42 protein-coding genes and 1 CRISPR repeat array are annotated in these 53,412 nt (G+C 37.4%); of the genes, 7 read left to right on the top strand and 35 right to left on the bottom strand.

Annotated features, from left to right (window positions below; genetic code table 11):
- Positions 1 to 474 precede the first annotated feature (474 nt).
- Positions 475 to 1,782: a serine--tRNA ligase gene (gene serS, locus J3U71_RS03305; RefSeq protein WP_267392448.1), complete on the bottom strand. Its 1,308-nt coding sequence runs from the start codon at positions 1,780 to 1,782 to the stop codon at positions 475 to 477.
- Between the two features lie 364 nt (positions 1,783 to 2,146).
- On the opposite strand from serS, the gene J3U71_RS03300 reads away from it, so the two are divergent.
- Complete coding sequence (locus J3U71_RS03300) at positions 2,147 to 3,373, top strand: CPBP family intramembrane glutamic endopeptidase (RefSeq protein ID WP_267392449.1); 1,227 nt, start codon at positions 2,147 to 2,149, stop codon at positions 3,371 to 3,373.
- 74 nt (positions 3,374 to 3,447) lie between these two features.
- Here J3U71_RS03300 and J3U71_RS03295 read toward each other — a convergent pair whose 3' ends face one another.
- The 4 genes from J3U71_RS03295 to J3U71_RS03280 all read right to left on the bottom strand — a co-directional run bounded on the left by J3U71_RS03295 (position 3,448) and on the right by J3U71_RS03280 (position 7,401).
- Positions 3,448 to 4,413: an AEC family transporter gene (locus J3U71_RS03295; RefSeq protein ID WP_267392450.1), complete on the bottom strand. Its 966-nt coding sequence runs from the start codon at positions 4,411 to 4,413 to the stop codon at positions 3,448 to 3,450.
- Positions 4,414 to 4,425: 12 nt separating this feature from the next.
- Positions 4,426 to 6,063, bottom strand: coding sequence for a malolactic enzyme (locus J3U71_RS03290; protein WP_267392451.1), 1,638 nt, complete (start codon positions 6,061 to 6,063; stop codon positions 4,426 to 4,428).
- Positions 6,064 to 6,268: 205 nt separating this feature from the next.
- A complete protein-coding gene (locus tag J3U71_RS03285) occupies positions 6,269 to 6,796 on the bottom strand; it encodes a GNAT family N-acetyltransferase (RefSeq protein ID WP_267392452.1) in 528 nt (175 codons plus the stop codon).
- Positions 6,796 to 7,401 (bottom strand): TVP38/TMEM64 family protein, encoded by a 606-nt coding sequence (locus J3U71_RS03280; RefSeq protein ID WP_103753131.1) that lies wholly within the window; start codon positions 7,399 to 7,401, stop codon positions 6,796 to 6,798. The genes J3U71_RS03285 and J3U71_RS03280 overlap by 1 nt, the downstream gene beginning before the upstream one ends.
- A 255-nt stretch (positions 7,402 to 7,656) precedes the next feature.
- On the opposite strand from J3U71_RS03280, the gene J3U71_RS03275 reads away from it, so the two are divergent.
- Positions 7,657 to 8,442, top strand: coding sequence for an alpha/beta hydrolase (locus J3U71_RS03275; RefSeq protein ID WP_267392453.1), 786 nt, complete (start codon positions 7,657 to 7,659; stop codon positions 8,440 to 8,442).
- Positions 8,443 to 8,561: 119 nt separating this feature from the next.
- Positions 8,562 to 9,938 (top strand): NAD-dependent succinate-semialdehyde dehydrogenase, encoded by a 1,377-nt coding sequence (locus J3U71_RS03270; protein ID WP_267392454.1) that lies wholly within the window; start codon positions 8,562 to 8,564, stop codon positions 9,936 to 9,938.
- Between the two features lie 45 nt (positions 9,939 to 9,983).
- Here the strand turns inward: J3U71_RS03270 and J3U71_RS03265 are convergent, their stop codons facing one another.
- The 12 genes from J3U71_RS03265 to J3U71_RS03210 form a co-directional block, all read right to left on the bottom strand.
- A complete protein-coding gene (locus tag J3U71_RS03265) occupies positions 9,984 to 11,009 on the bottom strand; it encodes a zinc ribbon domain-containing protein (RefSeq protein WP_220269158.1) in 1,026 nt (341 codons plus the stop codon).
- Positions 11,010 to 11,123: 114 nt separating this feature from the next.
- Positions 11,124 to 12,692: an ATP-binding cassette domain-containing protein gene (locus J3U71_RS03260; protein ID WP_267392456.1), complete on the bottom strand. Its 1,569-nt coding sequence runs from the start codon at positions 12,690 to 12,692 to the stop codon at positions 11,124 to 11,126.
- Positions 12,693 to 13,035: 343 nt separating this feature from the next.
- Positions 13,036 to 16,029, bottom strand: coding sequence for an MMPL family transporter (locus J3U71_RS03255; RefSeq protein ID WP_267392457.1), 2,994 nt, complete (start codon positions 16,027 to 16,029; stop codon positions 13,036 to 13,038).
- A gap of 24 nt (positions 16,030 to 16,053) precedes the next feature.
- Complete coding sequence (locus tag J3U71_RS03250; RefSeq protein WP_103753137.1) at positions 16,054 to 16,608, bottom strand: TetR/AcrR family transcriptional regulator; 555 nt, start codon at positions 16,606 to 16,608, stop codon at positions 16,054 to 16,056.
- 172 nt (positions 16,609 to 16,780) lie between these two features.
- Complete coding sequence (locus tag J3U71_RS03245) at positions 16,781 to 17,698, bottom strand: serine hydrolase (protein WP_267392458.1); 918 nt, start codon at positions 17,696 to 17,698, stop codon at positions 16,781 to 16,783.
- A gap of 14 nt (positions 17,699 to 17,712) precedes the next feature.
- Complete coding sequence (locus tag J3U71_RS03240; protein ID WP_103753139.1) at positions 17,713 to 18,630, bottom strand: magnesium transporter CorA family protein; 918 nt, start codon at positions 18,628 to 18,630, stop codon at positions 17,713 to 17,715.
- A gap of 136 nt (positions 18,631 to 18,766) precedes the next feature.
- Entirely contained in the window at positions 18,767 to 20,071 is a 1,305-nt protein-coding gene (locus J3U71_RS03235; protein WP_267392459.1) for an extracellular solute-binding protein, read from the bottom strand.
- 278 nt (positions 20,072 to 20,349) lie between these two features.
- On the bottom strand, positions 20,350 to 21,660 hold the full coding sequence (locus J3U71_RS03230; protein WP_267392460.1) for an extracellular solute-binding protein: 1,311 nt from the start codon (positions 21,658 to 21,660) through the stop codon (positions 20,350 to 20,352).
- A gap of 48 nt (positions 21,661 to 21,708) precedes the next feature.
- A complete protein-coding gene (locus tag J3U71_RS03225) occupies positions 21,709 to 23,004 on the bottom strand; it encodes an MBL fold metallo-hydrolase (protein ID WP_220269152.1) in 1,296 nt (431 codons plus the stop codon).
- Positions 22,988 to 23,812: a carbohydrate ABC transporter permease gene (locus tag J3U71_RS03220; RefSeq protein ID WP_220269151.1), complete on the bottom strand. Its 825-nt coding sequence runs from the start codon at positions 23,810 to 23,812 to the stop codon at positions 22,988 to 22,990. Before J3U71_RS03220 ends, J3U71_RS03225 begins: the two co-directional genes overlap by 17 nt.
- Positions 23,813 to 24,679, bottom strand: a complete 867-nt coding sequence (locus J3U71_RS03215; protein ID WP_103753147.1) for a carbohydrate ABC transporter permease — start codon at positions 24,677 to 24,679, stop codon at positions 23,813 to 23,815.
- Positions 24,679 to 25,764 (bottom strand): ABC transporter ATP-binding protein, encoded by a 1,086-nt coding sequence (locus J3U71_RS03210; protein ID WP_220232746.1) that lies wholly within the window; start codon positions 25,762 to 25,764, stop codon positions 24,679 to 24,681. Before J3U71_RS03210 ends, J3U71_RS03215 begins: the two co-directional genes overlap by 1 nt.
- Before the next feature lie 788 nt (positions 25,765 to 26,552).
- Between J3U71_RS03210 and J3U71_RS03205 the strand changes: the two genes are divergently transcribed.
- The gene (locus J3U71_RS03205) at positions 26,553 to 27,383 is read left to right on the top strand and encodes a helix-turn-helix domain-containing protein (RefSeq protein ID WP_267392462.1); all 831 of its coding nucleotides are present in this window, start codon (positions 26,553 to 26,555) and stop codon (positions 27,381 to 27,383) included.
- 232 nt (positions 27,384 to 27,615) lie between these two features.
- Here the strand turns inward: J3U71_RS03205 and J3U71_RS03200 are convergent, their stop codons facing one another.
- The 6 genes from J3U71_RS03200 to J3U71_RS03175 form a co-directional block, all read right to left on the bottom strand.
- Positions 27,616 to 28,488, bottom strand: a complete 873-nt coding sequence (locus tag J3U71_RS03200) for a DNA/RNA non-specific endonuclease (protein WP_267392463.1) — start codon at positions 28,486 to 28,488, stop codon at positions 27,616 to 27,618.
- Between the two features lie 102 nt (positions 28,489 to 28,590).
- Positions 28,591 to 29,544 (bottom strand): exonuclease domain-containing protein, encoded by a 954-nt coding sequence (locus tag J3U71_RS03195; protein WP_267392465.1) that lies wholly within the window; start codon positions 29,542 to 29,544, stop codon positions 28,591 to 28,593.
- Between the two features lie 14 nt (positions 29,545 to 29,558).
- Positions 29,559 to 30,377, bottom strand: a complete 819-nt coding sequence (locus J3U71_RS03190) for a Sir2 family NAD-dependent protein deacetylase (RefSeq protein ID WP_267392466.1) — start codon at positions 30,375 to 30,377, stop codon at positions 29,559 to 29,561.
- 23 nt (positions 30,378 to 30,400) lie between these two features.
- Positions 30,401 to 31,036, bottom strand: coding sequence for a DUF421 domain-containing protein (locus J3U71_RS03185; protein ID WP_174683356.1), 636 nt, complete (start codon positions 31,034 to 31,036; stop codon positions 30,401 to 30,403).
- A 16-nt stretch (positions 31,037 to 31,052) separates the two neighbouring features.
- The gene (locus J3U71_RS03180) at positions 31,053 to 31,502 is read right to left on the bottom strand and encodes a DUF3290 domain-containing protein (protein WP_220220705.1); all 450 of its coding nucleotides are present in this window, start codon (positions 31,500 to 31,502) and stop codon (positions 31,053 to 31,055) included.
- A 157-nt stretch (positions 31,503 to 31,659) separates the two neighbouring features.
- Complete coding sequence (locus tag J3U71_RS03175) at positions 31,660 to 32,415, bottom strand: PAS domain-containing protein (RefSeq protein WP_267392467.1); 756 nt, start codon at positions 32,413 to 32,415, stop codon at positions 31,660 to 31,662.
- A 202-nt stretch (positions 32,416 to 32,617) separates the two neighbouring features.
- On the opposite strand from J3U71_RS03175, the gene J3U71_RS03170 reads away from it, so the two are divergent.
- Positions 32,618 to 33,532, top strand: a complete 915-nt coding sequence (locus J3U71_RS03170) for a proline-specific peptidase family protein (RefSeq protein WP_220220703.1) — start codon at positions 32,618 to 32,620, stop codon at positions 33,530 to 33,532.
- Between the two features lie 399 nt (positions 33,533 to 33,931).
- Positions 33,932 to 35,179 (top strand): glycosyltransferase family 2 protein, encoded by a 1,248-nt coding sequence (locus J3U71_RS03165; protein ID WP_267392468.1) that lies wholly within the window; start codon positions 33,932 to 33,934, stop codon positions 35,177 to 35,179.
- Positions 35,180 to 35,429: 250 nt separating this feature from the next.
- A CRISPR array of direct repeats spans positions 35,430 to 37,380; the repeat unit is 36 nt; unit sequence GTTCTAATCATCACTGATTTAACAACCATCTAAAAC.
- 32 nt (positions 37,381 to 37,412) lie between these two features.
- Here J3U71_RS03165 and csn2 read toward each other — a convergent pair.
- From csn2 to J3U71_RS03140, 5 genes are all read right to left on the bottom strand, one after another.
- Positions 37,413 to 38,081, bottom strand: coding sequence for a type II-A CRISPR-associated protein Csn2 (gene csn2, locus J3U71_RS03160; RefSeq protein WP_220235116.1), 669 nt, complete (start codon positions 38,079 to 38,081; stop codon positions 37,413 to 37,415).
- Positions 38,078 to 38,383, bottom strand: coding sequence for a CRISPR-associated endonuclease Cas2 (gene cas2 / locus J3U71_RS03155; protein WP_103752921.1), 306 nt, complete (start codon positions 38,381 to 38,383; stop codon positions 38,078 to 38,080). Before cas2 ends, csn2 begins: the two co-directional genes overlap by 4 nt.
- Positions 38,361 to 39,272: a type II CRISPR-associated endonuclease Cas1 gene (gene cas1 / locus J3U71_RS03150; RefSeq protein ID WP_267392469.1), complete on the bottom strand. Its 912-nt coding sequence runs from the start codon at positions 39,270 to 39,272 to the stop codon at positions 38,361 to 38,363. The genes cas2 and cas1 overlap by 23 nt, the downstream gene beginning before the upstream one ends.
- Before the next feature lie 228 nt (positions 39,273 to 39,500).
- Entirely contained in the window at positions 39,501 to 43,673 is a 4,173-nt protein-coding gene (cas9, locus tag J3U71_RS03145; RefSeq protein ID WP_267392470.1) for a type II CRISPR RNA-guided endonuclease Cas9, read from the bottom strand.
- 123 nt (positions 43,674 to 43,796) lie between these two features.
- Positions 43,797 to 44,705, bottom strand: coding sequence for a lactate/malate family dehydrogenase (locus tag J3U71_RS03140; RefSeq protein WP_267392471.1), 909 nt, complete (start codon positions 44,703 to 44,705; stop codon positions 43,797 to 43,799).
- Positions 44,706 to 44,908: 203 nt separating this feature from the next.
- Between J3U71_RS03140 and J3U71_RS03135 the strand changes: the two genes are divergently transcribed.
- Positions 44,909 to 45,850 (top strand): aldo/keto reductase, encoded by a 942-nt coding sequence (locus tag J3U71_RS03135; RefSeq protein WP_267392472.1) that lies wholly within the window; start codon positions 44,909 to 44,911, stop codon positions 45,848 to 45,850.
- 59 nt (positions 45,851 to 45,909) lie between these two features.
- On the opposite strand, the gene rpoN is transcribed toward J3U71_RS03135, so the two are convergent.
- The 7 genes from rpoN to J3U71_RS03100 all read right to left on the bottom strand — a co-directional run bounded on the left by rpoN (position 45,910) and on the right by J3U71_RS03100 (position 53,192).
- A complete protein-coding gene (gene rpoN / locus J3U71_RS03130; protein WP_267392473.1) occupies positions 45,910 to 47,172 on the bottom strand; it encodes an RNA polymerase factor sigma-54 in 1,263 nt (420 codons plus the stop codon).
- 22 nt (positions 47,173 to 47,194) lie between these two features.
- On the bottom strand, positions 47,195 to 47,899 hold the full coding sequence (locus J3U71_RS03125; RefSeq protein WP_220269139.1) for an MgtC/SapB family protein: 705 nt from the start codon (positions 47,897 to 47,899) through the stop codon (positions 47,195 to 47,197).
- Between the two features lies 1 nt (position 47,900).
- Complete coding sequence (locus tag J3U71_RS03120) at positions 47,901 to 48,728, bottom strand: PTS system mannose/fructose/sorbose family transporter subunit IID (RefSeq protein ID WP_103752903.1); 828 nt, start codon at positions 48,726 to 48,728, stop codon at positions 47,901 to 47,903.
- Positions 48,725 to 49,567, bottom strand: a complete 843-nt coding sequence (locus tag J3U71_RS03115; RefSeq protein WP_220269138.1) for a PTS mannose/fructose/sorbose/N-acetylgalactosamine transporter subunit IIC — start codon at positions 49,565 to 49,567, stop codon at positions 48,725 to 48,727. The genes J3U71_RS03120 and J3U71_RS03115 overlap by 4 nt, the downstream gene beginning before the upstream one ends.
- A gap of 23 nt (positions 49,568 to 49,590) precedes the next feature.
- Positions 49,591 to 50,082, bottom strand: a complete 492-nt coding sequence (locus tag J3U71_RS03110; RefSeq protein ID WP_103752901.1) for a PTS system mannose/fructose/N-acetylgalactosamine-transporter subunit IIB — start codon at positions 50,080 to 50,082, stop codon at positions 49,591 to 49,593.
- Positions 50,083 to 50,094: 12 nt separating this feature from the next.
- Complete coding sequence (locus J3U71_RS03105; protein WP_220269136.1) at positions 50,095 to 50,508, bottom strand: PTS sugar transporter subunit IIA; 414 nt, start codon at positions 50,506 to 50,508, stop codon at positions 50,095 to 50,097.
- Positions 50,509 to 50,633: 125 nt separating this feature from the next.
- Positions 50,634 to 53,192 carry a sigma 54-interacting transcriptional regulator gene (locus J3U71_RS03100; protein WP_267392474.1) on the bottom strand — a complete coding sequence of 853 codons (2,559 nt, stop codon included), beginning with the start codon at positions 53,190 to 53,192 and terminating at the stop codon, positions 50,634 to 50,636.
- Positions 53,193 to 53,412: the final 220 nt, after the last annotated feature.

Raw genomic sequence — 53,412 nt, 5'->3', positions numbered from 1 at the left:
CACATTTTTGCGAAAACATTGTTCAGTTTTCAAGGTACTACCTGCGACGCTCGTAAACGCCGCTGTTTTATTTTGCCAGATCTTTATCCTCTTGTCAAGAACTTTTTTCTGACCCCGCTGTTGTCTTTTTTACAACAGCGTTTATTATCTTACTAAACTAGCTCTTAGTTGTCAACTAATTTTTTCGGATTTTTTTACTTGAGCAGTTAACTCACGCTAGCTCTCTCAAGCACAGATAATACTTTACTCTTTTTGCTATAACACGTCAAATCTTAGATTTTGTTCGTTATTTACTAATTAGAAAAGTAAAATTAGTTTTGTCTAATGGCCATTATTACCTATTTTTTCTGATTTTTGACTACTTATTGGGCTAATTATTCGTAATTTGCGTTTTTTGAGCGGAACAGTTTGCGTAAAAAGATGGAAATTTTTTTGAAGAAAACAAAAAAATCCCGTAAAAAGGGATTTTACTTCTTAGATTAAGCTTTCTTCTTTGGTAATCTTGGTCATTCCATTCATGTAAGGAACAAGTGCTTCAGGAACAGTAACAGTTCCATCTTCATTTTGGTAATTTTCCAAAATAGCGGCAACTGTCCGTCCTACAGCCAAACCAGAACCATTTAGCGTGTGTGCCAAGTGTAATTTACCGTCTTCATCACGGTAACGGATTTGTGCACGACGAGCTTGGAAGTCAGTACAATTTGAACAACTAGAAATTTCACGGTACTTATCTTGAGCTGGCATCCATACTTCCAAATCATAAGTCTTTGCACTTGTAAAACTGGCATCCCCAGTTGATAAAGCAACTACATGGTATGGCAAGTCGAGTTTTTGTAATAAGTGTTCTGCATTCTTAGTCAGTTTTTCTAATTCGTCCCATGAGTCTTCTGGTTTGCAGACCTTAACCATTTCCACTTTTCTAAACTCATGCATTCTAATTAGACCCCGGGTATCACGGCCTGCTGATCCAGCCTCACTTCTAAATGCTGGTGACAGTGCAGTTACATTAATTGGCAGTCTATCTTCGTGAATAATTTCGTCACGGAAGTAGTTAACAAGTGGTACTTCGGCTGTTGGAATCAAAGTTAAATCTAGTGGCTTATCTGGATTATCATTATCGACAATTGTATAAACATCCTCACGGAACTTAGGGAATTGACCTGTTCCTTGCATTGATTCGTCATTAACTAGGTATGGTGGTATTACTTCGGTATAACCTTCCTTAGTATTTTCGTCTAAGAAGAAGTTAAAAACCGCTCTTTCAAGCAAAGCTCCCGCACCTTTATAGTAAACAAAACGTGCACCAGAAACTTTAGCACCACGATCCCAATCTAAAATATCTAAATCAGTACCGATATCCCAGTGAGCCTTTGGCTTAAAGTCTAACTTGGTTGGCTCATGCCATTTACGGATTTCTTCATTATAGCTTTCATCTGGTCCAATTGGATCTGAATCATCTGGGAAGTTAGGCAATCTGAGTAAAATGTAATTTTGTTTTTCAGTTAGCTTCTCGACTTTTTCGTCTAATTCTTTAATTTCCTGTCCAACTTGCCGCATTTCAGCAATTGCATTTGAAGCGTCTTCCTTATTTCTTTTAGCTTCAGCAATATCTTTTGAAACCTTGTTCCGCTTAGCCTTCAATTGTTCACTACGACTTAAGCCGTCTCTGCGCTCGGCATCAATTTTGACTAATTCATCAAGTTCTTCGGGCTTAATGCCACGTCTACCTAATTTATCCTTAGCCCAATCAAGATTCTCACGAATCACTTTAATATCTAGCATCTTTTTACCTCCATCAAAAAAGCCAATTCATCCCTCAAATTGGGACGAATTGGCTCTACATGGCTTCGCGGTACCACCCAGTTTCAGTCATTAGCATGACTGCACTTCATTAAGTTGGCGATAACGGTGCCGCAAACCGTGTAACTATTAATTACCCACATTAATGGAATCTGGAAACGACCTCTGTCCACTTTCACCACTACGTGGACTCTCTAAAACAGTCTTAGGATTCCGTGTTTGGATATTATTTTAAGTCATTCTCTTGTTTTTAGCAAATACTATTTCTACTTATATGAAGTATTTTGAAAAAGCAAATCATCTATTACCTTTTTTAGCTTATAATACTGATTATCAGGAGGCCAAAATGAAAATTACTAATCTACCTAAAAAGACTTGGCAAAAAATATATGATTTCCAGATTCTTTTTTGTTTACTTGCAGAAGTTATGCTGATGGTGCGCGGCTTGCACAATGCAACAAAGACGAAAAATCAGGTAACTGCAATTATTTTACTTATGCTTTTTTTAGCACTCACAGTTTATGTTCAAAAAATGAAGGTTAAAGATAAATTTACTTACGAGTTTACGCGGTGGTTAAACCTACTTTTTGGCCCCGGAATCCTTTGCACTTTTTGGCTTAAAATCGGCAACTTACTTTTAGTGCATTTGCCCCAAATTGAAATTATTTGGGTACTGCTATTATGGGCAGTGTTGCTTGGTTTGCTACTACCAATTGCCATGGTTTATGCCGCCCAAATTAAGAACTGGTTCTTAAGGCTGCTGATTGTTTTCTTATTAAATATCCAGTATGGACTGGTCAACACGTTAAAAGTCTCCAGAAGTCTCAAAATTATGCATTCACTTACGGGACAAGGAGTAATCGCGGCCATTAGCCTATTTATCTTGGCATGTTTTCTAGGAAAAGCTTGGGGTTTCAGGTTTAATCCCAACTTGAAATTTAACAAAAGCCAAAACTTCCAGCAAGTGACTTTTGTTTTACTCATTCTTTTTACATTATTAGACTTGTTTTACAACTGCTTTAACGCTTATTCCAAAGATATTTGGACCGTCTTTTTTAGATATGATTTTAATAATCTGAAATTTTCCTTACCTAATTTAACATGTGCAATCGAACCGGGTATCCTAGAGGAAACTGTACGTTATCTAAACATCATCATCCTGCTAGCAGGTTTTAACCACTTACCAAAATGGCGGGTTCCAATTGCCATTTATGGTTCCACACTCCTTTTTGGACTTGCCCATCTTGGAAATGTTGGCTGGCACGGTGCAGCCCTTTCGGCCACTATTATGCAAGCAATTGGTGTGACCGGTTGTGGCTTTTTATGGGCTGTTCTTTATCTTTATACGGGAAAGCTTTGGCCAGCAATTGTTGCTCACTTCATATCAGACTTTGTCGCTAATATGCTTACTGGTTGGAATTCTTCAGGATGGCACTGGCATGGTTATGCGACAGATTGCATTTACACTATCTTGATCGTTGGCGTTCCACTTCTGTTTTCAATTTGGATGATGTTCGGCAACGCTAGACAAGTAATGGAAGAAAATGCCGATCGAATAATGAATATGAACTAGTTTGATTTTAATAAAAAAAGTCTGGGAAAAATTCTCAGGCTTTTTTATTTCAAGATAAATCGTCAAATTACCAATTACAAAATAAATTCGGTTAACTCTAAAACGAGTGGAACAACAATTACAAATAAGACCGTTGAAGTAGTAACAACATTAGTTGCATATTGAACGTCTCCGTGAGATTCACCGACTAAAATCGGTAAAACGGCTAATGCTGGCGTAGCAGATTGAACTACTAAAGTTTCCTTTGCAAGGCTCGGTAATGCTGGGCCCCAATTAGCACCAAAGACAATCAAAATAATCATCAGCGCTGGTACTAAAATGAACCTTCCAAGTAGCGCCCAAATTGTATCACGGTCTAAGTGAATTGATTTCAAACCAGCATCGGCTAAAATAATTCCGATATAAATTAGTGACATTGGTGTAACAATTCCGCCCACCATGCTTAGCACGGTTGTAATCCATCCCGGAATTGGTACTTCAACTAATAAACATATTAAAGCAATTAGGAAACCTACTAATGGAGCAGGCAACAATTTCTTCCAATTAAATTTCTGCTGTTTCTGTTTTTGCACAGTTGGATCATCACTTGAGATGAAGAAGACCCCAATTGCCCAAGTAGAAACTGTATTTAACACATAATAAATCAGGAAGTAAGGCATACTTTTTTGCCCAAATAAAGCAATGTTTAATGGTAAGCCAATAAAAATCGTATTGGCATTAGTAATAGCATTGATGAAAGTCCCGCGTCTTCCTTTGCGGATACGAAGAACTTTACATAAGAGCCAAGCAAACAAATAGCTAAGGGCGAAACAAATGATGGCATAAACGAGGCCGCCAGTTAAACCAAACAATTTATCGCGGGTCAAATATTTCAACACGGAAACAAAAATTGAAGCTGGTAAAGCAATATTCATGATTAAATATGAAATATTGCCTTTAAACTGATCTCCTAGTTTTCCACTGCTGCGTAGCCAGTAGCCTAACGCAATGACCAATAACAGTTCAACAACACTAGTTAAAGAAGTAATAAAGGCTTGCATTGATCCTCACTCCTATTCATTTTTATATTCCGGCGCCCAGCGCAAAGCTTCAACAGCTTGCTTACCGTCGTCATATTCGTTTTGGTTGAGGTGATCCTTAATTGCTTGGTTAGCCACGGCATGTGCAACTGTTTGCGAAAAGATATTGAGCTTTTCAACTGGTGGTAGAACAGCAGCTCCCGGCTTAGTTGAATCAACGATTCCACCTAATGAGTGAGCAGCCACACTAATCATTTCATCGCTCAAGACTTTAGCATTAACTGCTAAAGCACCAAGTCCAAGTCCAGGATAAACTAGAGCATTGTTTGCTTGACCAATTTCATACTTAACACCTTGATAATCAACCGGATCAGCTGGAATTCCCGTAGCAACTAACGCCTTGCCCTTGGTCCATTCGATTAAATCTTGCGCTTTTGCTTCCGCCAATTGCGTTGGGTTGGATAATGGAAAAATAATTGGCCGTTCAGTGTGCTCCGTCATTTCGGTCACAATATCTTGAGTGAAGGCGCCAGAGCGAGTAGATGTTCCAACTAAGATGTCGGGATGAACCGCTTGAACTACACTCTTCAGATCCTTTAACTGATCCGCATTGGCAAATTCTGACCGCTTTCTGACAAAAGGCTTTTGCGCTGGCGTCAAATCAGGTGTATCGTCAAACAATAATCCCTGCTTATCAACTAAGTAGAAATGCTGCCGGGCCTCTTCAGGCTTTAAGCCCGCTTGCAACATTTCAGAATATACTTGTTCAACAATGCCAGTACCGGCGGTACCGGCTCCGAAGCAGACATACTTTTGCTCAGTCAATTTTTGCCCACTAATCTTTAATGCTCCTAAAATTCCGGCTAACACAATAATTCCAGTACCTTGAATATCGTCATTAAACGTCAAAATATGATCACGGTACTTTTTCAGGATATTGTCTGCGTTATCACGGCCGAAATCTTCAAAGTGCAAATACAATCCTGGGAAAAGCTTTTCAACACACTGAACAAATTGATCTACAAACTGGTAATATTTATCGCCATTAACTCGACTGTGTTTATTACCCAAGTAAAGATCATCTTTGAGTAATTTTTCGTTATTAGTACCGACATCGAGTACAACTGGCAAAACGCAGGCCGGATCCACACCAGCTGCGGCCGTATAAACCATCAATTTACCAACAGAGATATCAACTCCCTGAGTTCCCCAGTCGCCAATTCCGAGAATCTCTTCGCCGTCAGTAACTACAATCAACTTAATATCGCGACCATCTGCGGCATTTTTTAAACTGGCTTCCATTTGATCAGGTTTATCGATTGAAAGGAAAGCGGCATTTTGCGGATTAACAAACAGGTGACTGTAATTTTCAATTGTTTCCGCAATTGTCGGATCATAAACAATTGGCATGAATTCGGTCACATGTTCACTAAAGATTTTAAAAAATAGCACCCGGTTGGTATTAAAAATAGTCATTAAAAAAATGCGTTTTTCTAAATTAGTTGACTTTTCTTGGTACTGCAAATAGACTTCACGTACCTGGCTTTCAAGCGATTGCTCTTGCGGCGGCAACATCCCTTCTAAATGATATTGCTTACGTTGCTCTTCAGTAAAAGCTGTGCCATGATTCAAAAAAGGATCATTTAACCGATCTTGTCCTGTCTTTTCCATAATTCCACTCTCCAATCTAGACGAAATTTTTCTTTGGTTATTAACACTTTTAGCTTATTCCCATTATAGTGATAGTTCAAATAATTGATCTTGCCAATAAAATCACTTGACTTATTCATATTTTTGCTTAACTGATTTTGATAAAAAAGAAAAAAATATTTTTAAGTACAAAAAAAGACTAAGAAATCAATTTTCCTAGTCTCTTCTAGTTTAAGTTAGTCCAATCCGCCCGTTTAAGCAGATAATATTTTTCTTCATATGAAAATAAGTTGCTGATTTTACTCAAATCAACGGCATAAATAAATTTGAAACCTAAATTTCGCAATAATCTTTGCGAGCGCTCATTATTGGTAAAAGTACCGGCCCAGATCTGCTCTTGCTTTAACTTGCCAAAAGCAAAATTAAACAACAAAGTTAAGGCCTCCGTCATGTAGCCATGACCTGAAAACTCTTTATCTAATAAGAAGCCGACTTCCTTAGAAGTAAGTAGTTCGGCTTCATTAGTTCCGCGGTCATATAGTTCAACTAGGCCAATTAGTTTATGCGTTTTTTCCAAGCAGACCCCATAACTATACTTTCTAGCCGCATATTGGCCAGCTGCAATTTCAGCCTGAGTCAGATTTTGGTAATGATCAAAACCCGCTAACTGGTGATAGTACTTATCTTGGCCCCATTTTAAAAGTGTCGTTGCATCTTCAACCTTAAATGGTCGCAAATAGATTCGTGCAGCCATTATTTGCCAACTACCTTAAGAAGCCAGTCCATTCCAAACATTAGGGCAAAGCTGTAGGCGGCAATTGTCCATGGCTTACCCAAAATGATAATCCAAAAGTAAGTCCAGAATTTCATATCGGTTAACCCGGCTAGCAGGCAAAGAACGTCATCAGGTGCCATTGGCGCAACAATACAGATTGCAAAAAACCAGTTAAATTTATTTTGGTTTTTGGTCCACTTCATATACTTATCGAGCGTTTTTTCCGAAACAATGTGCAGGATAAATGGTCGTCCATAAAAACGCGCAAGGAAAAAGTTGATGATTGAGCCAATGCAAACTCCGACATAGTTGTAGATAAACCCCGCTAGTGGACCGAAGAAAATTACTCCGCCCAACAAAGAGACACCACCCGGAATAATTGGGATGACTACTTGGATAATTTGAATTAAGACAAAAATCACCGGCCCGATGATGCGCTTATCAGCCAAATATGCCTTCATCTTCGCTTGACTAGTAAAAATCCCTAAGCGGTACCAATAAATACACAATAGAATAATAATAATCCCGCTGACAACGGTCAAGATATTGATTAATCTTCGACTAGCTTTAGCTGAAAGATGCATAACTTACCTCCAATATTAGGCTAATTTTACCAAAAAATTCACTCAGATGATTACTTTTTTAGCTCTTCAGCACAATAATTATAATAACTTAAATATTTTAAAATTAATTATAGAAAAGGTAATTAAAAGATAGCAATTTATCATTCCAAGTTAAGTAACTAAAAATAAGGTACCAAGAAGGTAACCGTTTTTCAAAACATAAACACTTTTGCCTTTTAAAGTATAATAAATTCAAGAACGAATTGGAGGTTAGCAATGACGACTATTATTAATGATGTTTTTTATGATGAAAAAAAGCAGTTGGCAACCGATATTTATTTACCCGAGAAAACAAATGTGGAAACTAAAATCCTGTTATTCTGGCACGGTGGTGGTTGGTTTCGCGGCGATAAAAGTAACCTGAAGGATTACTGCACCCAAATTACGGAGCAGAATTTTATTGTGTTTGCGCCCAATTATTCGCTAGCGCCCAAACATATTTTTCCAGCCGCTCATAATGACAGTATTACTTTTGTAAATTGGCTGCTTAACAGTTCGTATGGGCAAAATAGAACTAATACAATTACCCAATTAGGTGCAAGCAGTGGCGGCGTAATGGCTCTATTTTTAGCGGGTAAATACGGTTTCCCAACTGTAACTTGGTCTGCACCTGTTTCTTTTTCTTCTTGGATGAAAAACCACCAAGATGTTCGTCCATCTCAGCAAGCAAATTTTGAATTTGGCATAACTGATTTAAAGCAAATTAATGATGCCTTTTACAAGTATTTTACTCTTACCTACACGGGCACGGATAAGCAGGAGACTTTGAAAAAATTAGACGCACAATCCTATGATTACGACAATCTAGGGCGTTTATTAATGCTTAACTCCACTAACGAATTATCGCCAACCGACTACTTACTTGATTTTATTAGTCAACTAGCTAAAGCCGACCATAGCGTTGACCTCAAACTAATTGCCGGCGAGCGTCATGCCATGTCCTATGCTAGCGACTATCTGGCCGAGTCCATCTCTTACCTTGCTAAAAAACCTGTTAAGTAAGTTACTTATAAATAATTAGTAAAGGTAACCAGAAAAACCCCACTTTTTGATGAAAACGGTTTATAATAGTTGTTATAAATTTTACTGCAATTAGTTGCAGTACCTAAGGAGATAACAAGATGGCTAAATATCAATCAATTAATCCGTACACTAACGAAACCTTTGCCAGTTACGACAATCCGACCGCTAGCCAAATTGAAGACTCAATCAACTTAGCACATGCACTTTACCAAAAATGGCGTCATGAAGAGCCAGAAAGCCGGTGCAAGACATTACATCAAATTGCGACAGCCTTTCGTGAACATGAACAAGAAATGGCAGAAATCATGACCCGTGAAATGGGTAAAATGATTGGTGAATCAAAGGGTGAAGTTGAACTTTGTGCTTCAATCTGTGATTACTACGCCGATCATGGTCCTGAAATGCTTAAGCCACAACCGATCGAGTCTAAGCTGGGCAAGGCTTATTACCTTAAGCAAGCTACTGGCGTAATCATGGCATGTGAACCATGGAATTTCCCACTTTATCAAGTAATTCGCGTGTTTGCCCCTAACTTTATCGTTGGAAATCCGATTTTATTAAAGCACGCCCACAACGTTCCTGGATCAGCAGCCATGACCGCCAAGATTATTAAGCAAGCTGGTGCACCAGAGGGCAGCTTAATCAACCTCTACCCAAGTTATGACCAACTTGATGACATTATCGCTGATCCACGAGTTCAAGGAGTTGCCTTAACTGGCTCCGAACGGGGCGGTTCATCCGTTGCCGAAAATGCTGGTAAGAATCTAAAGAAATCAACGATGGAATTAGGCGGAAACGATGCGTTTATTGTTTTGGATGATGCTGACCCACAAGTCTTAAAGAAGGCCTTGAGTACCGCGCGAACATACAACGACGGACAAGTCTGCACGTCTTCTAAGAGAATCATTGCAGTTAAAACCCGTTACGACGAAGTCTTACATGAATTAAAGAATTCTTTTGCTGCACTGAGGCCAGGTGACCCGCTTGATCCAGCTACTACTTTGCCACCAATGAATTCTGCTAACGCTAAAGACAAGTTAACTAAGCAAGTTGATGAAGCAGTTAAAGCCGGTGCCAAGGTCTTTTACCAATATCCAGAAATTGATTCTGCTGGTGCCTTTTTCCGGCCAATTATTTTAACTAATGTTGACAAGCAAAACCCAGCTTATGATCAAGAATTTTTCGGCCCAGTTGCAATTGTGTATGAAGTCGAAGATGAAGATGAAGCCATAGCTTTGGCAAACGACTCAAGCTATGGTTTAGGCTCATCAGTTATCAGCGCCGACGTAAAGCATGCACAAGAAGTAGCTGCTCAGATTGAAACAGGCATGACCGTTATTAACGGCACGTGGATCAGTTCAGGCGAATTGCCATTCGGCGGAATTAAAAAATCCGGCTATGGTCGTGAGCTAAGTGATCTTGGCATGATGGCTTTTGTCAATGAGCACTTAGTAATCAGTATGCCAACCAAATAATTTAACTAGTAATAAAAAAGGCTAGACGAGATGCGTCTGGCCTTTTTATTGTCCCTGATTTTTATTTTTAAATAAGTTGTAGCCAAGTAAAATCGTCATCATCACACTAGATAAAATCAAGAAGTAAGTCGATGCTCCGATTGAAACTGCGTATAAGAGCAGTTGGCTAGTAATATTCTTTAAAATGCCCGTATTTGATAATGCACTGTTTGACATGCGGTAGATTAAATAGACGAGAAATACCGTCTCAATTAACGATAAAACAAAGGAAATCTGGCGTCCTTTAACTGTATCTTTCAACGTATTATAGGTAATAATCAATGGAAAGAGCAGAATTAGTAGCCAAATCACACAGACAATTACCCCAGAAAGCATGGTTTCGCTAGATGAGAATAACCGGCCGGCTAAGCCAAATGCCACCCTAGTAATCGACATTTTGCCACTATACGAAATATCAGTTACTGATGCACCTGAACCCGTGAATAAGACAACCAGGTTAATAACTGCCATCAAAATTACAAGCAGCTGCACATAATTAAAATGCTTTTTAACCGTTGCTACCTCTTCTTCCACACGTTGCTCGCCTTTGGTTGACCTCTTCCTGGACTTGACCTTTTGTTTTGAATCTTCAACATTATTAAACAAGTTAGAGCCGATTTGATTAACTTTTTCTGTCAGTCGCTCATCTACCGTGTAACGCTCAATGTCAGCAGTTCGGACGCAAACAGCATACAGGCAAACTAGCAAGGCAAAAAAGCAGATCCAACCAATACTTCGCGAAAAACTCATTATTAGCAACAATGCAATTCCCAGCAAAAAGACAATCATACTATTAAGATGCATCCATTGCAGCATTTTCTTAATCGTTAAGTTTTGCTTTTTAGGATAAAACTCTTGCCTGTATGCCTCACGACTGGCAATTTTCTTCGCAGTATTTTTATTTTCATAATTGGCGGTCTGGTGCTGATCCGTAAAGAACGTATCACGATATTTTTGTAAATTAAACTGACAGTTAGGACAAACTTTGTCATTATCAGTAATTGACCGGCCACAATTTGGACAAGTAGTCATAAGAAACTCCCTTTGCTCAGATATTTATTTAATATGTTAATCATAAAACAAAAAGCACAATAAAGAAAACTTCTTTATCGTACTTTTTTATCTTTACTATTAAACGGCGCTCGTCTAATGGTTTTGCAATTGTTCAATTTCAGCTGTTAATTGCTTGATTTTCGTAACTGAAGCTTCTGGAGCAAGCATTAACTGGTCGCGCTGAAACTTTAATAATTCAAGATTATTGTCATTACTAGCTGATGATTGCTTGCTAGCCGCTACTTTAGTAGATAGCCGCTGATGATTAATCGTCCATTTTGGTAACCCTAACTGCTCAATAAATGATTGATCATGCGAAACGATAATCAGTGCGTAAGGATAAGCGGTAATAAAGTCCGCGAGAGCAGCAAGGGCTTCTAGGTCAAGAAAATTAGTAGGCTCATCCAGTAGCAACAAGTTATATTTGCCCGTCAATATTCGCGCCAAATTAAAACAAACTAACTGACCACCAGATAAGTTTTTAACTTTTTGATGCCGTATCTGCCATAAGTGAAGATCACCCAGAACTTGCATAGTAGCACTGGTTGCAAAAATGCTGTTTTTCATAATCGCTTCGAGCACCGTTTGGTCTGATTGCAGCTTAATGATATTTTGCGTAAAATAGCCTATCTGCAGCTGGGGATGGTAAAAGCCGGTTAGCTTACGCTCAAACAGCTCTTTTAGAAAAATTGATTTACCCACACCGTTGGCACCTGTTAGGATAAGCTTATTTTGGTAGGTCAAATTGACTTCCTGTTCAATTGTAAAAAGTAATTTGTGGTATGCCACTATTTTTTGCGGATTGAGTCTTAAAGCCTTGCTTTTAGGTGCAATTGTTTCATTCTTCATCTGGGCAGCACCGTTTTTTAAGGTGATTTGTTTACGAACAACTGGCCTAGTTAGCGTTTTCGCTTCTTTTTCAATTCGCCTTGATAAATTTTTGGTTGCACGAGCCACATTATTAGCGGCTTTTACTTTTCCTAGCGACTTTGAACGCCAGTCAGAACTGCTAATGTGCTTTTTCGGATGGCTAAAGGAATCAGCTTGTTTAGCATGCCGTTTAAAACTAGCTTTTAATTGGTTAAGATGCTTTTCCTGCTCGTTATATTCTAATTGCATACGTGCAGCCTGCTTTTCCTGCGCTCGTTTAAATTCTGAGTAAGTTCCCTTAAAAGTGATTACACGCTGGTCCTTAACACACCAAATTGTGTCACAAACTTGATTTAGAAAATGCTGATCGTGACTAATAATTAAACACGAACTTTTTAGACCACGAATTAAGTTAATCAGCCATTTTTGCTGCTCAAAATCTAAGTTTGAAGTCGGCTCGTCCAATAAGAGCAATGCTTTTGGTGCGTTTCTTAATTGTGCAATTGCCCTACTAATGGCTAACTTTTCACGCTGACCACCACTTTTATCTTGCGCATTTAAGAGCTGCGGAACATAAGCCCAATTACAGAGTCTTGTTATTGATCCCGTAGCTTTAATTAGCTCAGATGGGTTATTTATATCAGCAATTAGCTTCATCAAAGTGGTTTTACCAACCCCATTATTCCCGATCAAGCCTATCTTTTGCTTTGAATTAATTCCAAGACTAGCAATTTCAAATAATTTTTTTGCTGCCACATTTACTGTTAAGTGATTGATTTTTATTAATTCCAATTTTTACCTCGGTAATAGATTAACTGATCTGATTGATGCCAGTTTCAGTTTTCATTGGACTACCCTCCTAGATATTAAGTTAACGATCGTTAAACTAGTAGGTGCCACTATTAGCGTTTGATAAAAAAAGTCATCAATGCTAATTTGCGTTACCTAATAACAACTATTCTTGACATGACTCTTTCCTCCATTAGATTAATTTTTTCATTTATTACTTAATTGTATTTCATTATTTATCTAATTGCAAAACTGCCATATTATCAAGTACAGCCTGGGTTTTAAAGGTAAACAAAAAAAGACTGACCCCTCAATTTGAAAAATCAATCTTTCTGTTTCAGGTTATTTAGCCTTTTACTCGTCTACTCTTCTTTTTCCAATGAACACCTTCATAAGTCAGCTTAACTGCTGCAGATAAGGTAATTGGCATGATGAAGACGAGAATAATCAAACCAATAATTACTGCTAATGCAACCTCAATCAAAGTTGGAATTCCTGATGGAATTAAGGCTGCAAAAGTACCGCCTAGAATAATTGCGGCTGAAACAACAACTGTTCCGATAATACCACAAGCTTTAAGCATTCTTTCACTTGGCTTATTACCTTCAATTGCACGGTAACGTGTCATGAGGAAGATACTGTAGTCAACTCCGAGGGCAATTAACATAATGAAACCAAAGAATGGCGTATTCCAAGTTAATAAGTCCTTGCCCATTGTAGCTTTTACAACCCATTCAGTAATTGATAATGAGCAGAAGTAAGCAATGAGAAGCGTGCCCAGAATATAAACTGGTTGCAGCAATGAACGAGTGACAAAGATTAACGCAATGCCAATTCCGATCAACATAATTGCAGCTGTTCTAATAAAGTCTTTATTAGCAATATCCTTAATATCGGCAATGTTGGAACTTTCACCACCCATGGCAATCGTTGCTTTACCTAATCGACTTCCTTGCAATGACTTCTTAGCCATTGAACTAAGCTCCTGCGCTTTTTCCGTTGCTTCAGTTCCGCTCGGGTTTGAATTAAAGACAATCATAATCATTGCTGATTTTTTATCTGGACTAAGGTAGTTATCAACTGAAGTCTGGAAAGTATCATTTTTGATAAATTCCTTCGGAATGTAAAAACTATCTGCTGCAGATGAGCTAGCAAGACCCGTTAAGTAAGCTGCTCCTTGGCCTAAGCCGCTGTTAACTTCATCAACACCTGAAGTTAATTTAGGCGTTCCTGTTGCAAGTTGACCTGCACCGGTATTTAACTGACCAACACTTGAATTTAGTTGACCAATACTGGAGCTAAACTGGCCTACACTTGAATTTAATTTACCAAGATTTGAATTTAGTTGACCGACACCACCGTTTAATGTGGTAGCACCTGAATTCAATTGACCAGATGCAGAGGCTAATCTGCCTACACCTGATTGCAATTGACCCATTTGGCCCGAGACGTTTGGCATAGAAGCCGAAACTTGCGACCATGATTTTTCAAGAGCTGCGCCAGCTGCTTGCATGGCGGCCATCTTTTGTTGTGGCGTTAATCCGGGAACTCTATTAATGCTTTGTGCCAGATTAGCCTTATAGCTCTTTTCAAGTGCAGCTTTAGTATTTGATTGTGCGGCTGCAATTCCTTGAGAACCTGCAGATAGCTGCGAATTTAATTGGTTTAAGCCGCTAGTCATCTGAGCAGTGCCGCTTTGTAAACGGCCGGAGCCGCTTTGCAATTGACCAGCACCACTTTGTAATTGGCTAGTGCCACTTTGTAACTGGTTAGCTCCGCTCTGAAGCTTACCTGTTCCATCCTGTAATTGACTAGTACCGTCGGCTAATTGGCTTGCACCATTAGCTAACTTCTTACTTGCTTTACTTAGTTTACCTAGACCAGCACGCGCCTGGTCAACCCCTTGATTAACAGTGTTCAATTGATTTTTAACATAAAGCTGATCAATTTCTTCACCATAAGGTTGGGTGACAGAAGTTACTAGTGAGACATCCCCTGAGGACTTTAATTGTCTCGTTAGTTGATCGATTAAGCGCAAGTCCGCTTCGTTATCAAGACGATGATTACTCTTGATATACAAAGTAGAAGGCTCAGCCATACCAGCTGAGAAGTGCTTTTGAACTACACGCATCCCTGCTTTTGCTGGCTCTTCGTTATCAATTTCGTCGGTATCATCATAATTTAAATGACCTGAGTACATCAAAGCAAATGGAGTTACCACAACAGCAAGAACAATTAAGTAAATAATTGGGTGTGCTAGTGTTCCCTTAGAAATACCATGCCATAGTTTATCTTCTTGTTCACCAGTAAATTTCTTAACTGGCCAGAACATTTTTTCACCTAAAACAGCCATAAAGAATGGGTTCAAGGTTAATAAAACAATTAATAAGATTGCTACACCAACTGCCACACCAACTGCTGATTGGTAAATGGAGAAGTTAGCTAAGCTTAGGGCTGAAAATCCAATCAGGATAGATGAGCCCGAATATAGAATAGTTTTCCCAGCAACTTTGAGGGAGCTTTTCATCGCTTCATAGCGATCCATTCCCTTCCCCAAATCTTCTTTAAACTTATCATACAAAAGAATATTGTAGTCCGTACCAATTCCGAACAAAACAATAATCATGAAGACCTGTGTAAAGTTTGAAAATGGGAAGTTTTGGAACTTCACTAAGTTAGTAACAATTGAAAAGGCGGTAATGAAAGACACCCCAACTGTTAATAACGAAATCAGTGGCACAATTGGTGACTTAAATACAATCACTAATACGATAAAGATAAAGATGACAGTAATAACCTCTGTTTTCTTTATCCCTTCTTGGATTGAATTTGAAAAGGAATTCTGTAAAACATCGGCTCCCGTAACATAAGTCCGAATTCCCGTTGTTTTAACAGCTTTATTCAGCTCTTGTTCAACATCATTGACCGGACCATGCTTTTTCGCAACATTAAGCTGCAAAATCCAGGCTTTGTCGTCCTTGGACTGCAATTGCTTTTTCGTTGCGATATTATCATCCGGTGCCATGACCATCTTAATACCGTACTTACTCTTGTTTTCTTTTAATTGGTCAATCGTTTCATTGATTGCGTTTTTATCATCTGCGGTTAATTTGCCTTTTTCCTTGTTGAAGACAACTGCTATTTGATAAGTGTCCTTTTGCTTAGGTCCCCAATCATTTTGAATTGACTTAGCGACCTCGCTCTGAACATCTTGCGGCAAGGAAATATTTGAGTGCTCACGCGTTAATCCGGTAACATCTGGCAAAGCCACAACAGAAATAATTAAAATTAAAATCCATGCAATGAATGAAAAAATATGGTTCTTTAATAGTTTTTGCACTCTGCTTTTCCTCTCTATTCTTAATTAAATATTTTTTGGCTGAACTAATTTGAGAATCAAATCATGGTAACCTTGATCGGCCTCTTTACTAGTTTCATTCTCAAAAGATGCTGATACGTCTAGAAAAACATATCCTAATACCGCACCGATTAAAGAATGAAGTGAAACAGTACTGTCACTTCTTAAATTCAATTTATCGGCCAATGCGATTACATTCATGATTTCCTTAGTGATAGCATCTTCGGGTTTATACTCATTCAGGTGATAAAGAATACTAAAAAGTGCGGGATCATTCAAAATAAAATTACGTACAATATCCGCAAATCTCAGTAAAGCTTCCTCTCCTGCAATGCCCATCAGATTTTCAACCAGCTTTTTACTTAATATCTTAATCCTGCTTGCACCAACAAGTGATAATAATTGCTTACGACCTGAAACATAGTGATAGAGTGACTGTGAACGAACGCCTAACTCTTTAGCTAGGTTCGGCAGAGTAGTCGCAGAAAGTCCTTTTTGACCAATCAGCTCCGTCGCCTTCGCAATCACCTTATCAAGATCGAGGCTTCTCTTTTTAACCAAATTCACCCCTCCTTATAACAGCATAGTGAACAATATAGCACTACAGTTTGAAGATTACAATCTACAAAGTGTAAATTATTATTATTTTTTTGCTAAGAGTTAGGTGAAGGCCTGTGATACAAGACTTTTTTGGACATAAAAAAATCCAAAAACTTGGATTAATTAGTTTATTTTACTTAAAAAAGCCGTTAACTGTTTTACCTAAATTACTAAAACTGCGGTCAGAACTAGCCCAGACGCTCACACAGTATGCGTGACCGTGACTTTGCACAAGTGCAACGTTTGCTCTGCTATCACCAATGGCATAAATGGTTGCACCGTTAGTTTGTGCCACAATCTTGGGCTTTTTACCAGTTAGACTAAGTGAACCCAGCGCCATATTGGCATATTGCCGATTCAAAGTTTTATTTTGGTACAGATTGTTCATCACTGCAGCTAAGTCAGCAGCCGTTGTTGTGGCCACCGGGCCAGCCGAATAATGCTCACCGAATTTGGTGTTGGTCGCACCCATTTTATGCGCTACTTCATTGATTTTAGCGGGCTTAACTTTTCTTGTTAAAGCATTCCCAGCAGTCTTATTTTTACGCATTAAAGTCTGCTTTAAAAAGGTAACGCCATATGCAATTCCGGGTTTAAGCATTTTTTCGCCCTTGGCGCGATCCGCTTTTTTTACCTTAATCGCAGTATGGTCACTCAGTTTACCATGTTGCTCCTGATAGTAAATAGCCGCAAGCAAAAAGAGGTTACCCGTAGCACCAACTTCATGTGCTTTTGCAGTATTTGATAACCGCGCAAATTTATCTGAATTCAAGTCTTGAACACTAACTTGATAGCTTTGATCTTTTCCCATCACCTTTTCAATTTGCTTTGACCAATCCTGATTACTGCCAGAAGCAACTTTAATGTGATTGGGATATTCAACTGCTGCCATTTTTGGTTCATGGGCAGTTTTACCCTTAGACTTATTGGTGGTATTTTTTTGATTTACAATTTGAACTTGCGAATTCTCTACTCGCTTAATGTTAACCGAATACAACATAAATGCTAGTAATGTTGTTATTAAAGAGCCGATGAGGACTTTATTTTTCATTTTTTTGCCTCAATTTAGAAGAAATGATGTCGTTTCATTAATACAATCAACCAGACCATTAAAAGAATCGTGATCAACATGATTGCAATCCAATCAGACGAATTATGACTTACTGGTAAGCTAACATTCATCCCGTAAAAACCCGTTAGAATAGTCGGAATAGTCAAAACTAGTGACCACACCGTGAGGAATTTCATCGTGTCGTTTAGGTTATTGTTCATCATGTTATTGGATGTTGCCGAGAGAGTTTGCGTTACTTGCTGCGAAATCTTAACCATTTCTGCTGACTGATTTGATTCAATTAAAACATCGTCCAGCCGCTCGCGTGCCGGCTTAGTGAAATCCAATTCCGACAATTTTAAACTGTGCAGCATCATTAAATTGGTTTGAATTGAACTGGATAAGTAGACCAAACTTTTTTCAATACTTGATAATTCAACTAAATCTTTATTATCAATGTCATCTGATAATTTTTGATCAAGCGTATTCCGCTGTACATCTAACTGTGTAACTGCTCGCTGAAAGTATTGCGATAAAAATAACAGAAATTTCATCAATAATTCCGTTACATCTTGTGCCGTCGACAATTCACGTCTCATTGCTAAATCATTGAATTCATCAAAAACGTAACTGGTTGATTCAGTGTGAAAAGTAAAGATATTCTCACCCGAGACCAAAAAAGTAACCGGATGTGATGTAAAGTGCTTAATTGTTTTAGTAGGCCAAATTGGTACATCATAAACCATCAAGTGGATATGCGTATGGGTATCGTAATCATAGTGCGGGCGCTCATGACGGTCAGAAATGTAAGAAATCATATCAGGCGTAAAATTAAACTCGTCCTGTAATGTATTACTGTCATCTTCACTTAGATTACTAATGTCAAACCACCGATACTTGGTTGCCACCGGAAATTTCTGTTCTTTAATCATTTTCTTCACCCCTAGGTTGATGAATTAATAGACGCAAAAAGTCATATTAATGTTCTTTTATTTTACCATTCATGTGAAAAACGATAAATAAAAAAACAGGTGTAAAAACCTGCTTTTTATTTCTGTCAATTAATGATTATTGTTTCCAAGCTGCATCAAACTTGGTCTTTCCAGTATTAATAGCCTTGTTCACATTTCTATTTTTCTGAGCCGCAGAAAGAATTGATTGCATAATTGGCGTCAATTGGCTAAAAGTGGCACTTGAGTCCTTAATAACCGGAACACTGTAAAGTGAATTAGTTGACCAGATTGTCTCTAATTTTGCTGGCAATTTAAACTGCTTAATTGACTTGTATTCCGTAGACTTAGTTGCATCCTCATTAACAGGAATATAGCCCGTCTTTTTGGCCCACTTAATCTGACTTTGCTTCGAGGACAGGAACTTCATGAACTTAAAGGCCGCAGCTTTTTGCATTGCACTTGCCTGATTAAACATGTAAATATCGGTTCCCTGCTGCATCGTATACTTGCTTGGACGTGCTGCAACTTCGTAGGTAAAACCTTTTCTTGCCGCCTGCTTAATCCAAGTTTCTGTTGAAGATGAGGTCACAAACATCGCTAACTTGTTATTTGTGAATGGAATGTATAAGTACTTATCAGAACCAGCCATTCTGAAGTAGCCTGCTTTTTCACCAGCTACATAATAATTAAGCACTTTTTTGGAAGCCTTGCCGGTAAAATCAATCTTACTAGAAAAATCTTGGCCCTCGTTCTTCATGCCCAACACGTAGTAGTTATCAAGATCATCAAAGCCGGCACCGGTCACCTGATGATTACTCTTCTGGTAAATTGTTTGCGCAGCCTGTTTTAATTCTGCCATTGTGGTTGGTACTTTGGTTACACCGTACTTTTTAAGCATTGCAGGATTATAAATCAAGACTTCAGTTGATTTATTAAACGGAATACCGTATTGCTTGCCGTTAATTTTAGCGCCATTAAGCATATCGGCTTTAATTCCTGAAGCAGCTGAACTCCCCCAACCAACATCATGGTTATTAATGTAAGGAGTTAAATTGACCAACATGTTATTTTTAGCGGCACTTTCAAGCCAACCAGGATAAGCTTGGGTAATTGTTGGCAGGTTCTTCGGTGATTGCATCGTCGAATTCAGTTTTGCCTGCAAATCATCGTAATTTCCTTGTTGTTCCAACTTGATTTTAATATTAGAATTCTTGGCTTCAAACTCTTTTGCAAGACTCTTTAATGTATCGGCTTGAGCTCCCTGCATTCCGTGCCAGAAGACCACCGTAGTTTTCTTTGTTACCTTAGGAATCTTATTTGATGTTGATGTTGAAGATGAATTATTGTTTGAGCAAGCAGCAGTTCCTACTAAAGCCAAACCGGCCACAGCAATTGCAGCTAGCTTCTTACCAAATTTCATTTTTTCTATTTTTCCTCCAAAATACTGGTTTAACCAACAATAAATAGTTGATCATTTAATTCTTATTTATTGTATAGCATGAAAAGTAAGATTACAATAAAAATTAACTGAAAAATTCGGTTTTATTTCGTTTATTTATTATTTTAGTAAAAATAGTTCGGCTTTAGATCAATTTGACTAAAATTAGCCGTATTTCGTTCTAATTCCTTACTTTGATAAACAAAAAAGGATTTATCGCCTACGACAAATCCTTTTTAAGTAATCTTGCTATTTAGTTTTTATTGTTTCCAAGCAGCATCAAATTTTGCTTTGCCTGAATTAATTGCACTATTCACATTTTGCTTCTTCTGGGCAGCAGCTAAAATATTTTGCATAATTGGATTAAGTTGACCATATGCAGCACCAGCATCCTTAACAACTGGAACACTGTAGAGGTTCTTCATTGCATCTTCTAACTTAGCTGGAAGCTTAATCTTCTTAGTATCCTTGTATTCAGCTGAATCAGCGGCAGCATTGTTAACTGGAATGTAGCCAGTTGCGTTAGCCCACTTAAGTTGACTAGATTTTGAAACTAAAAACTTAATGTAAGTAAATGCAGCTGCTTTTTGGTCTGCAGAAGCATGGTTAAACATGTAAATGTCTGTACCTTGTGACATTGTGTATTTGCCAGGACGAGGAGCAACATCATAAGTAAACTTGTTGCCAACGCCTTGCTTAACGAAACCTTCACCAGCTGAAGTACCAATAAACATTGCCACCTTTTGGTTAGCAAATGGTCCTGAAAGATAGTGTTCTGAACCAGCTACTCTAAAGTAACCGGCCTTAATACCGTTAGCATAGTAATTAATTACTTTCTTCGAAGTAGCACCAGCAAAGTCAATCTTGCTTGAGAAGTCGACACCTTCGTTTTTCATTCCCAAAGTGTAGTAATTTGATAATGAATCAAAGCCAGCACCAACAACTTTGTGATTACTCTTCTTGTAGATTGTTTCAGCATCCTCCTTCAATTCAGCCATTGTTGTAGGAGCCTTCTTAATACCGTACTTCTTGAATATATCAGCATTATAAGTCAAAGTTTCAATCGACTTGTTAAATGGAATACCGTATTGTGTACCTTCAATCTTGGCACCATCTAAAAGGGCAGTTTTAATATCAGAAGCTTTACTACTTCCCCAGCCCACTTCTTTGCTGTTAATGTATGGTGTCATGTTGACAAGCATTTTGTTCTTGGCTGCTGTGTAAAGCCAGTCAGGATATGCCTGCGTAATGGTTGGCAAGTTGCTTGGCGATTGCAAAGTTGAATTAATCTTTGCCTGCAAGTCAGGGTATGCACCTTGATTTTCCAATTTGACCTTAATCTTTGGATTATCCTTTTCGAATTCCTTGGTCAATTCCTTTAAGGTTTCTTGCTGAACGCCTGGCATACCATGCCAAAATACAATAGTCGTATTCTTTTTCACCTTGGTAATCTTAGCTGAACTACTAGACGATGATGATGAAGAACTATTTCCACCATTCGAACAAGCAGCAGTACCTACCAGTGTCAAACCAACAGCAAATGCTGCAGCAAGCTTCTTACTAAACTTCATTTGGTAAACCTCCCAAAAATAAAAACTAAACAACAATTTTTTGATTAACTAAAGCGTGATTGTTTCATTACGCTTCGGTAAAATCCGTTCTCCGAATGGGTTCTCTTCCAGCTCCGGATGCAATGTGTGCACCGGAATCAATTTTGCTGGTTGAACCTCTTTAATAATTTCTTTGAGTTCCATTTCGTCTGCATGACCGGAACAACGCAAGTCTTTGAACTCAATTTCATTATGGGCTAAATCTTGCAAGAAAGGCTTATATGCCGGATCAAAATCACCTAACGGTTCAGCGTTAGAGTGAATATAGATTCCGCCTTTTTGCAAATTGGCATAATTCCCAACTGCTTGCCAGAGGTATTCATGATCATCATTTAACAGTTCATCATACGAAACTGCTAATTCCGGTTTCAGATCTGTGAATATTTTATCCCCTGGCAAGTAGTAGTAGGGGTAATTCTGCTCAATACTTTCCTTAAGCAAATGTGCCCGCTGCGCATATAAAACAACCTGACGCGGCGAATCAGCGATAATGCGTAATAGCCGTTCAACATTAGTTGGGTAAGTATTAAAAGTAATCTGCTTATGTGGGTTATCTTGTTGCAATTGAACAATTTCAGCAGTCAATTCACGCTCATTTTTGGGACCAGTAAATTCTTCGCTACTTGCAGCACTTTTTTCTTCCGGCCAAGAAACTCCTGTACCTTCAATAATCAGTGCATCACAGTTTTTGGCGGCAGCTAAGTAGGCGTGTACCCAATCAGGATGATACCCGTGCAACCTGATATCTCCTGTGTAAGCTATTCGCTTATCCGGGGTGGTAATAATCAATCCCGTTGCCCCATAAGCATCATGGTCACTAGGCCATATTTCCAACGTAATGTCACCGACTTGGATTGGCTGTTGATATTTAGCAGCAATGATTGGTCTTACATAGCTTGAAGAATGGCCAGAGGCTGGCAAAAGGAAATCGCCATGTTCATTTAGTGCCGGCATCATCTGTGCCGTAATTGGCCCAGCATAAAGTGGAATTTCTGGCGCCAAAAAATTCATTGCCTTACTGTGGTCAAGATGTAAATGTGACATATATGCTGCCGCATGTTCCCAGCGCTCATGGTCAATTGGTTTACCCGTAATTGCAGGATCGTAAAAATTGGGAACATCCCCAATCAGTTGATGCTTGACCAATGTTTCATATTTTTCATCAGGTAAAGCAAGTTCAGGACGATAGACTTCGCCGAGGTCAAATAACACATGAGAGCGGCGGTAAGCCACTTCAATCATTGGTCCGCCAATTGTTGTCAGACCGTTATAAAAGGTAATTGTGGTCTTAGCCTTTGAGTTCATTACGAACTACCCCCTTAATAATTTGCTTTCTAAAGATAAAGTACAAAATTAAGATTGGAACAACCGTTAAGGTTGCCGCAGCCAATTGCAATTGGGTTTCACTACCTGCATCAGAGGCAAAAGCTGAAAGACCATTGTTAAGAAGACGCATTGTATCTTCGTTAGTCACAAGTAGTGGCCACAAGAAGGAATTCCAGCCTGAGATAAAGCTCAAAAGTCCTACAGTGAAAAGACCGCTTTTAGACATTGGCACCAAAATCTTCCAAATGTAGTCCCAATCACTTGCACCATCAATCATGGCAGCTTTATAAATTGTTTCCGAAATGGAACCAAAGTAGCTTTGTAAATAATACATATAAAAGATGGACGTTAAGAATGGTAAAACCAGGCCAATATAGGTATTAAGTAGACCCATATGTGCAATCGTATTGTAATTGGTAAAGATAATTGCTTCACCGGGAACCATCAATAAGGAGAGCATTATCATCTGAACAACGCCCTTCCCCTTAAAGCGTAAGTTAACCATCGCAAACGCTCCAAGCAGCGAATTGAATAAGCTGACCAGCGTAGTAATTGAGGCGGTTAAGACCGTATTGAAAAAGTATCTGGCAAATGGCGCCCGAGCGAAGACTTTCGCATAATTGCCCCATTCGAAATGATGCGGAATGAGCGTTGGCGGAATTGAGGTTGTTTCCTGAAAATTCATTAGTCCGCCCAAAATCATGTAGATAAATGGAAAAACCGTAATGAAGGCAAAGATGAACAAAATAATGTAACTGAATATGACTCCTAAGCGAATTCGTTTCATTTAATTTTCTCCTATCTTCTTCATCATTTTGCGTTGCAAGAAAGTAGCAAATAAAATAATCAGGAATAAGATCACTGTTGCGGCCATGGCCACTCCCGGAGTACCAACGGTTTGGAACTTATTGTAAATATAAAAGACTGCCGTCGTACCGGAATTACCGACTCCAGCTTGCCCGTTAAACAGCGCATACACTGACGTGTAGATTTTAAATGCCCCAATAATATTCATCGTTAGTAAAAAGGCAATCGTTGGCACTAATTCTGGCATTGTAATCTTCCAGAACTTATCCTTACCACTAGCCCCATACATATCTGCAATCGTATAAAAATTAGGGTCAATATTTCTGAGTGCACCCATCAAGATCACAATATTGAAAGCCAACGATGACCAGATACCAAAAATGATAATCGTGGTCAGTGACATTGCCGGGTCATCAATCCAATCAGGTGCTGGCAAATGGAGACTTCTTAATAAGAAATTCAACATGCCATAATCACCGTTAAAAATGTAACGGAAGACAATCCCAATCGCGATAGTTGAAGTAACATATGGCATAAAGAAGGTTGTTTCAAACAACGACTTATGCTTAACTTTGTCAAAAATAATCCAGGCCAGCATAATCGAAATTGCTAACCCGACCGGAACGGAAATTATTGCATATAACAAAGTATTCTTAATTGCCAACCAGAATTCTGGATCATTAAAAATATACTTATAGTTGTTAAATCCCGTCCAAGTCAAATCAATGAGTGACCCGCTTTGGAAACTCATGCCAAAAGCCCGCAAGATAGGATAGATACTAAACAAAGTGACAAAAATGATTGTTGGCGCTAAAAAAAGCCACGCTTTTTTCTGATTAGTTTTCATTAGTAAACCCGCTCTCCATCAGGTGTAAATAGAAATACTCGGTCCAATTTCATCGTCAGATTAACTTGATCCCCATGCTTGATTGGTACTTCCAAGTCAATCAATGACCGTGCTTGAACGTTGTCATAAGTAAATTTCAATACTCGTTCGCGTCCGATTAGTTCTATATCATCAACTGTTGCGTGCAAGAAACCATCTGGTGCAAGAACAACATTTTCTGGTCGAACCGATAAGGTGTATTCCCCATCAGGTAGTTCCCGTTTAAATCGTGCTTGTTTTAAATCAGCTAATTGAATAGTAAAGTCGTTAGCTTTTAATTCGTTTTCAGTTTTAGTTACCTTAAAGTTATCAATTACCGGATTGCCAACAAAGTTAGCTACGAAGTAATTATTTGGCTCCAAGTAAAAGTTTTGGCCTAAATCATCTTGTTGGATAATGCCGTCATTAAATAAAATGATTTTATCACCAATTGATAACGCTTCTTCTTGATCGTGAGTAACAAACAATGTTGTAATTCCCACTGATTTAACTAGAGCGCGAATCTCTTCTCGAATTTTCAAGCGTAATCTTGCATCAAGGTTACTTAAAGGCTCATCCATTAATAAAATTTTGGGTTCTTGAACTAACGCTCTGGCAATCGCAACCCGTTGCTGTTGACCACCTGATAAGTTGCCTGGCTTTTGATCAGCCAATTCTGTAATTTGCGTCAGTTCCATATATTTTTGTGCGACCTTCTCGGCTTCCGCCTTAGGCTTTTTATTTTTCCCTACAATTAATGGAAACATTACGTTTTGCAAGACAGTCATATGAGGATACAATGCATAGTTTTGAAAAACGTAGCCAATATGTCGATCTTTAGGTTCGACATTCACCACTGACTTACCATCAAAGAGAATTTCACCTGAAGTTGGGTTAAGCAGACCTGCCAGCATATTCAAAATTGTCGTCTTACCACAGCCAGAAGGGCCTAGAAGACAAACAAGATCCCCCTTTTTGACAGAAAAGCTGACATTCTTAATAGCTTCATGCCCATTATCGTAAACCTTTCTGAGATTTTTCACTTCAACGAATTTGTTGTTATCCATAAGTTCGCACCACTATATCTTGTATTAAATAATTTTTTGTCCCTCTAATTTTAAGATAAAAATCGCTTGAATACAACTTAATTTACTTAATAAAAATTCGGAGTTTAAGCTTGAAAGATCACTTTTTTTCTTAATTATTCGTATTTTAAGCTTGAATTACTAATTATCTGTTAGAAATCAGAATTAATGTTCTTATTTTGCAAACTACAAAAAAGGCGTCATCAAACCACAAGACTTGCTCTTGCGAGTTTATTTGCCTCTTAGGATTTAATCCGAACATTCATTATTATTTTTATCTTTTTAGTTTAATCATGCAAAAATCTTGATTTCGTTATTTTATATATTCTTGTATATTTTATTTGCATTTTTATTTCTCGCATACAAAAACACATCCTTAAATTACACTTTAAGGATGTGTTAGTAAGAATATACTTGTTAGACAAGTACAAACTAATTATTCTATTACTTCATTAACAACCAATAACAGTACAAATTAAGCCGCTTGACTAAATATAAATGAAAACACATTTAATGTCTGTACTATTTCAGATTTGTTAATGATTAGTGCATTGCACTAAAGCCTACTAAAAAAATAAAAAAGTTTGAAATTGACATTTTTTTGCCCTCTTTCTATTAAACATTAGACATATAAAGGATATATTCACTGTTATTTCACAAAGTGATGTTACTATACCCTTTAACCAAATAAATAATAGTACCTAATTTATCCCAGCGAATTAAAATGTTGGCTTATTTCACATTAGTACTAATAAAAAGGGGGTCAAATAATGAAAACCTTTGGTGAGACAATACAAAAAATTAGAAAATCACGTGGGATCACTCAAGCTGAACTTTCTAATAACTTATTAAATCGGACAACATTATCCAAGATAGAAAACTCACTTGAAGAGCCATCTTATCAGAATGCTTCATTATTGATTAAGCGACTGGGAATTACCCAAGAAGAGTTTGATTATATTCGAAATAATTATAATTTAAGCCCTAAAGAACAAATAATTTACGATACTCTAAATATTGCTTATAATTCTCAAAATCAAAAGATTGATTCCTTGCTAAAACGATGCCAACTAATTAGTAATGATGATGACATTCAAATGATTACCTCAATTCTTGAGGCTTTTAAAACAGGAAATATTATTGAAGCGCGAAAAATAATTATACCTGTATGGAAACACCGAATTTCTAAAATCGAAAACTGGAATATCCTAGATTTATATGTCTTAAATATGATTTTCTTTGTTTTTGATGAAGAAACAATGATCGGCATTTCAAATCGCGCAATTGATACAATAGAAACAAAATACCCTTTTCTTAAATCATTGAATGAAAGTTTTGCACTCAATAAAGCTGTAATTCTCGTTCATAAAAGGAAATTCTCTGAAGCAATTCCTGACTTGCAAAAAGCATGTAAATTAGCTAGAGCAACTTGTCGATATGATAAATTATTTTTAGCTAAAGGTCGTCTAGCCATTTGTCAAAAAAATAAAGAAGAAGCTGTCAAATGCTTAAATACTTTGAAAGCAATGGAAGCTCTTGACGTGTATCGCGGTTTACAAACCGAAATAAAGGAGTTCGCCGATCGGTTTAACGAAAACTAAAAAATTAGACTAAAGGCTATTGCAATGCAATAGCCTTTAGCAGGGTATATTTTATCGTTTTAATTAAAAGAATTATATTCGGGGAAAATTCATTCCATGTTCTAAGTCGCGTCCCCTTAAGTTTTTTGTTCTCACCTACCTTTACCTAAATTTTAAGGGGTAACAAGTAGCAATAATTAAATTGTTCTGTTATTTCACATTACTAAAAAGCGTTGCACACAAATGCAACGCTTTAATATTGTTCTTTTACCAGCATCTCATGGTCTATTTTTGCTCGTCCATTATTATAATCAAAAGAAAAACCGGGCTGAACATTAAATAAATAAACATTGAAATCTAAACTACCATCAGTCGATACGGCTTGCAAGTTAATTCCCCGCGCCATCAATTCTTCTCCGCGAAAAATCGGAGTCGCCTGGTAAATTACCCGCTTATTTTCCCGCAATGCGGTCCGAACGCGACTTTCGAAGATCGTCTGAATGCGCTGATTGGAAAAAGCGGACTGCGTAAATAAATTTTTGGGATTATTTTGATCTCCTGAAAGGTTACGCGGATTATAATTACCTTCCTGGTCTATCCCCGCAGAAACGGAATAGGCAATCAAGTGGCCGCGGTTGTATATTTGCGTTCCATTGCGGCGATTATAATGCCAAGCAGTTGGCTGCACAAATTGCTGAACCCGCAAGCTACCGTTGGCAACGTTGCGTTTTTCTAAAAAAGCAGTATTGGAATGGGATGTTCGGTTAAGATTATCTAAGTTCGAATAAATAACGCGGTTGACCCGCCATGCGTTTTTAATCAAAGTTGACTTGTCATTATTAACCGTAATATAAGCTGAAGAACCACTCTTAAAATTGAGCTGTGCCAGTTTAGCATAATCTTGCTGTGACAAACCACCGTAGACTTTAGCTGCTGGCTTAGCCTGCTCAATCTTATTTTTCTTTGCTGGCTCATTGCGCGTTATTTGATTAATTGTCTGTCGACCGCTTGGATCCGTACCGCCTTTAGTCGAAACAAACCATAGCAAGAACAAAATAATAATGACTATCGCCCAAAAGTCACCATTAATTACCTTTCTGCTTTGTCTTCTCCGCCTGCGTGCCATTACATCCGCTCCTTATTTGATAATAACTAAGTATAGCCAATCGAACTTTTGTTTGCAATAGCTGTAAGAAAAAAGCAAAGCTTTTTACTTTGCCTTAAGATATTAATTTCTAGCCCATTCATCAAGCATGTTCAAAAAATAGCTCTCGGAAAGACGTTTAATTTTACTGCCAGATTTATTATATTCACGTGCTTGCTGAATTGCCTCATTGTTTTTATCAAAAAAGCTATCGTCATCAATAATTAAAAAATTAGTATCGGGCGTTACGATTGTCTGAGCCTGACCATTCATATTATTAACCATCAAAGCAGCTTCCGCATTATCCATATTGATTCCGTCAACGAACGCAACTTTTTTATTGTTGACCGGATTGCGGTAGCCAAGTTCCCAGGCTTCCAGTTCGGCGGCAAGTAAATCCATGTTTTTAATCTTACCCTGAGCCTTAGCCAGTAATTCATCTGTGAAATTAGCACGAAAATCATCGTAAACTTTTTTGGTATCGATTGAATCGTCTAAGCCGTGATGCTGTTCGGTTTCTGCAATGCCTGCGCGCTGCATACAGTCAAGCAAGCGATTATGCTGGAACGGATAGTAAGCTCGGGCCAGGCGAAGCACATCAACATAATCATTATTTAGTTGAGGCAGCTTAAACTTTTCCGTTAAGTCATATAAAAAATTCAAGTCAAAGTTGACGTTGTAGCCAATAATAACGTCATCACCGATAAATTGCCGAAACTCCGTCATTGCTTCTTTAACTGGGATACCCTTTGTTAACAGCAGCTCCTCAGTTATGCCGTTTAATTTAGTAATAAAAGCCGGAACCTTATTCGAGCGCGGATAAACTACTAGTTTGCTGAACTGATCAACAATTTCATTATTACGCACCTTAATGGCACCAAGCTCAGTTACATGATCACGGTAAGAGTTAAGCCCCGTGGTCTCAATATCAAGCAGCGTATAGTCAGCAATAAAAGCCGGATTTTCTTGGCCCTTGGCACGGAGTTTTTCTTGCGCACCAGTAACATGCAAAACACCGTTTTTGATATAAATACTCATCACAAGCCCCCTTTTTAAAGCAAGTTCTGTAATAGAATAGCTGAATCGGCGTTTACGCCAGCGCTTCTGGCTTGGATATCGAGCGGTAATTGCTCTTGACGATAATCAGCAGCAACATAAGACCACTGCGGATATTGCTGGACAAGGTGAATAATTGGCTGAAGCAGTTGCGGGCTGGTTTCGTCTACCCCCAATTCAAGGAAAACCGTTTTTTCCTCTTCATTACCAGTTAAGAACCACCGAAAACGAGTATTAGCATCTGTATCCGGGTAAAAATGCTCATTTAACGGCATGTGAATTTCCATTGGCTGACCGCATTCTTTACATTTAGGCACAAAAGCCGCTATATCCTGCTTTTGCTGTTTAGCAGTTAAGATTTTTTGGACAGCACCGCGACTATCTTTAAGTCCGTGATTAATGCCACTTGAACACTGCATTTTTGTCCAATCGCCAAAAACATTAAAAATCCGGTTTTCATTAAAGCCAGCACTTTCAAAGAAATGACCAAAGCTGGATGTTGCAATAAAAAACTTTTTCTGGCCAATTAATTTGCGTAAATTTTTCATTGTTTGGCTTGGCTGATATTCAAGCGAATAGTGCGCAATCAGTTGACTCCAACAAAGCCATTTGTCAGACCAAGAAGCAGATTGTTGGTCTAGCGCTTCCCCCACTGAATTCACATGATACTTTTCTGCAATTGTGGGAAAATCCTGTGCAAAACTTGCTTGCCCCAGTAAGTCAAGTCCCTCCAATTTTGCCATTCCATTACCCGCAACGATAATCATCACATCGGCATCAGCAACCAGATGCTTCGCCTTACTCAAATTTTCCATCTATTCCTATTACTTTCTAATTGTTATTTTTGATCATAGCTAGTAAATGAAAGCTTGCCATTTTCAATATCAGCTAAGAAAATATCGCCAATATTGTCATAGCCTGCATCTTTTGCTTCCTTTTTTAACCAGTCTTCATCCTTATCAATAAATTCAAGCACTTCTTGGTTAATTTGACCATCATTAATTAGTGGAAAACGAAGATTTTTTTCATCTTCTTGAATCACAGTTAGTTGACCATTCTTCTCAAAAATACAGTTTTTGACTTCATTAACCGAATAAACACCTTGGCTCCGTAGCTTAAACATCAACTCGTTAGCAGAAATCCCGGCAGATAAGCAGTTCTTAACCAGAACTTTTCCATCCTTAATAATTTGAATTGGTTTGCCATCAATCAACACGCGAATAATGTTGCTGTGTTCACGGGCAAATTTAAGAATAAAGACCACTAAAGTCCAGACAATTAACACTAGGAGAAACTGCAGCACCGTGATGCTGGAATTATAAATAACCCCACCGATAATGCCACCAAGAACATAGTTCTGCAATTGGTCTAATGCCGTGGTTGGGGCAATATTGCTTTTACCAAAAACATTAATCTGGAAAATTAATGTTAACACACCTAAAACAAATTTAATAAAAAGTTGCGTATAATCCATGTCAATTTCCCCCCTATTAATTCTTGACATTAACTTCATGATTAATAACATGAGCTTTCTTTAAGGTGTAGCTATTATTATCATCATTCAGTTCCAATTGGTAATCAATATCTTTTGAATGAAGTCTGACAATTAGACCATTTTGTAAATTAGTTGAACTAACCATGACATCACTATTAGAAACACCGTGGTCTTTAGCAACCGACTTAATGAACGGAATGATCTGTTCAGACTGGGATTTTACCAAATTGGTTTGAACATACTTTTCATATTGTGTCCCAACAAATAATAGTAAGAAAAGCAACGCAATAATTCCTAGGTCACGGTAACGAGTATCGAACCGGTGCCGCAAGTAAAGAACTGTAAAAGCAATCATCGTTAACGCCGCAATTGCGATTAAGACATACAAAATTGTTTTACTAGTATTTTGATTCTGCTCAATGTACTTGAGTGTGTAAAAAGTCATAACACTACCACCTCTAGTTAAAAACTCCGCACCGGGTATTAAAAGCGATGCATTAATGTAATATCATGGTTAACTCACTAAACTATGTTTATAAGTCTACCTAATATCAGTATATCAAAAAGTGGTTAGAACCTGTCTAACCACCACTTGTGAATATTTATTTTAGCGATGCCGAAGTTGTCGCATCATCTGGCACCTTTTCTTTTGCTGTAGGCTGTTCTTCTTTTTCAGCAGCTGCCTTAGTCGATGCTCCCGTTGCAGCATCCGGAGAAGAATTGCGCCGATAAGTAGCGCCTGTAACTGCATCTGGGTCATTAACCAATTTTTGTCCAGTCGTTTCGCAGAAATACTTAACTAGCGGATAAAGATCTTGTACCCACTCGTAGATCCCAGCATAATTACCCTCATCATCTTCTACGCGCTTGTAGTAATGTAAAACTAATTGATGCAAATTACCAGTCGGGACAGGCATGTAGACTTCATCATGACCATCCTGTTTGGTCCGCAATGCGTGGACAACTTTTTTAGCTTCAGGAATGACATCGCGCACATCTGGATGAACTTGTCCCATCGAACTCCCTACTTGATCAGGTGTTCTTTTTGCCTTCATCTTTGTAGCTGGATCTACCGGACGGTTGTACCACAAAAACTGATTGTTATCGTCAACAAAAGTCAGTTCACCAATCGTGTTACGCAACATCCAGTTAATTTGATTCACTGTCAATAAACCACTATCAAGCTTGACATAATCATCACCACTTGCCGCGTGCGTCTTGGTTGCCGCTTGTTCTAACCAATCCGGATCATCAGGAGCAACATCACTCACTGTGTAGCGACTTTTACCCGCGGCGGTAAAATTTTCTGCTAAATATTCTTTTTCAGCCATCTTTTTTAGCCAGTTTGGTTCTGCCATAATATCTCTCCTTCTTTTCCATAATTATTCTTCAATTATATCATGTATGCGCTTCACCAAAACATAAGAATAGCAATAATATCCCCGCTTTTGCCTTAGTAAAAATCTTGCTATACTTTTACCATGTATTTTACCTGCATGGTTTTTCTTTCAATGCCCATGAGCTAAAATAGAAATTAATCATATTAAGAAGGAGAACAAAATGAAAACTGGTTCCAAAATCATTACTTTAGACAATGGCTATCACTTGTGGACAAATACTCAAGGACATGGAGATATTCACTTACTTTGTTTACATGGCGGTCCTGGTGGCAATCATGAATACTGGGAAGACACAGCCGAGCAATTAAAAAAACAGGGCTTGGATGTACAAGTAACAATGTACGACCAACTGGGCTCCCTTTATTCAGATCAGCCAGATTATTCTGACCCAGAAATCGCAAGCAAATATTTAACTTATGACTACTTTTTAGATGAAGTGGACGAAGTGCGCGAAAAGCTCGGATTAGATAACTTTTATTTAATTGGGCAAAGCTGGGGTGGCCTGTTAGTTCAAGAATATGCCGTTAAATACGGTCAACACCTGAAAGGGGCAATCATCTCATCAATGGTCGATGACATTGACGACTACGTAAAGGCTGTTAATCGGCGCCGTCAAGAAGTCTTACCACAAACGGAAATCGACTTTATGCATCAATGCGAACAAAACGATGACTATGATAACAAACGCTATCAAGAAGATGTCAATATTCTCAACATTAATTTTGTCGACCGTAAGCAGCCTTCTAAGCTTTACCACCTAAATGATATCGGTGGCAGCGAAGTTTACCATGCCTTCCAAGGGGATAATGAATTTGTCATTACGGGAAAGTTGAAAGATTGGCATTTCAGAGACCAATTAAAGAATATTAAAGTGCCGACTTTAATTACCTTTGGTGAGGAAGAAACCATGCCGATTGCCACTGCTAAAATTATGCAAAAGGAAATTCCTAATTCGCGTTTGGTTACTACGCCTGACGGCGGCCATCACCACATGGTTGATAATCCCGCTGTTTATTACAAACATTTAGCTGACTTTATTCGTCAAGTCGAAGATAATTCCTTTGCTGGTAAATAGTTGTCAAAGCCAAAAAATATATAGTATATGAAAAAGCAAGCAAAATTTAGCTTGCTTTTTGTTTTGCCAAAAACGTTTTTTAACTATATCAATTTATTTGTTTAGTCAATTTCAGAGTTTATAAAATACTATGTTTTATTTCCTTTTAGTCTACTTAAATAAATAAAAATTATAAATGAATTTTTGATATCCGTTATTTTATTATTTGATGATTTTTGTTTACTATATCAGTAAATAATTCATTGCAAAATAGGCGATACAAACGTATTAAGTTTATTTTATAATAAGAGTGTTGCATAAACATGTTTTATGGAGTAAAATTTGTAATTACGTTATTATATATTTGATTAGTTTTTGTAAATTTGTAAACAGTAATTAATAAACTCTAGGGATGATGAAATGAATATTTTTATCACGGTTATGCTTATTATCAATAGCTGTGCCTTTGTTTTCGACTTTATTTTCAGCCTCTATTTATCATTTAGTAAAAAAATTAGGCAAGAAAAATATTATGGCGGCTCGCGGAATTTTACCACCTTGCTATTGTTAATTCCAGCTATGAATGAATTCGCAACGCTAAAGCGAGATTTGCCGTATCTGGTTAAATTACACAATCAATGCAAGAATTTTATCAATTTAGAGCTAGTATTTATCGATGATGATTCTAGTGATGGCACAACGGAATTACTTGATAAATGGTCACATCACGCTAATTTGCACGTTATTCACCGTGTTAAACCAAACGCACAGATTGGGAAAGGACCAGCTTTAGAATATACCGTCAATCAAATTATTCAAATGAATTATTCCCTTGGCAAGACACTTATTGGCATTATCGATGCGGATAGTCACTTTGATTCTGATTACTTAAAGGAGGTTGTTGCTACCTTTCAAAACTCGTCTTATGACCTTGTTCAAACCCGTGTCGATATTTATAACACCGTAGACAACTTGACAATAATGCAAAATTTCGAATTTTCCATTTATAATGGACTATTGCAAATGGCACGAACAAATTGGGGGTCTGCTTTGGCTTCTGGTAACGGTCAGTTCGTTACATTAAAAATGGCCAAAAATGTTGGCTGGTCTTCCTCCCTGCTTGAAGACTGTGAATTCTCGCTCAAGGGACTGCTGAAAGGCTATTATGGCACTTTCTTAAATACCGTCAGTGTTAAGCAAGAAGGTGTTTCCAACTTAAGAAAACTTATCCGGCAACGGACTCGCTGGTGCCAAGGTGGCTTACAATGCCTTAGGATTTATGGCGGAGCAATAATGAAAGCCAAGCATCTTCAAACAATTGTTAAAACTTTCATCATTTTTTTCTTAATGGTACCATATTTATCCGTCATAGTTGTGCCATCATCAATTATTTCGGTTTCAGTTTTGATTTTTTATGCTTTCTATCGGCCATTAATTGGTTTAGCAATTATTTTCACATTATTATTCATAGAAAACCTGGTCAATACGTTAATGATTGAAAAACAGTGGCACGAATCGAATTTAGAGCCACCTAAAAATCGCTTAAAGATTTTTAGAATAATCTTTAGCTTTGCCTTTTATCGCTGGGTGCTAGCCTTTATTCCCTATCGCGCCATAATCCGCCAATTAAAAGGGAATGATTCATGGGTAAAAACAGCTCACAGCTAGTTATATGTAAATGCACTAAAAAAGCACATCACAAACGATGTGCCTTTTTTGTTGAGCAAAATTAGTTAATTCACATAAGCAAGCAGATGGTGTAAAGCTCTGGGGCAAACAATCTCTGAAATTACTGTCAATAAAGAGGTCGTGAACTCGCTACTTTCTAAAGTTGTGCGTCCAAAATTGTCATAAAAACCAACGGCTCAGGCTCGACAATAAAGGCAAGTTAAAGCAAACTTTATTGATGGATGTTTTAATTCTAGTCATCACTGATCTAACAACCATCTAAAACATAAGATCAGAAATGATGATGATTCTATTCGTTCTAGTCATCACTGATTTAACAACCATCTAAAACTTCTGATGGTACTTTGATTTTTGATACACAGTTCTAATCATCACTGATTTAACAACCATCTAAAACGAAACCTGATATAGTTCATTGCTGAACTTTGTTCTAATCATCACTGATTTAACAACCATCTAAAACTACCCGAGGCACCATAATGCCTGTAATTGCGTTCTAATCATCACTGATTTAACAACCATCTAAAACTCGCCCCACTTGGTTTTGATTTGGACTTCTGTTCTAATCATCACTGATTTAACAACCATCTAAAACGGACCGGTGCGGTATTTGTCGTTACTTATAGTTCTAATCATCACTGATTTAACAACCATCTAAAACCGCTCTGGTAACCACACCATCATCTGCCGTGTTCTAATCATCACTGATTTAACAACCATCTAAAACTTATCCTTTAGAATGTGATGTGATAGTATCGTTCTAATCATCACTGATTTAACAACCATCTAAAACGATCCTCATTATGCAAATGCAAACGGTGCGGTTCTAATCATCACTGATTTAACAACCATCTAAAACTGTTCATCTTTACCAGTTTTCACGGCATAAGTTCTAATCATCACTGATTTAACAACCATCTAAAACTAGACGAAAGGCGTGAGCCCGAAGTCACTTGTTCTAATCATCACTGATTTAACAACCATCTAAAACTATAAAACTAGAGAGAAGATTATGTTTTGTGTTCTAATCATCACTGATTTAACAACCATCTAAAACACAGTTGATGGCTCAATCGTCGCAATTGTAGTTCTAATCATCACTGATTTAACAACCATCTAAAACCTTTGATGTGTTGGATAAAAAAATACAAGCGTTCTAATCATCACTGATTTAACAACCATCTAAAACAAACAGCTGAGATTGAATTAATGAGAAAAAGTTCTAATCATCACTGATTTAACAACCATCTAAAACTTGTCACTACTATGTAATCGGGGGTGAAAAGTTCTAATCATCACTGATTTAACAACCATCTAAAACAGTAAGACCGATGCTGGTCATAAGTTGATTGTTCTAATCATCACTGATTTAACAACCATCTAAAACGCGTGCCCTAAGCGCTTTGATATGGAGTATGTTCTAATCATCACTGATTTAACAACCATCTAAAACAAATCATCTTCATTACCAGCGGCGAAGACTGTTCTAATCATCACTGATTTAACAACCATCTAAAACTAATTTCACGCAAAACGTCTGCTAGTGGTAGTTCTAATCATCACTGATTTAACAACCATCTAAAACGCTATATTGTTCATGGTGGAGCATTTTCTTGTTCTAATCATCACTGATTTAACAACCATCTAAAACGTCGTAAGCAATTCGATAGTCTCTTACTTGGTTCTAATCATCACTGATTTAACAACCATCTAAAACTTGCAGATATTCCTTCAAAATTAATTAGAAGTTCTAATCATCACTGATTTAACAACCATCTAAAACTGATCTCATCGATGTGATACCCTTCCACGAGTTCTAATCATCACTGATTTAACAACCATCTAAAACGTGATCAATGTTATTATTGTTGGAAATCTAGTTCTAATCATCACTGATTTAACAACCATCTAAAACAACTGTCGCTAAATTGTTAACATCAATTGGGTTCTAATCATCACTGATTTAACAACCATCTAAAACTTGATAGCATTGTCACTTACTATTGGATTTGTTCTAATCATCACTGATTTAACAACCATCTAAAACCATGTAGCCAATGCTCTTTAATAGATTTCCGTTCTAATCATCACTGATTTAACAACCATCTAAAACAAAAGTTCTATTCAAATGAAAAAGATTTCAAGTTCTAATCATCACTGATTTAACAACCATCTAAAACCGATATTTTATCATCAAATTTTAATGTAGTAGTTAGTACCAGTCGACTAAATCCTCGTCAATGTAATAAAATTGCGCATCCTCAGGAACAACCAAAAAATCTGTAGATGTGAATTCAATTAGAACAACCATTAACCTCATTTGTTTTGCAATTTGTGCTAATTCAGCTAATTCCCGATTATCTAAATAATTTGTTGCATTGCAAAACACGGGAACTGTTTTTAAATTACAATTTTGATGAATCTTTAGAACCGTTTCAATTATAGCATATGGATCACTCAATATATTCTCGTCTAGATGCAAATCGGCCATTTTAAGTACCTTTTTTAAATCTTCATCAAAGTTAATTGCTAGTGGTAAATCTTCAAGAAGCAGTGAATCAGATAATGCTAATTCTAAATTGCTAAAAGCACAGAATATCTTATTACGCGTGGCTTCATCTAAGTTAGTGATATAAGTACTAACAATTTTGGTTAAATATTTTTTAGTAATATCACCACTTAACAAAGGGTCTCCTACCATGTCAAAAGTTTTAGTAACTTCAACCGGATCATAATTGTCGCTCGAACAGATTAACATTTTATTTTTTCCTTGAATACCTTGAACTAAGTCGCGATACACAATTGAACTTCGAGTGGCCAATATTTTGATTCCAGAATCTGAGAAAACCCATTTCTTATGTGTTAAATACGCTAAGATCACAGGATCACTGTCCGATCAGAACTATTACGAACATCATCCACTGGCTTACCGACTAAAAAGTGCATATCATTATACTGCTTTTCCGTAACCATCAATGATTGTACTACTCCGCCATGGGGTAAAAACTTCTTAACCCTATTTTCCAGAAAAGTTGCCGTTTGCCTGGTGACACAAACCCGGGCATAAACCGAAAATTGAATCATTAAAAAGCCTTCATTAAGTAATTTTTGCCGAAACTGACGGTATTCTCTTCGCTGCTGAGCAGTTTCTGTTGGCAAATCAAACATTATCATTAAGCGCATCATTCGGTACCTCATTAGTTAATGCCATCTCCATTTCAGGTAACTCTTTCGTTTTTTCGCTTAAAAAGCACAAACAGTCATGCACATATTCAGAAATTACATTCGACAAGATTGTTTTTTTGTTGTTATATTCTATTTCTAAACTCAACAACTCGACTAAACCATATTTAATATCAGGCGTCAGCTGCTTAATCTTTTCATGGGCTTTTACCCAATAATCAACGAATGGACGAAAGGGCTCCATTAAATCCGACGCCAAGTTAAAGCAATTTTCTTCAGAATGATGGTGAATTCCTAGATATGAAAGATACCCATTGACGGCAATCTCACGGTTAAAGCTTGCTAATAAAATCGCATAACCATAATCAAGCGCCCCGTTGACCGCATTATTATCACGACGGATAAAAGTCTTATCAAATAAAGTCACGAAGTATTTCCGTGCAGCAATTGCTTCCCGATTAGTGGCATCATTTAGTTCCAGCTGATCAAGCTCATCTTGGACATTCTGCCATTCCAACTGGTAATTTTTTAAAACCGCAATCTGATTAGTAATTTTGCGGTCAACTATTTTAGTCCACAACTTTTCTTTTAACTGTAAATCCCAGTTAAACTGAATGTTCAACTTAGATAAGTTTCTAGCACCAGGATAATAACCAACGGTTTCTACAACCGGCTCATCTTTTTCATCGACAAAAATCACTTTTGTCTGGTTTTCTGCCAATTTACTAATTAGCGCACTGGTGATCACGGCCTGAGTAGTCGAAACTAACAGTAAGTTAATATCTGCAATTGGTATTTGACTAATTCCATCACGCGTTTGAACAACCATCATATTCATCGAATACGTCATCTTTGCATGTTGCGTAATGATAACTGATCTCCATCCCATAATTCCTCCTTGTATATTCTTCAAAAAATGATAAAATAATGCTATCGGGTAGCTCCCGATTGATGATACTAATCATCACTGATCTAACAACCAGACTTAAAATCAAGCAATGCATTTTTATGCAAAGTTTCAACGCGATATTTTTATCGTCCTGCCTCAGCTCTATAGCGGAGGTTTTTTTATGCACTGAAAAAGGGAACTGACAACCATCAGCTCCCTTTTTGGCTTTTATAATTTAGAAATTTTGATTCTTTTTTCAAATAAACCCGTTGGTGATTGGAAAACCAGCACTGCATCTGGCGTAAGGGTTATGCCAGAAGTTGATGTTAGTAAACCAAACAAAGTTTTAATTCCCAACTCTTTAAGATCACTAAACACCATATTGTCATGCAAACCATTAAGAATTCGGTTGATTATTTCCTTTTTCTTTGCTGGCTTAAAGCTAATAAACTTCTCTCTGCCATCATGTAAACCTTGTCTAAACTTGTTTGTATCAAACAAAGGAAGGAAGCGATCAACATTAGCAAGTATCTCATCATAAGCCTTAATCAGTAGCTGGTCTTGATCTTCACCTTTGGCGAAGTTGTCGGTCACAATCCTCATTGTTTCCCAAGATAAAGTTAACTGCTTGGCATTGGTCATATAATAAGGCGAACTTAACATAAATTTTTTGTTGCCATCAAGGACTACCTGTTTATACAAAATGTGACCAGCAGCGATGTCAAAGTCTTTTATCCCCTGCTTCGTCTTTCCCTTCTTGTCAAACATAACTAGTGGGGTTAAAACTTGCTTCAAGGTTTCGTCATATTTGCCTTGCTTTTGCGCCTTTTTTAATTTAGCCAAAGCACGCATCGGCACGCCGACAACTTTATACGTTGAATCTTTAGCCTTACGGATTCTTACTATTGCCATATATGCATTAGCGTTTCCTGTATAGCCTCCATAGATTTCAGGATCCAGATCTTTTCCTTTAGGAATTAGGCTACGCGACTTAGCAGTATCACGTTCGGTACGTGGAAACACAGACATTTTAAACATCTCCTGATCCTGCGAAGTCGTTTCACGCGAGACCAAAAGATATTTGAAGTTATATGCCCGGCGTAATTTATCAAAGATATCAGGGTGCTTGAGGAAAACTACGCGGTCGCCCTTATCTTCTTTGATTTCTTCGGGTGCTTTTCTTTGATCATTATCCTTTTGTAGTAGTGGCCACAAGAACGTGAATTCTTTAGTATTATTGACAGTATCTTCCTGCAACTTTTTATCTTTGCTAAATTTTTTAAATTGACCGTAAACAAAGTATGGTCGAAGTTTCGGATAGACCTGATAAAGAAAATTACCGCAGATAACGGAGAGATACGCATCAAGCGCATGATGATAGTCATTTACTTCTCGGCTCTTATAAAGATTAAGCCTCTTACGCAGAGCCGAGTTATCACCCGCGCGAACCGTAATAATTTCAGATTTAGGATAAATATTTTGCAAGATGACCGACACTAGTTTGACAATTTGACTGGTTTCAACCAATTGCCGATTAATAAAACCTGATTTTTGGTACTTATTCAAATTAGCTGGATCAAGCAGCAAGTTGTTCTTTTTGCGATTATTGATGAGTCCCGTTTTTTGCCACATAGACCACATATCTTTAATAGTCATTTTTAACTCTGGTACCCAGTTACCGCCGAACCGCTTAAGTGGTACATCGTCTGATTTTTGTGCGTTGAATTTTTTAGAAGTCAAAACACGATTGTCAAAAGAATCATCTTTAATAAAACTCTGTGGCAAAATATGGTCAATATCATACCTTGACTCAATGTCATCAATATTGATCCTTTCACCAGTATAAGCATCCCGACCACCCTGAATGAAATAAAGGAAATATTTATCTTGTGCAAGTTTTCTACTAGTAATCGCATTCTTAAGACTATTGGTTAAATCCTTATCGACCAACTCTTTTGCAGTATCTTGGTATGCTTTTAGCAATTTACTTCCTCTTACCTGAGACAATTTTGGATTACTTTCGGGGCTACGAGTAAATTCAATAGCAAACTGCGCAGGCGCTTTGCCACCGGCAGCCTTAACAACATCGTTGACAACCTTAACTACCTGCCTAATGGCTTTCTTATTGGCTGGCGAAGTATACGCATCAGCCAAAATATCTTCAACACCTGTTTTCTTAACGATAACCTGATTTTCTTGCTCAATCGCATCTTTAAAGTCCGGCTCCGTAACAATCTGCATAAAGTTTTTTTGACTATCCCATAATTGAGCCATGATATTCTGGCCGTTTTGATCATGTAAGCCTACTAGTAATTTGCGAGATAATCTGCCCCAGCCTTGCAAGCGCCAGTTAGCAAGCGCCTTAAATTGGTCATTTGTTAACCAATTAATTTCACGCAATTTTTCTTGATAAATTTTCTTATCTTCAAAAATAGTGGACCACTCGATTATTTTTTCAAAGTCCTTTTCATAATTAGCATCATCAAGTTCTTTATCAAAGACCTTTAAGTTTTTGAGATGGTAATAACTAGACAAGCTAGAATTAAACTTAGTCGGATCGGCTAATCCTTTAATATCATTCGAGCCATAGTTAGTTTGCACCCAGGTAGCGAATTTCTTAGCTGTAACTGTTTTATTCTTTTCAAAAAGTTCCTCGTAAGCTTTCTGCTTCTTGGTTGGACTGAGACGCTTACCATTAATTTTGATATTATTCAGCTCATTCAAAACAGTAAACTTCTGATAGAGTAAACTATTCGCCGGTATAACATCTTCACCAAGAAGGTAAGTATCTTTAAGTGTCATGCGTTTAATAAATTTATTGGCAGATTTTTCTCGATCAACCTTTTCTTCAAAATTCCAAGGCGTAATCTTACCTTCTTTTTTACGCACCATCCAGGCAAAGCTCTTACCTGAAGTTTGCTCCTGCTTATCAGCCGTAATCATTGGACCGACATAATACGGTACTCTAAATCTAACTAACTCATCAAGCTTATACGGGGCCTGTTTTAGGTGCTGCTCCACCGGATTTTTCTCTGCCAAGAATGGATAATATTTGCTTTGTTTAGCAATAATTCGGTCAAGCTCAATTTGGTGCAGCTGAAATGGAATGACACCGTTACTATTTGTGCGCTGCTTTGGCATGAAATTATCAAGCTCAATTTCATGTAGAATTTGTTTAGCTGCATCTGAGTCATCGACATTTTTTTGAATTATTTTATAAAAATCATCTTTAGCTAAAACGCCCTTAACCTTTAATTCTTTTTTAGCTTCAAGCAATTTACCATGCCGGTTATTAACGTATAAATCGTAAGCTAAGCCCAACATCTTGGCTTTTTTCTTATCCGCTTGACTATCAATTGCTTTCTTGAGCAATTGATAATCTTGCGCATGTTTATTATATTTATTTACCATTGACTCAGACAAAGTCTTGCCTTCATCAACAATATTGCTAAGGGTAATTGCACTGAATAATTTTCTAATCTCAGCAATAATTGTTTGTTCTGGCTCTTCTAGTTCTGGAAGTAAAGCTTCAAGTTTATCATCCGCATCTGCATCGGTTAGTTTGAGTTCCCAAGCAGCTTTGTCGCTTTTATCAATTTCTTTATCTAAAATCGTTTCAAATTGCGTCTTATAACCCATGATGGCATAAGCAATCTGCTTGGCCACATTTTTAGTAACTTTGTCGGTAGCGTTAGTTAACAAAGCGGCAATTTTCTTAACTTTATCAGCTTTATAGATAGTTCTAGCAGCATCTTCCCCCTTAATAACTGCTTCAACCTCTGCAGCATTGGCTACTTGTAGTTCTATTTGATCATCTTTTTCAGTTACCAAATCACTAAAACAATTATTGAGTTCCTTAATTACCGGCTCTACTTCAATTTTAGAAGCATTAAAATCGTTAACTGACGTATCTTGTAAAAAGTTGCCCCGATACTTAACAATATGATGCATCGCCAAAAAGATTTCACGCAAATCGAACTTTTTGTCCTCTGTCATTAAGGCCTGCCGCAGATGATAAATTGTCGGGTAATCCTTGTAAAAGGCAGCATCTTCTTTGGCAGTCGGAAAAACAATGGCCTCGTACTTCTGATGTTTTTTATCTAATGGCGATACCCAAGATTGATGCAAACGGACAAAAAAGCCCGGATCAACTTTAGCCATTGGCTCCGCGAAGATTTCTTCTAACAGACCTAGTCGCCATTTACGTCTTTTTAGGCGACGACGTGTAGTCCGAAAGCCGCGCCGGTCGGCTGCAGAATGCCCTTCTTCAAATAAATGTGAGCCCATTGCCGTCTTACCGCGTAACTTCAAAAGAGTATTTTTCTTATCCGTGACCGCCCAGCCACAGGAATTGGTCCCGATATCGAGTCCTAAAATATAGTCATCCTTAATTTTATTCATATGAGTCTCCTGTAATCACTTTCATTACTATAAGAATACCGCAACTAATTTTCATATGCACCTTATTTTTAAATTCAAACAAAAAATGGCAACTATATAGTCACCATTTCCCAAGAATGCTACTTAATTTTGTGATTTTTCCTTAATTGTTGCTGCAGAAGCCTCCAACAGCTTTTCTTCTTCCTCAGTTAATGATAATTCAACTTGCAGAATTATTCCATCGCGACCAACGATTGCTGGATATGATAAATAAGTGCCGTACTTTTCCTGGTAATTAGAAACTGGCATCTCAGTGTGGGCATCACTTTCAATTGTTTCAACCAAACGAGTTACAGCCGCTGAAATACCATAGTTAGTATATTGCTTGCCCTTGTAGACAGTTTGACCACCAAATTTAATTTCATCATTTAAGTCTTCTAATTTCCACGATTGTTCTTTAGCCAGCTCCGTAATTGGTTTTTCCAAGACCTTAACTGTCGACCAAGCCGTAAATTGTGAATTACCGTGTTCCCCTAGGTTAAAGCCTTCAACTGAGCGGGGATCAACGTGCAAGCGGGAGCCCACTGCTCGTTTCATCCGTGCAGTGTCGAGCAAGGTACCAGTACCAATGACGTGCTTTTTTGGTAAGCCCGTCAATTCTTGGTACATGCTAGTAATCGCATCAACTGGATTAGTAATTGCAACTAGAATACCGTTAAAGCCACTTTCCTTAATTGCGGAAGCAATCGCACCAATTCTTTCTTTATTAAATTTCAATTCCGCAAACCGTTCGCCGCCAGCTTCTAACGCAATATTACCAAAAGCACTAATTATAATATCCGCATCTTTTAAGGCCGAGTAATCATTGATGACAATATTAACGTGGTGCTTTAAGTTAGCCATGGCATCTTGAAAATCTAGTTCATCAGCGGTTACTTTTGCCTTATTTTCATCAATTAAAACCAAATCATCAACTAATCCCAAAATAATTAACTGTTGTGCCACAGTACTCCCAACATGGCCGTCACCGATGATCCCAATCTTATTACTCATAACTTTTCCCTCCTAATTAGACTTTAAGTCTTTCTCATAAATAAAAATTGTATCTTTTATTATATTACGTTTTCATCCTAAAATAAATTTAACTTTAAAAAAATATTAGTATTTTAAAGAGATGCTTTCAGTAAAAATTAAATTTCACTGTAATGCGCACTTTCCCGCCAGTTTGTCTTATACTAAAAAGCAGGAGGTATAATATGAGACAAATTAAAATTGGCAATACCAACTTCACAGCTTCTGCAATTGCTTTTGGCATTATGCGGATGAATCAATTAAAAGTAGCTGATGCAGTAACAGCCCTTGAAACGGCACATGACTGCGGTATCAACTATATCGACTCTTCTGATATTTATGGACACGGCAAGTCCGAGGAAATTTTTGGTGAAGCTTTGGCACAGTCTTCACTTAAGCGCGACGACTTTTATATTCAATCTAAGACGGGAATTTATGAAAACGAAGCCCTTGATTATAAAACTACGCGGTACGATTTTTCTAAAAAGCACATCATTGCTGCCGTTGACGGTATTCTTTCAAGAATGAAAATTGATTACTTGGATAGCTTACTACTCCACAGACCTGATGCTTTAATGGATCCAGCAGAAATTGCTGCTGCATTCGATCAACTGCAACAGGAAGGCAAGGTACGGCACTTTGGTGTCTCCAACTTTAACCCAATGCAAGTTGAGTTATTGCAAGCTGGTTTAAGTCAAAAACTATTAATTAATCAATTGCAAGTAAGTGTCATGCATACTGGTCCAATTGATTTTAATATTCACACCAATATGACAGATGCACGCAGCATTGATCATGATCGTGGCATCCTTGATTATTCACGTTTGCGCCACATGACGGTGCAGGCCTGGTCACCATTCCAATATGGTCAAATTGAGGGCAACTTCATTGGTAATCCTAAATTCCCTGAAGTTAATGATGCTTTACAAAAAATTGCGGATCAAAAAGGTGTTTCCAAGAATGCCATCGCGGCGGCATGGATTTTGCGTCATCCTGCAATTGACCAAGTAATTATTGGGACAATGACGCCAGCACATATCGTTGACAGTGCCAAGGGGGCAGATATTCGACTAACCGCACAAGAATGGTACGATATCTACTTAGCAGCCGGTAATGACTTACCTTAAAAATTATTAACAAAAAAGCTTAGTGCTACAGCACTAAGCTTTTTATTTGGGTGAAATTATTAGCATCTTTTACGGTGATAACTATTAGGTATGCCCAATTTTTTCCGGTATTTTGCAATTACCCGCCGACTCAGCTCTATTCCATGTTTTGCAAAAATGGCAACAAGCTGCTGGTCACTTAAGGGTTCAAGACTGTTTTCCGCTTTTACCAATTCTTGTAAATCATATTCAATTCGTTCTTGGGATATATCCTGTGCCACTTGGCGCGGAAATAACATTTTCAAACTAAAAATCTTATTTTGACACTGGATATATTTGTCTTTAATTGCCCTACTAATCGTACTTGGAGCAAGATCCAACGCCTTTGCGGTTTCCTTAAGACCCAATGGTTTCAACTTTTCTCTTTGCAACGTGATTAAAAAATCATGTTGATACTCCCCCACGTATTTACCAAGCCGCAAAATGGTCTGTTGTCGTTGCTCAATTGCGTTTTTTAACTCAAGATACCTCTGTTTTTGTTCAGTAAAATATTGCCGCTCTTTTGCTTGGCCTTTCAATTCTTGAAAGGTCTGCTCATCAAACAATAACTCTGGAATTTGCGCTTGAAAAGTTTCAATGGTCAGTCGCTGATCTTCTACCTTAAAAATTAAATCCGGTAGTAAGTATTGTGTGTTAGTACCAGTTGTATACTCACTTGCTGGAGCAGGATCCAATGTTTGAATACAAGCTAAGGCATTTTCTAATTGCTTTTCAGAGAATTGCGTAAGTCCCCACTTTTGCGAATCTGCCAGCATTTCTAAGCCATCAGCTAATAAGATCTGTAACGCAACTTGGTCAAAATCCTTTTTTTGTTTTGCCTGGATTAATAAACACTCATTTAAGTCTTTAGCTCCAATTCCGCACGGGTCAAGTGTCTGCAAAAATTCCTTAGCCTTTTGCAGCTCATCAATTGAAAATTCAGCTCCTTGTGCAATTTCAGCCAAGTCGGTTCGTAAATAGCCGTCATCAGCTAGATGATAGATTAAGAGCTTAACTGCCTTTTTAACTTTATTATTCCAGTCACTTAAACGCACCTGTGCTAACAAATGATCAAGTAAGCTCTCACTTTCACTATCCTTAAGCCATTCTAAATTATGACTTTCTTCTTGTGATTTACCCAAGGAAACAAAAGGATCACTTTCGCTTAAGTCTTTCATTGCAGCGACTAAGTCATAAGTACTATAGGATAAAACAGTTAGGTTTTGCTTGAGCTTGGGCGACAAAAAAAGCCGCGTAACTAACTGCTCTTTCGGTTTTAAGACCATTTTTTGCAATCGTGTCATCGGCTTTTTCTCCTTTTTTAAGTCAAATACTTACTAACTGAATTTCCATTACATTTTTATTCATTGAAAGGTCTTCAATTACATTGGCATAATCGAGAGAACGTGGTGTTTCTATATCATATATATTAACATATGTGGTATTATTCAAAGTTTGCGTTACTTTAAAGTTCACATTGATTACAGTAATATCATGTTTTCTAAAATAATCATTGATAAATTCTTTGGTTTCAACTTTATGCTTGTATTTAATCTCTAATTTTTTCATTGGATGGATATTAATTAACCGTTTCGAGAAAACTAATACCAAAATGACTGTTACAGCACCTGCAACACCTATCGCATAATCTCCCATACCTAAAGCTAATCCTAAACCTGCAACTGCCCATAAACTAGCAGCTGTTGTTAAACCCATAATTGTTCGATGCTGAACTAAAATGGTTCCCGCACCTAAAAAGCCAATTCCTGAAACTACTTGTGCAATTAACCTAGCTTCATCAGCACGTACAACCCCTGCAAACTTTGGCTCTGTTAAAGCAATTTGTAATGCATCATAGCCAATTTTCTTTTGAATTAAAGCGATAATACAAGCACCGACACAAACTAAAACATGTGTTTTAATTCCTGCCGGTCTGTTTTTATGCTCTCGATCAAAGCCAATAACACTAGCAACTACGACTGATAAGACCAATCTGACAATAATTTCTGGTAGTGTTACGGCTATATTCAAGTTAAACCACTCCTACTAAACCTAAAACAATTGCTAAAATTAAAACACCAAGTAATATCCAATTAACATTAACCTTTTTAGATAGTAACCAATAGCATCCTAAAGTAACCAATAACGGAACTAATCCTTTCCATAATTGATCAAGATAAGTTTGAATTAGAATTGGCTTACCACCAGTGATTGGAATACTTAATTTTGATTTAAATTGGACCATCGTAGCTGTCATACACCCGATCATCATTAAGCCTAAAGTAGAAGCAGCTTTATTGAGAAGCTTCATACTTCCACTTTCGTACATATCTTGAATAAAAGTATCACCCAAGGTAAATCCCATATAAGTTAAATAGTACCTAGCCAAAATTGATGGTACATTATAAATAATTAGAAATAATAGTGGCCCTAAGATTGATCCTTGACTAGCTAAACTAATACCAACTCCGGCAGCAATTACTCTTAAAACACCCCAAAAGATTGAATCTCCAATTCCAGACAAAGGTCCCATCAATGAAGTCTTAATAGCAACCGTTGTTTCGGGATCAAAATTAGGATCTTGGGCAGTTTTCTTTTCCATTGAAGCTACAAGTCCCATAACAAATGTACCGACATTTTGTGTAATGTTGTACCAAGTGGTATGACGCATCATAGCCTTACGATGGCCCTCTTTATCATTTTTATAATATTCATCAAGAGCTGGCATAATAGAATACATAAAACCAGGTGCATGAGCTTTAGTTGCTCCTACTCGACTCGCAAACACCGTAAAAGACCGCCAAAAAATACGGTTAATTATTTTTTTATCTGTAGGTGAAACATTTTTAGTTAATTTCATGAGAAAAAGTCCTCCTCTTCTTGCTCTTCTGTCGAGGCTGAAACGTTACTTTCTACTTGGGTGTTTTGATTATTAGCAGCCATCGTCTTTTGTTTATTCTCAAGCTCCATAACTTGCTTATCTCTAATCCATTGTAAAGCTACGATAATAATTCCAATTGCAGCTACAGCTACAGAAGGCAAGTTCATATAAGCAGCCAAAATAAATCCCAAGAAATAATATGGAGACAATTGCTTACTCCAAAGCATTCTCATCAAAATTGCAAATCCTACTGCTGGTAAAAGTCCACCAGTTGCAGCCAGACCAGCCATTAAATTAGCAGGAATTTGGGCTACTAAGTGTTGTACTGGACGTGCTCCAGCCAAAACGGCAAAGAATGTTACCAATGAAAATACAAAATAATTTAAAAACCACATACCAAAATGAAGATGGGTTAATCCTTTAGCATTATCATCACTAGCAACTTTATCAACCATTGGCGCAAAAATGTTCATAACTACATTTTTCATAAACATTAAAATAAATGCAGCAAAGACACCGATTGGGACAGCTAATGCGAGAGCTGCTTTAGTATTTACGCCTAAAGTAATCGCAAATGTAGTAGCTAATACCGTAGCTGTAACAGGTTCTGCAGACAAGGCACCGCCAATATCAACTGCTCCCATGAAAATAGCTTCTAATGATGCCCCGATTAAAATGCCTGTCCTCATATCGCCCATTATTATTCCGGCAATTGTACCAACGACCAAAGGTCGCTCAATCATAGTTTGGCCCCAAAGCCAATTACCGCCAAGGCAGACAAACACGCAAAGTGAAGCCAAAAAGGCAGTTTGTAACATAATTATCCTCCTTCAAAGTATTATTATTTATCTTTCAATAAAGTTTTAATTGGTGTTTTTGCATTGCTTGGAACAACTTGATTAAATACAGGAATGTCTATCTTTGCTAACTCTTTTAGCGCTTCTAATTCATCCTTAGAAAGCATCAAAGTTGAAGATATTTGAACTGAATCCTTTGCATCATCAGCAAATCGGCCAACATTAGCCACATTAATACCCTCAATATTATTAACATTTTGAGCAATTTTTAGTGCGTCTTTAACATTATTTGTTAGAGCAAAGATTCTCATATTTGCACCCTTGGGATTATTAAAAACTTTAATCGCATCATCAACCGATCTGATTAATAGCTTTTTGCCAGTTGGTGTTGCCATTTTTAAAGTCATTTGTACCATTTGATTATTAGCAGCATTGTCATTAGCAACAACAATACCTGGTGTATTTAATTCTTTCGTCCAAACTAGTGCAACTTGGCCGTGAATTAATCGATCATCCACTCTTAGCTGTGCAATCATTATTTTTCCTCCTTATTCAAAAAAATCTGTTTCTTGTTCTTGATCATTTTCAGTATCTTCAAATTCAAAAAGCTCTACTTGACTTTGGTTAATTAATTCTTGTAAGTGTTTTTTAGATAATTTCTCACTATCAAGTAAGACCGCCATTACAATGGCCAAATTGGTTTGGGTAATAACATAAATATCTTTTTCGCTAGCGACCTTTAAAATCACCTTTTGGTTTACACTTCCACCTTTTAAATCGGTAAAAATTACCGCAGGCCGTTTAGCAGTTCTTATAAAAGCTGTAATTTGATCGGTATAATCAGTATCATCAACATATGCATCAATGGTTTTAATTTTGTCACCCATACCAGTCAAAATATCAATTGAGTTTTTAAGTCCGCTTGCAAAATGCCCGTGACTAGCAATTAGTATATCGGTCATTTTGTCACCTCCTTTACTTTCTTATTAGCAACAACCGTGCCAAGACTTTGAAAGGCTGCTATTTCGGGCAATAAAAAAGAAGTGTTTTAGTTTTAAACACTTCTTTTAGGCAATATTAAACACTTCTAGATGAACTGTTTAAACAATTCATACAATAGCGATATTTCATAGGTAGAAATTTTAATATTATATTTTAATTCGATTGGTTGAAAAATACTTTTAGTTATTTCAAAAAAGGCCTTCTCTTTTGCAGATTCCGGTTCAACTTCAATCTTACCGGTATTGCGAACCATCAACCGCTCAATCATCAAAGCAATATGCATATAAAGATTTAATTTAACCTTGCCATCTAACTTAAGATTATAAAAGTCCTCATACTTTTTATTAATCGTCTCAACTTCACCCAAAACCACGTCTGGATTTAAAAAGCTCAGCCGCTCAGAAATTCCTTCTTTAGAAAAGAAACGCAACAACTCATTATTGAATTGGTCAAGTTCCTGTTGATTTAAATATGGCGATAGCCAATGCTTCAACTTGTTTTCACCACTTGAATCCAAAATATCATAAAGATTCATGTGGTTAAATTTAACTTTTTCAGTAATGTCAATCGTTGTTAAAACAAATAGGGTCTGCTTAAAGTACGCCCACTTTTGATTTTCGATTTTTTCCTTTAAATCATTGTAGCCCAGCGGAATTACTTTGATATTGACCGGTAAATATTTTCGCAAAAGGTCACTGATTTTCTCAGCTATTCCTAACCCCGAAATACAGGAAACCAAAATATTAACCGACTGCGAGAACCCTTCATAGTATTTAACCCCAATCTGGTAGTCTTGCTCGGCCTTTTCGGCTATTTGCTTAAACGGCAAATTCTGTTTCATTTTTAAGCCTAAATCTAGTGCCGTTAAAGTCGTCAGATTATTGACTACCAATAAATCACCATCTAGTTGAGAACTAATCTGAGAATAGAGCTGGCTCAATGACCCCATATCGACCATTAAAATAAAGCCGTTAGTAGTATTAAAGCTGGCAATTAACTTATTAGCCTCACCGGCAATCGTTGCAATATTAGCATCAATCGGCATATCAATTGCATCAAACACATAATTACCGCAAAGCGAATTAATTACTGCCTGAATACTGGTTGCCGTATTTTCCCCATGAGCAACCATCAGTCCACGCAACTGAATTTTTTCATCAACATGATCACTAAGTAAAATTGCAAACAGATAAGTTAGGCTGATTTTACTTTTGGGATTTAAAACTGGCAGCTCTTCATAAAATTTTTCAGCTACATGGAGCGAGCGAGGTAAATGCTCGGCAATCACTTCACCTAAACGGGGTAGATCATAACTTAAGCGGAAATGATGCTCATATAGCGCATAAATAATCGGCTCTAAGTACGCTGTTTTCGCTAAACCGTATTGCTTTTCAATTATTTTTTGAAATAAATATTCATGTTGAACATGTAAGCCTGAATTTAGCGACTGCTTATTGATAAATTGGTTAATCGCTTGAATCTGCAGTCGACACTTATTTAAATTAGCTGTCGAATAGTCCGTCAACAATTCCTTTAACGAAGAAATGATGTTGGTTAATTTGCGCGTCATACTGTAGTTGGAAGGTAAAAAGTGCTGGCCACGCGGCTCGACACTAATTGCGCCGTAATCCTTAAAATGGGGTAACTGGTCAATCTGCAAATCCTTTAAGTGCAGGACGATTTCCTCTTCGCTGCTGCTGTCTTGGTAAGCAGCGGCACAAGAAACTTCAATAACATTTTTCAAATAGCCAATATTACCTGGATGCTTGAGCTGTACCAGAGCAGAGGTAACTTGCTTATCAACGATTATTTTTTTGGCAATTTTTTGAGCTTCGGCATGAAATAATGAGTTAATCAATTCTAACCGCTCATCCACTGGCCGCTCAATATAATCTGGCAGATTGACCCTAACCGGAATTCGCCGTAAAAAAGTAGGCAATAAGACTTGCTCAGGATTTTCCGTAGTCGCCATTATGATGCGCACTTTTGCTTTTATCGGGTGAACGTTGTCACCCATTTTATAAAATTGGTGCGAATCAATAAAACTAAACAATTTTTCCTGATTTTCATTGCTTAATCGATGGACTTCATCCAAAAATAAGTAACCACCATCGGCCTGCTTTAGTAGACCATCTTTTTCGGTATCCGCACCGGTAAAGGCGCCGCGAACATAGCCAAATAGCATACTAGAAATTAGTTCTGGATTATTGGCATAGTTGGCACAATTTAAGACAATATAAGGAGCTTTTTGTGCAATTATGCCACTTTTTTGAGCGTAAGTATACAATTTGCTGGCTAAATAGCTTTTACCAACACCAGAATTCCCAGTGATTAAAACGTTCAACCCATCAGGAGGATAGGCGGCAGCGGCTGATAATTGCTGGATTGTTTTCTCAAGTGAGCCGTGACCACCAATAATTCCACCAAAAAAATCAGAATTAGTTTCCCTAGCAGCAATTTTTTGCCACTTAACCGGCCTATCAGCTATTTTGTTTACTTTCTTCTCTTTCACAAGCTGATTAAGATAATGGCTAACAACTGATCTGGACAACTGTAAATGCTGCGCTAAATCGCTAGTATTAATTGCTTCGTTACCGGATAATTTTTCAATTTGATTTAAAACTCGTTGTTTAGCGCTATTCATCACAACTCTCCTTAGACTAATTTTTTCTTAATTATACCGAATTATAACAGTGCTTTCTATATAAAAATAGTTCTAGTTCTAAGTTTTGCAAAAATTAAATTTTTAGCAAGCATTGTAAATCGGCTAGTCGTCCTATTACGTAAGGAAAGTTGCCCCTTTTTATTTTTTGGTACGTATTAATTTAAAAAATAACTACTGTTAACAATTAGGTAGTTTTTAC

The organism is Lactobacillus sp. B4015 (assembly GCF_026536055.1).
In the GTDB taxonomy this organism is placed as follows: domain Bacteria; phylum Bacillota; class Bacilli; order Lactobacillales; family Lactobacillaceae; genus Lactobacillus; species Lactobacillus panisapium.
The sequence above is the reverse complement of the archived record's forward strand: the minus strand, read 5'-3'. Positions and strand labels throughout refer to the sequence as shown.

Excerpts from the sequence above, each read along its gene's own strand:
- serS (WP_267392448.1), bottom strand. The coding sequence starts at position 1,782 with ATGCTAGATATTAAAGTGATTCGTGAGAATCTTGATTGGGCTAAGGAT.
- J3U71_RS03300 (WP_267392449.1), top strand. The coding sequence starts at position 2,147 with ATGAAAATTACTAATCTACCTAAAAAGACTTGGCAAAAAATATATGAT.
- J3U71_RS03295 (WP_267392450.1), bottom strand. The coding sequence starts at position 4,413 with ATGCAAGCCTTTATTACTTCTTTAACTAGTGTTGTTGAACTGTTATTG.
- J3U71_RS03290 (WP_267392451.1), bottom strand. The coding sequence starts at position 6,063 with ATGGAAAAGACAGGACAAGATCGGTTAAATGATCCTTTTTTGAATCAT.
- J3U71_RS03285 (WP_267392452.1), bottom strand. The coding sequence starts at position 6,796 with ATGGCTGCACGAATCTATTTGCGACCATTTAAGGTTGAAGATGCAACG.
- J3U71_RS03280 (WP_103753131.1), bottom strand. The coding sequence starts at position 7,401 with ATGCATCTTTCAGCTAAAGCTAGTCGAAGATTAATCAATATCTTGACC.
- J3U71_RS03275 (WP_267392453.1), top strand. The coding sequence starts at position 7,657 with ATGACGACTATTATTAATGATGTTTTTTATGATGAAAAAAAGCAGTTG.
- J3U71_RS03270 (WP_267392454.1), top strand. The coding sequence starts at position 8,562 with ATGGCTAAATATCAATCAATTAATCCGTACACTAACGAAACCTTTGCC.
- J3U71_RS03265 (WP_220269158.1), bottom strand. The coding sequence starts at position 11,009 with ATGACTACTTGTCCAAATTGTGGCCGGTCAATTACTGATAATGACAAA.
- J3U71_RS03245 (WP_267392458.1), bottom strand. The coding sequence starts at position 17,698 with ATGAAAAATAAAGTCCTCATCGGCTCTTTAATAACAACATTACTAGCA.
- J3U71_RS03240 (WP_103753139.1), bottom strand. The coding sequence starts at position 18,630 with ATGATTAAAGAACAGAAATTTCCGGTGGCAACCAAGTATCGGTGGTTT.
- J3U71_RS03235 (WP_267392459.1), bottom strand. The coding sequence starts at position 20,071 with ATGAAATTTGGTAAGAAGCTAGCTGCAATTGCTGTGGCCGGTTTGGCT.
- J3U71_RS03230 (WP_267392460.1), bottom strand. The coding sequence starts at position 21,660 with ATGAAGTTTAGTAAGAAGCTTGCTGCAGCATTTGCTGTTGGTTTGACA.
- J3U71_RS03225 (WP_220269152.1), bottom strand. The coding sequence starts at position 23,004 with ATGAACTCAAAGGCTAAGACCACAATTACCTTTTATAACGGTCTGACA.
- J3U71_RS03220 (WP_220269151.1), bottom strand. The coding sequence starts at position 23,812 with ATGAAACGAATTCGCTTAGGAGTCATATTCAGTTACATTATTTTGTTC.
- J3U71_RS03215 (WP_103753147.1), bottom strand. The coding sequence starts at position 24,679 with ATGAAAACTAATCAGAAAAAAGCGTGGCTTTTTTTAGCGCCAACAATC.
- J3U71_RS03210 (WP_220232746.1), bottom strand. The coding sequence starts at position 25,764 with ATGGATAACAACAAATTCGTTGAAGTGAAAAATCTCAGAAAGGTTTAC.
- J3U71_RS03205 (WP_267392462.1), top strand. The coding sequence starts at position 26,553 with ATGAAAACCTTTGGTGAGACAATACAAAAAATTAGAAAATCACGTGGG.
- J3U71_RS03200 (WP_267392463.1), bottom strand. The coding sequence starts at position 28,488 with ATGGCACGCAGGCGGAGAAGACAAAGCAGAAAGGTAATTAATGGTGAC.
- J3U71_RS03195 (WP_267392465.1), bottom strand. The coding sequence starts at position 29,544 with ATGAGTATTTATATCAAAAACGGTGTTTTGCATGTTACTGGTGCGCAA.
- J3U71_RS03190 (WP_267392466.1), bottom strand. The coding sequence starts at position 30,377 with ATGGAAAATTTGAGTAAGGCGAAGCATCTGGTTGCTGATGCCGATGTG.
- J3U71_RS03185 (WP_174683356.1), bottom strand. The coding sequence starts at position 31,036 with ATGGATTATACGCAACTTTTTATTAAATTTGTTTTAGGTGTGTTAACA.
- J3U71_RS03180 (WP_220220705.1), bottom strand. The coding sequence starts at position 31,502 with ATGACTTTTTACACACTCAAGTACATTGAGCAGAATCAAAATACTAGT.
- J3U71_RS03175 (WP_267392467.1), bottom strand. The coding sequence starts at position 32,415 with ATGGCAGAACCAAACTGGCTAAAAAAGATGGCTGAAAAAGAATATTTA.
- J3U71_RS03170 (WP_220220703.1), top strand. The coding sequence starts at position 32,618 with ATGAAAACTGGTTCCAAAATCATTACTTTAGACAATGGCTATCACTTG.
- J3U71_RS03165 (WP_267392468.1), top strand. The coding sequence starts at position 33,932 with ATGAATATTTTTATCACGGTTATGCTTATTATCAATAGCTGTGCCTTT.
- cas2 (WP_103752921.1), bottom strand. The coding sequence starts at position 38,383 with ATGCGCTTAATGATAATGTTTGATTTGCCAACAGAAACTGCTCAGCAG.
- cas1 (WP_267392469.1), bottom strand. The coding sequence starts at position 39,272 with ATGGGATGGAGATCAGTTATCATTACGCAACATGCAAAGATGACGTAT.
- cas9 (WP_267392470.1), bottom strand. The coding sequence starts at position 43,673 with ATGAATAAAATTAAGGATGACTATATTTTAGGACTCGATATCGGGACC.
- J3U71_RS03140 (WP_267392471.1), bottom strand. The coding sequence starts at position 44,705 with ATGAGTAATAAGATTGGGATCATCGGTGACGGCCATGTTGGGAGTACT.
- J3U71_RS03135 (WP_267392472.1), top strand. The coding sequence starts at position 44,909 with ATGAGACAAATTAAAATTGGCAATACCAACTTCACAGCTTCTGCAATT.
- rpoN (WP_267392473.1), bottom strand. The coding sequence starts at position 47,172 with ATGACACGATTGCAAAAAATGGTCTTAAAACCGAAAGAGCAGTTAGTT.
- J3U71_RS03120 (WP_103752903.1), bottom strand. The coding sequence starts at position 48,728 with ATGAAATTAACTAAAAATGTTTCACCTACAGATAAAAAAATAATTAAC.
- J3U71_RS03115 (WP_220269138.1), bottom strand. The coding sequence starts at position 49,567 with ATGTTACAAACTGCCTTTTTGGCTTCACTTTGCGTGTTTGTCTGCCTT.
- J3U71_RS03110 (WP_103752901.1), bottom strand. The coding sequence starts at position 50,082 with ATGATTGCACAGCTAAGAGTGGATGATCGATTAATTCACGGCCAAGTT.
- J3U71_RS03105 (WP_220269136.1), bottom strand. The coding sequence starts at position 50,508 with ATGACCGATATACTAATTGCTAGTCACGGGCATTTTGCAAGCGGACTT.
- J3U71_RS03100 (WP_267392474.1), bottom strand. The coding sequence starts at position 53,192 with ATGAATAGCGCTAAACAACGAGTTTTAAATCAAATTGAAAAATTATCC.